At 67.8% G+C, this 46097-nt stretch carries 37 protein-coding genes and 9 pseudogenes (2 of these 46 running past the window's edge); 28 read left to right on the top strand and 18 right to left on the bottom strand.

Annotated elements, in window-relative coordinates:
- On the bottom strand, positions 1 to 249 hold the start of the coding sequence (gene tyrS / locus ACZK2V_RS01755; RefSeq protein ID WP_049462156.1) for a tyrosine--tRNA ligase. Its footprint begins 963 nt before the window's first position; only the first 249 of its 1212 coding nucleotides appear in the window; the start codon lies at positions 247 to 249; its stop codon lies beyond the left edge, outside the window.
- Positions 250 to 416: 167 nt separating this feature from the next.
- Here tyrS and ACZK2V_RS01750 point away from each other — a divergent pair.
- Positions 417 to 1887 (top strand): annotated as a pseudogene (locus tag ACZK2V_RS01750) (peptidoglycan DD-metalloendopeptidase family protein).
- A 109-nt stretch (positions 1888 to 1996) separates the two neighbouring features.
- Positions 1997 to 3079, top strand: coding sequence for an anhydro-N-acetylmuramic acid kinase (locus ACZK2V_RS01745; RefSeq protein WP_486322907.1), 1083 nt, complete (start codon positions 1997 to 1999; stop codon positions 3077 to 3079).
- A gap of 70 nt (positions 3080 to 3149) precedes the next feature.
- On the opposite strand, the gene ACZK2V_RS01740 is transcribed toward ACZK2V_RS01745, so the two are convergent.
- The 3 genes from ACZK2V_RS01740 to ACZK2V_RS01730 form a co-directional block, all read right to left on the bottom strand.
- The gene (locus tag ACZK2V_RS01740; protein WP_005420465.1) at positions 3150 to 3380 is read right to left on the bottom strand and encodes a hypothetical protein; all 231 of its coding nucleotides are present in this window, start codon (positions 3378 to 3380) and stop codon (positions 3150 to 3152) included.
- A gap of 78 nt (positions 3381 to 3458) precedes the next feature.
- Positions 3459 to 4832 carry a muropeptide MFS transporter gene (locus ACZK2V_RS01735; RefSeq protein ID WP_049462159.1) on the bottom strand — a complete coding sequence of 458 codons (1374 nt, stop codon included), beginning with the start codon at positions 4830 to 4832 and terminating at the stop codon, positions 3459 to 3461.
- Positions 4829 to 5629 (bottom strand): exodeoxyribonuclease III, encoded by an 801-nt coding sequence (locus ACZK2V_RS01730; protein ID WP_032128444.1) that lies wholly within the window; start codon positions 5627 to 5629, stop codon positions 4829 to 4831. The genes ACZK2V_RS01735 and ACZK2V_RS01730 overlap by 4 nt, the downstream gene beginning before the upstream one ends.
- 162 nt (positions 5630 to 5791) lie before the next feature.
- On the opposite strand from ACZK2V_RS01730, the gene pyrE reads away from it, so the two are divergent.
- The 8 genes and pseudogenes from pyrE to ACZK2V_RS01690 all read left to right on the top strand — a co-directional run bounded on the left by pyrE (position 5792) and on the right by ACZK2V_RS01690 (position 15245).
- Positions 5792 to 6451 (top strand): orotate phosphoribosyltransferase, encoded by a 660-nt coding sequence (gene pyrE / locus ACZK2V_RS01725; protein WP_010486876.1) that lies wholly within the window; start codon positions 5792 to 5794, stop codon positions 6449 to 6451.
- 19 nt (positions 6452 to 6470) lie between these two features.
- Positions 6471 to 7139 carry a hypothetical protein gene (locus ACZK2V_RS01720; RefSeq protein ID WP_049462160.1) on the top strand — a complete coding sequence of 223 codons (669 nt, stop codon included), beginning with the start codon at positions 6471 to 6473 and terminating at the stop codon, positions 7137 to 7139.
- A 174-nt stretch (positions 7140 to 7313) separates the two neighbouring features.
- Positions 7314 to 7406, top strand: coding sequence for a potassium-transporting ATPase subunit F (locus ACZK2V_RS01715; protein WP_005407770.1), 93 nt, complete (start codon positions 7314 to 7316; stop codon positions 7404 to 7406).
- Positions 7407 to 7418: 12 nt separating this feature from the next.
- Positions 7419 to 9128, top strand: a complete 1710-nt coding sequence (gene kdpA / locus ACZK2V_RS01710) for a potassium-transporting ATPase subunit KdpA (protein ID WP_049462161.1) — start codon at positions 7419 to 7421, stop codon at positions 9126 to 9128.
- 10 nt (positions 9129 to 9138) lie between these two features.
- Positions 9139 to 11196, top strand: coding sequence for a potassium-transporting ATPase subunit KdpB (gene kdpB, locus ACZK2V_RS01705; RefSeq protein WP_049462162.1), 2058 nt, complete (start codon positions 9139 to 9141; stop codon positions 11194 to 11196).
- Positions 11193 to 11841: pseudogene (kdpC, locus tag ACZK2V_RS01700) on the top strand (potassium-transporting ATPase subunit KdpC). Before kdpB ends, kdpC begins: the two are co-directional and overlap by 4 nt.
- A gap of 51 nt (positions 11842 to 11892) precedes the next feature.
- A pseudogene (locus ACZK2V_RS01695) lies at positions 11893 to 14551 on the top strand (ATP-binding protein).
- Positions 14532 to 15245, top strand: coding sequence for a response regulator transcription factor (locus ACZK2V_RS01690; protein ID WP_004153862.1), 714 nt, complete (start codon positions 14532 to 14534; stop codon positions 15243 to 15245). The pseudogene ACZK2V_RS01695 and the gene ACZK2V_RS01690 overlap by 20 nt, the downstream one beginning before the upstream one ends.
- A gap of 95 nt (positions 15246 to 15340) precedes the next feature.
- On the opposite strand, the gene ACZK2V_RS01685 is transcribed toward ACZK2V_RS01690, so the two are convergent.
- Genes ACZK2V_RS01685 through coaBC form a run of 3 tightly spaced genes read right to left on the bottom strand, consistent with a single transcriptional unit; the run spans position 15341 to position 19431 of the window.
- Positions 15341 to 17686 carry a phosphomannomutase/phosphoglucomutase gene (locus ACZK2V_RS01685; protein ID WP_049462165.1) on the bottom strand — a complete coding sequence of 782 codons (2346 nt, stop codon included), beginning with the start codon at positions 17684 to 17686 and terminating at the stop codon, positions 15341 to 15343.
- 12 nt (positions 17687 to 17698) lie between these two features.
- Entirely contained in the window at positions 17699 to 18172 is a 474-nt protein-coding gene (dut, locus tag ACZK2V_RS01680) for a dUTP diphosphatase (RefSeq protein WP_049462166.1), read from the bottom strand.
- Positions 18169 to 19431, bottom strand: coding sequence for a bifunctional phosphopantothenoylcysteine decarboxylase/phosphopantothenate--cysteine ligase CoaBC (gene coaBC / locus ACZK2V_RS01675; RefSeq protein WP_049462167.1), 1263 nt, complete (start codon positions 19429 to 19431; stop codon positions 18169 to 18171). Before coaBC ends, dut begins: the two co-directional genes overlap by 4 nt.
- 228 nt (positions 19432 to 19659) lie before the next feature.
- Between coaBC and ACZK2V_RS01670 the strand changes: the two genes are divergently transcribed.
- The 4 genes and pseudogenes from ACZK2V_RS01670 to ACZK2V_RS01655 all read left to right on the top strand — a co-directional run bounded on the left by ACZK2V_RS01670 (position 19660) and on the right by ACZK2V_RS01655 (position 23790).
- Entirely contained in the window at positions 19660 to 20286 is a 627-nt protein-coding gene (locus ACZK2V_RS01670; protein WP_049399051.1) for a response regulator, read from the top strand.
- Positions 20287 to 20356: 70 nt separating this feature from the next.
- Positions 20357 to 21061: a RadC family protein gene (gene radC, locus ACZK2V_RS01665; RefSeq protein ID WP_032130338.1), complete on the top strand. Its 705-nt coding sequence runs from the start codon at positions 20357 to 20359 to the stop codon at positions 21059 to 21061.
- Positions 21062 to 21175: 114 nt separating this feature from the next.
- A complete protein-coding gene (gene argS / locus ACZK2V_RS01660; protein WP_012478915.1) occupies positions 21176 to 22864 on the top strand; it encodes an arginine--tRNA ligase in 1689 nt (562 codons plus the stop codon).
- Between the two features lie 21 nt (positions 22865 to 22885).
- Positions 22886 to 23790: pseudogene (locus tag ACZK2V_RS01655) on the top strand (SPOR domain-containing protein).
- Between the two features lie 78 nt (positions 23791 to 23868).
- On the opposite strand, the gene ACZK2V_RS01650 reads toward ACZK2V_RS01655, so the two are convergent.
- From ACZK2V_RS01650 to ACZK2V_RS01640, 3 genes and pseudogenes are all read right to left on the bottom strand, one after another.
- The gene (locus ACZK2V_RS01650; protein ID WP_223276878.1) at positions 23869 to 24303 is read right to left on the bottom strand and encodes a transposase; all 435 of its coding nucleotides are present in this window, start codon (positions 24301 to 24303) and stop codon (positions 23869 to 23871) included.
- A gap of 166 nt (positions 24304 to 24469) precedes the next feature.
- Positions 24470 to 24829 (bottom strand): annotated as a pseudogene (locus ACZK2V_RS01645) (IS110 family transposase); the annotation flags it as partial.
- A 317-nt stretch (positions 24830 to 25146) separates the two neighbouring features.
- The gene (locus ACZK2V_RS01640) at positions 25147 to 25899 is read right to left on the bottom strand and encodes an SDR family NAD(P)-dependent oxidoreductase (protein ID WP_019337645.1); all 753 of its coding nucleotides are present in this window, start codon (positions 25897 to 25899) and stop codon (positions 25147 to 25149) included.
- A gap of 117 nt (positions 25900 to 26016) precedes the next feature.
- Here ACZK2V_RS01640 and ACZK2V_RS01635 point away from each other — a divergent pair, with 117 nt between their 5' ends.
- Entirely contained in the window at positions 26017 to 26484 is a 468-nt protein-coding gene (locus ACZK2V_RS01635; RefSeq protein WP_005411992.1) for a YehS family protein, read from the top strand.
- On the opposite strand, the gene ACZK2V_RS01630 is transcribed toward ACZK2V_RS01635, so the two are convergent.
- Complete coding sequence (locus tag ACZK2V_RS01630; protein ID WP_049398095.1) at positions 26453 to 27340, bottom strand: LysR family transcriptional regulator; 888 nt, start codon at positions 27338 to 27340, stop codon at positions 26453 to 26455. The genes ACZK2V_RS01635 and ACZK2V_RS01630 overlap by 32 nt on opposite strands.
- 144 nt (positions 27341 to 27484) lie before the next feature.
- Between ACZK2V_RS01630 and ACZK2V_RS01625 the strand changes: the two genes are divergently transcribed.
- Positions 27485 to 28630 carry an MFS transporter gene (locus ACZK2V_RS01625; RefSeq protein WP_486323300.1) on the top strand — a complete coding sequence of 382 codons (1146 nt, stop codon included), beginning with the start codon at positions 27485 to 27487 and terminating at the stop codon, positions 28628 to 28630.
- Here the strand turns inward: ACZK2V_RS01625 and ACZK2V_RS01620 are convergent.
- Positions 28627 to 29325, bottom strand: coding sequence for a TorF family putative porin (locus ACZK2V_RS01620; protein WP_049462581.1), 699 nt, complete (start codon positions 29323 to 29325; stop codon positions 28627 to 28629). The genes ACZK2V_RS01625 and ACZK2V_RS01620 overlap by 4 nt on opposite strands.
- 179 nt (positions 29326 to 29504) lie before the next feature.
- On the opposite strand from ACZK2V_RS01620, the gene ACZK2V_RS01615 reads away from it, so the two are divergent.
- Positions 29505 to 29894: a DUF6165 family protein gene (locus ACZK2V_RS01615; RefSeq protein ID WP_049462582.1), complete on the top strand. Its 390-nt coding sequence runs from the start codon at positions 29505 to 29507 to the stop codon at positions 29892 to 29894.
- Here the strand turns inward: ACZK2V_RS01615 and ACZK2V_RS01610 are convergent.
- Complete coding sequence (locus ACZK2V_RS01610; RefSeq protein WP_049462583.1) at positions 29839 to 30573, bottom strand: response regulator transcription factor; 735 nt, start codon at positions 30571 to 30573, stop codon at positions 29839 to 29841. The two genes, ACZK2V_RS01615 and ACZK2V_RS01610, sit on opposite strands and share 56 nt — an antisense overlap.
- Positions 30574 to 30763: 190 nt before the next feature.
- On the bottom strand, positions 30764 to 31336 hold the full coding sequence (locus ACZK2V_RS01605) for an OmpO family porin (protein WP_032130335.1): 573 nt from the start codon (positions 31334 to 31336) through the stop codon (positions 30764 to 30766).
- A 210-nt stretch (positions 31337 to 31546) separates the two neighbouring features.
- Here ACZK2V_RS01605 and ACZK2V_RS01600 point away from each other — a divergent pair.
- Positions 31547 to 33946: pseudogene (locus ACZK2V_RS01600) on the top strand (S9 family peptidase).
- A 91-nt stretch (positions 33947 to 34037) separates the two neighbouring features.
- Positions 34038 to 34397 carry a DUF1428 domain-containing protein gene (locus tag ACZK2V_RS01595; RefSeq protein ID WP_032130337.1) on the top strand — a complete coding sequence of 120 codons (360 nt, stop codon included), beginning with the start codon at positions 34038 to 34040 and terminating at the stop codon, positions 34395 to 34397.
- A 15-nt stretch (positions 34398 to 34412) separates the two neighbouring features.
- Here ACZK2V_RS01595 and ACZK2V_RS01590 read toward each other — a convergent pair.
- Positions 34413 to 35106: pseudogene (locus ACZK2V_RS01590) on the bottom strand (hypothetical protein).
- 107 nt (positions 35107 to 35213) lie between these two features.
- Positions 35214 to 36107 carry a histone gene (locus ACZK2V_RS01585; protein WP_071229377.1) on the bottom strand — a complete coding sequence of 298 codons (894 nt, stop codon included), beginning with the start codon at positions 36105 to 36107 and terminating at the stop codon, positions 35214 to 35216.
- Between the two features lie 491 nt (positions 36108 to 36598).
- Between ACZK2V_RS01585 and ACZK2V_RS01580 the strand changes: the two are divergent.
- From ACZK2V_RS01580 to ACZK2V_RS01540, 9 genes and pseudogenes are all read left to right on the top strand, one after another.
- Positions 36599 to 38030 (top strand): annotated as a pseudogene (locus ACZK2V_RS01580) (Do family serine endopeptidase).
- A 101-nt stretch (positions 38031 to 38131) separates the two neighbouring features.
- Complete coding sequence (locus ACZK2V_RS01575; protein ID WP_032128158.1) at positions 38132 to 38497, top strand: hypothetical protein; 366 nt, start codon at positions 38132 to 38134, stop codon at positions 38495 to 38497.
- An 8-nt stretch (positions 38498 to 38505) separates the two neighbouring features.
- Positions 38506 to 38976 carry a phage holin family protein gene (locus ACZK2V_RS01570; RefSeq protein ID WP_071229378.1) on the top strand — a complete coding sequence of 157 codons (471 nt, stop codon included), beginning with the start codon at positions 38506 to 38508 and terminating at the stop codon, positions 38974 to 38976.
- The gene (locus ACZK2V_RS01565) at positions 38973 to 39440 is read left to right on the top strand and encodes a protein sip-5 (RefSeq protein ID WP_071229379.1); all 468 of its coding nucleotides are present in this window, start codon (positions 38973 to 38975) and stop codon (positions 39438 to 39440) included. The genes ACZK2V_RS01570 and ACZK2V_RS01565 overlap by 4 nt, the downstream gene beginning before the upstream one ends.
- Positions 39441 to 39507: 67 nt before the next feature.
- Positions 39508 to 40617 carry an AI-2E family transporter gene (locus ACZK2V_RS01560; RefSeq protein WP_486322906.1) on the top strand — a complete coding sequence of 370 codons (1110 nt, stop codon included), beginning with the start codon at positions 39508 to 39510 and terminating at the stop codon, positions 40615 to 40617.
- 31 nt (positions 40618 to 40648) lie between these two features.
- A pseudogene (locus ACZK2V_RS01555) lies at positions 40649 to 41366 on the top strand (HAD family hydrolase).
- Between the two features lie 3 nt (positions 41367 to 41369).
- On the top strand, positions 41370 to 42737 hold the full coding sequence (locus ACZK2V_RS01550; RefSeq protein ID WP_049398105.1) for a leucyl aminopeptidase family protein: 1368 nt from the start codon (positions 41370 to 41372) through the stop codon (positions 42735 to 42737).
- Between the two features lie 135 nt (positions 42738 to 42872).
- A complete protein-coding gene (locus tag ACZK2V_RS01545; RefSeq protein ID WP_071229381.1) occupies positions 42873 to 43976 on the top strand; it encodes a catalase family peroxidase in 1104 nt (367 codons plus the stop codon).
- On the top strand, positions 43973 to 44509 hold the full coding sequence (locus tag ACZK2V_RS01540) for a cytochrome b (RefSeq protein ID WP_012509795.1): 537 nt from the start codon (positions 43973 to 43975) through the stop codon (positions 44507 to 44509). Before ACZK2V_RS01545 ends, ACZK2V_RS01540 begins: the two co-directional genes overlap by 4 nt.
- A 625-nt stretch (positions 44510 to 45134) precedes the next feature.
- Here the strand turns inward: ACZK2V_RS01540 and ACZK2V_RS01535 are convergent.
- Both ACZK2V_RS01535 and ACZK2V_RS01530 read right to left on the bottom strand, forming a co-directional pair.
- A complete protein-coding gene (locus tag ACZK2V_RS01535; protein WP_071229382.1) occupies positions 45135 to 45737 on the bottom strand; it encodes a response regulator transcription factor in 603 nt (200 codons plus the stop codon).
- Positions 45734 to 46097 carry the 3' portion of a sensor histidine kinase gene (locus tag ACZK2V_RS01530; protein ID WP_071229383.1) on the bottom strand. It continues 851 nt past the right edge of the window, so only the last 364 of its 1215 coding nucleotides appear in the window; the start codon falls outside the window, past its right edge — the gene reads right to left on this strand; the stop codon is at positions 45734 to 45736. Before ACZK2V_RS01530 ends, ACZK2V_RS01535 begins: the two co-directional genes overlap by 4 nt.

Below are 46097 nucleotides of genomic sequence, written 5' to 3'. Positions count from 1 at the left end.
TGACGGGTCGCCGATCATGCCGGTGAAGTCGCCGATCAGGAAAATGACCTGGTGGCCGAGGTCCTGGAACTGGCGCATCTTGTTCAGCAGCACCGTATGGCCCAGGTGCAGGTCCGGTGCGGTGGGGTCGAAGCCGGCCTTGATCCGCAGCGGACGGCCTTCCTGCAGGCGCGCACGCAGATCCTCGAGCTTGAGGATCTCGTCGGCACCACGGCCGATCAGGGCAAGGGCTTCTTCAATCGAGGACACGTGACTACTCCCGGCAACGCCGATTCTTGTGTGGGGTGTTAAAGCAAAGTTAACCCGATTGGCTTCACAAAAGCCAATGGGCACAAGGGTTTGACGCGGTTTTCTCAGGTGTCTATGGTAACCGGCGATCAGGCCCGCGCTCCCGGGCTGCCAGGAAAAAACCGCCGATGCACAATTCCGAACAAGGGCGCGCACGCAAGCAGCGCTTCCAGGAACGCCTCCACGTCCTGCACGACAACGCCCTGCATCGGAAGCTCAGGCAACATCTTCCCGCCGCCTTCAATGAGCGCTGGACCCGCCGTCATTGGATGCATGCCAGCCTGTTCGCGACCATCGGCGCCCTGGTGGCGACCATCGTCCCCGGCTTCTCGCACACCATCGACGCGCCCTTCGCCGACAGCCACACCAGCCTGGCGCTGCCGTTGCCGCCGCTGACCATGGCCCGCCAGCAGCAGGTGCCCGGAGACAGCTGGCAGGTGCTGCGGGTGCAGCGCGGCCAGACCCTGAGCGACCTGTTCGACAAGGCCGGCATTCCGGCCACCACCCTGCACCGGGTACTGGACCACCCAGGTGCGCGTGAGGCGCTGACCAAGCTGCGCCCGGGTGCCGAGATCGCCTTCGACATGCCGCTGTCCGGTGACCTGCGCAGCATCCGCTTCGATCGCGATGCCGACAACCGGGTGGAACTGAGCCTGGCCGGCGATGACATCAAGGAGAAGGTGACCAAACGCGAGACCTCCACGCGCACGGTGGTCACCAGCGGCGAGATCACCAGCTCGCTGTATGCCGCGGCCCGGCGCGCCGGGCTGTCGCCGTCGGCGATCGCGACGATGACCGACGACATCTTCAAGTATGACATCGACTTCTCGAAGGACCTGCAGCCGGGCGACCGCTTCAGCGTGGTGATGGATGAAACCTGGCGCGAAGGCGAGAAGGTGGACACCAGCAAGATCCTGGCGGCGACCTTCACCACCGGTGGCAAGACCTATTCCGGCTTCCGCTTCGACCGCAACGGCAAGTCCGAGTACTACGACATCAACGGCCGTTCGCTGAAGAAGAGCTTCATCCGCATGCCGATCCCGTTCGCGCGGCTGAGCTCGACCTTTGGCGCGCAAGCACCCGGTGCTGGGCAAGATGCGCATGCACAAGGGCGTGGACTACGCCGCGCGCACCGGTACCCCGATCATGGCCGCCGGCGACGCCCGCGTGCAGTTCGCCGGGGTGCAGCGCGGCTACGGCAACGTGGTGATCCTCGACCACGGCCGCGGCCACACCACCCTGTACGGCCACATGTCGCGCTTTGCGAACATCAAGACCGGCCAGCGCGTGGCCCAGGGCACGGTGATCGGCTATGTCGGCTCGACCGGCCTGGCGACCGGCCCGCACCTGCACTACGAATTCCGCGTCAACGGCGAGCACCGCAACCCGCTGACCGTGACCATGCCGCCGCCGGAGCCGCTGAAGGGCGCCGAGCTGGTCGCCTTCCGCGCGCAGACCGCACCGGCGATGGCGCGCATCCAGGGCATGGAGAAGCTGATCTACGCCGACGCCAGCCCGGCACCGACCAGCCGCGACGAGGCCGCCCCCGAGGTGGCCAGCGCCAAGGACAAGCAGGCAACCGGCCGCAAGCGCGGCTGAGCCCCTGCGTTGACGAAGAAGGACGCGGCAGCCCAAGCTTGCCGCGTCCTTTTTTTATGCCTGCCATGAACACGACTGCCGACGCTGACGCCCCCTGTACCTTGGCCTGATGTCGGGCACCAGCGCCGATGGCATCGATGCCGCGCTGGTGCAGTTCCCCGCCATTGGTGGCTGCCGCTTCGTGCATGGGCTGACCGCCCGCTGGGAGCCGGTGCTGCGGGCGCGGCTGGTGGCACTGGGCGAAGGGGGCCCGCTGGACTCGCTGGAGGAGCTGGGCGAACTGGACGCGCGGATCGCGATCAGCTTCGCTGAAGCCGCCAATCAACTGCTGGCCGAGGCCGGTGTGGACCGCAGCCAGGTCCGCGCGATCGGCTCGCACGGCCAGACCGTGCGCCATCGTCCGCTGGCCAATCCGGCCTTCACCGTACAGCTGGGCGACGGCAACCGCATCGCCGAGCTGACCGGGATCACCACGGTGTGTGATTTCCGCCGCCGCGACGTGGCAGCCGGAGGCCATGGTGCGCCGCTGATGCCGGCCTTCCACCTCGGCATGCTGGGCACGGCTGATGAAGACCGTGCCGTGCTCAACCTGGGCGGGATCGCCAACCTGACCCTGATCCCACGCGAAGGCGCGGTGCGTGGCTTCGATACCGGCCCGGCCAACGCGCTGATGGATGCCTGGTGCCAGCGCCACACCGGCCGCACCTTTGATGCCGACGGCGCGTATGCCGCCAGTGGCGCGGTGGACGAGAGCCTGCTGGCGGGTTGGCGTTCGGAGCCGTGGTTCGCGCTGCCGCCGCCGAAGAGCACCGGCCGCGAACAGTTCCACCTGGCTTGGGCCGAGGCCCACATGGGCGAAGGCCAGTACGCTGCCGCCGATGTGCAGGCCACCCTGCTGGAGCTGACCGTGGCAACGGTGGCCGATGCGCTGCTGGCGCAGCAGCCGCAGACCCGGCGCCTGCTGGTCTGCGGCGGCGGGGTGCGCAACCGGCACCTGATGAAGCGGCTGGCTGCACGGCTGCCGGGGGTGCAGGTGGAGTGCAGCGCGGTGCATGGGCTGGACCCGGAGTACGTGGAAGCGATGGGCTTCGCCTGGCTGGCGCAGCGGACGATGGACGGGCTGGCCGGCAACCTGCCGAGCGTGACCGGGGCGACGGGGCCGCGGATCCTGGGGGCGATCCACCTGGCGTGAGGTGATCATCCACGCATGGCGTGGATCTACCGGGAACGGCGGTCGAGCGTGGCTCGACGCTACATGGGCACTAATCGAAGCCCTGCCCTGCGGGCAGGGCCTGCAGGGCGGCGATGGCGTCGGAGAGCGCGTCCACTTCGGGATCGCCGAAGCCGGAGCGGACCTCCAGTTCACTGCTGAACAGGCCCTGCTCCAGCAAAGCGGCGCAGGTCTGTTCGTGGGTCCAGCCGCGGGCAACCGCGACACGTCGGATACGTTCCAGCAGCAGCGGGTCCAGGTCCCGCAGCACAACGTCGGCCATGCTCACTTCCCCGTTCGCAAGGCACCGCCCCCTCGGCGCGTCGGGGGCGATGATCCCGCAGACCGGGCGGGCAGGCAATCAGGCGGCGCTTGCGGCCTGGCGACGGCGCTGCTGCACGATCAACAGAGCGCAGAGGATCACCACCGGGATCGCCACCAGCGCGGTACCGACGAAGAACAGCGCGTAGCCTTCCAGCAGCGTCCGGCCCTGCGCGAGCGTCTGTACCGACCACCCCGAGAGCCCCTTGAGCGCCTTGCCGGGCATCGCGTAGAACGAACTCAGCAGCGCGTACTGGGTTGCGGTGTATCCGATGCTGGTCAGGCTCGACATATAGGCGATCAGCGCCGTACCGGCGAAACCGCTGGCGAAGTTGTCGATTGCCATGGCCACCGCGAAATGGGTGGTGTCCGGGCCCGAATAGGCCAGCCAGGCAAACGCCAGGTTGGAGGCCGGACCCAGCACGGCGCCCACCATCAGCGCCGCCAGCACTCCCCAGCGAACCGAGACCAGGCCCGCCGCAGCAATGCCGACGAAGGTCGCGACCAGGCCCACCGAGCCACGTACAGCGCCAACGGTGTCCTCGTCCAGGCCGAGATCGACGTAGAACGGGTTGGCCATCGGCCCCATGACGAAGTCGGCCATGCGATAGACGCTGATGGCCACCAGGATCAGGATCGCACCACTACGATGCTCGCGGACGAAGGCGATGAACGGCCCCGCCACGGCGTCGAACAGGCCCCGCGGCGTCCACAGCGAGGTCGCCTGAGCCTGCACGGCAGCCACTTCCCGCGCGGGCTCACGGGCCATGATCACGGCCACCACGCCAAGCGCCATGAGGACGGCCATGATCTCGTACGAGACCTGCCAGCCGACACGGGCCGCGATGATCAGGATCAGCGCATCGGTGACCAGCAATGCGGTGCGATAGCCCAGCGCCGAGGATGAGGTCAGCAGGCCCAGCTGCTCGCTGTTGTCAGCACTTTCAATGCGCCAGGCATCGATGACGATGTCCTGGGTGGCCGAAGCAAACGCCACGATCACGGCCATCACGCCGAACACGACGATGTGCTGCCAGGCGATACCCAGGAACTGGATCTGGCCCCCCTTGGGCTGGACCAGCGCCATGCCGACCAGGCCCACCACCACGACCAGCTGCGACAGCAGCATCCAGCCACGGCGGCGGCCAAAGCGACCGAACAGAGGCACGTCGGTCTTATCGACGATCGGCGCCCACAGGAACTTCATGGTGTAGGCCAGCCCGACCCATGACAGGAAACCGATCGTGCTCAGCTCGATGCCTTCCTTGCGCATCCAGAAGCCGAGCGTGTTGCCCACCAGATAGATCGGCAGGCCGGAACTGAAGCCGAGCAGCAGCATCGCCAGCACCTTGCGCTGGCTCAGGTTGGACACCACCTGCTGCCACGGCCGACGCGGCTTGGCAGCCTCGGTCACAGGTCGTAGTCCACGATGAACGGCGCGTGGTCGGAGAAGCGCTCGTCGCGGTAGATCGAGCAGCTGCGCAGGCGGTCACGCAGGCCCGGGGTGATGAACTGGTAGTCGATGCGCCAACCGACGTTGTTGGCGCGGGCAGCGCCGCGGTTGCTCCACCAGGTGTAGTCCTCGCCGGTGGGGTTGAGCAGGCGGTAGGCGTCAGCCCAGCCACGGCCGGCGGCGACATCGGTGGCCTGGCCATGGTCGGCGCACAGGGCATTGAGCCAGTCGCGCTCTTCCGGCAGGCAGCCGGAGTTCTTCTGGTTGGACTTCCAGTTCTTGATGTCCAGCGCCGAACGCACGATGTTCCAGTCGCCGCACAGCACGTAGTCGCGGCCGCTGCGCGCCCATTCCTCGAGGATCGGCCGCAGCCATTCCATCACTTCGAACTTGAAGCCCTGGCGCAGGTCGCCCGAGCTGCCCGACGGGATATAGAAGGAGACCACGCTGAGGTTGCCGTAGCGCGCCTCGATGTAGCGGCCTTCGTCGTCGAACGGGGCCCAGCCGAGCGAGGTGATCACCTGGTCCGGCTCGCGCTTGCTGTAGATCGCCACGCCGCTGTAGCCCTTCTTGGTGATGGCGTCGCGGTAGAAGCAGTGGTGGCCGTCCGGGCGGAACATCGGGTCGGTCAGCTGGTCTTCCTGGGCCTTGGTCTCCTGGATGCACAGGACGTCGGCGTCCTGGGACCGGAACCAGTCGAGGAAGCCCTTGGTTGCGGCGGAGCGGATGCCATTGGCGTTGAAACTGATGATGCGCATGCGGGGGACCTGCGGCGGGAAACCGGGCAAGCATACCGGTTGCCTGCGGGGCTGCGCAGTCCGCCAGGCCGGGCCGCGACACCCTTCACAGGGCCCCGGACGAGCGCGAAACGCCCAGCTGGATTAGGATTTGTGCTCCAAATGAAGATGAATCGAGTTTTGATGAGCGACCACCGCCACCGTTTCCTGCAGCTGGCCCTGACCGCCGACGCCCTGCGCTTCGGCCAGTTCACCCTCAAGTCCGGCCGGCTGAGCCCCTATTTCTTCAACGCCGGTCGTTTCGACTCCGGTTCGCTGCTGTCGCAGCTCGGCGCCTGCTACGCCGATGCCATCGATGCCACCGGGATCAAGTACGACGTGGTGTTCGGCCCCGCCTACAAGGGCATTCCGCTGGCCACCGCGATGGCCTGCGAGCTGGCCCAGCGTGGCCGTGACCTGCCGCTGTCGTTCAACCGCAAGGAAGCCAAGGACCACGGTGAAGGCGGCCAGCTGATCGGCGCCGACATGAACGGCAAGCGCGTGCTGATCGTCGACGACGTGATCACTGCGGGTACCGCGATCCGCGAAGCGCTGGGCATCATCCGCGCCGCCGGTGGCACCCCGGCCGGCATCGTGGTGGCACTGGACCGCCAGGAGATCGCTTCGGAAACCGATCGCCGTTCGGCGGCACAGTCGGTGGCCGAAGAGGCCGGCATTCCGGTGATCGCCGTGGCGTCGCTGGCCGACCTGCTTGATTTCGCCTCCGGCAACCCGGAACTTGTGGGTTACCGGCAGCCGCTGGAAGCCTACCGGGCCCAGTACGGCGTCCGTTCGATCCGCTGACCGACCCAGGGGAAAGGTCATGTCCCGAGTTCCTGCTGTGCTCTTTGCCGGCCTGCTGCTGGCCGTGCCGTTCACCGTACCGGCGCAGTCGCGCGACAGCGGCAAGACGGAAAAGAAGCTGTACTGCTGGAACGAGGGCAAGGAGCGGATCTGCAGTGATTCGCTGCCGGCCGACGCGGTCAACCATGCCCGCGAGGAGTTCAACGCGAGGAGCGGCCTGCGCAATGCGCAGGTCCAGCGCGCGTTGACCGACGAAGAGCGCGCCGCCGCCAGCACGGAGGCGGCGCAGCAGCAGCTGGACCTGATGGCCGCGCAGACCCGCCAGCGCACCGAGCAGGCGATGCTGACCACCTATGGCAGCGAGGACGACCTGCGCCGGGTGTTCGCCGAGCGCCAGGAAGTGCTGGACAACAACCTGAAGACCGCCGAGTACAACGTCACCAGCCTGCGTGAGTCGCTGGTGGCGCTGCTGGCGGCCGCAGGTGACCGCGAACTGGTCGGTGGCAAGGTGGCCGACAAGCAGGCCGAGGCGATCCGCCAGCGGCACGTGCAACTGCAGTCGCAGCAACGGCTGCAAGCCGGGTTCCTGCAGCAGCAGCAGGCGTTGAAGGCCGAGATCGACAGCACCCTGCAGCGCTATCGCGAGCTGAAGGGGCTGGTGTCGGCGAGCCAGGCTCCGGCGGGCTGACCACGCTCCCGCCGCCGGGCATGGCCCGGCGCTACCCAGGGCCTGGTTACGGATTGGACCACGGAATTTATGCACTCTTTACGCGTCGGCCCGGTCCGGCGCGTAGTGCGTTTATGGGCGGCAGGACGACGATGACGGCCTGAGGTGGAGGGGTTCCACCAGGACGCTATTGCAATGTCCCCCTGGCTGTCGTTGTTGTGTGGCGTGCTGGTGCTGGTCGCCGCCGCCTATCTCCTTTATGTCGTGCTGCGGCCCGAGTCGTTCTGAGCGGAGCCGGCCATGACTGAGATGCTTGTGATTATTGCCGCCAGCCTGCTGCTGGCGTGGCCGCTGGGCCTGTACCTGGCCCGCGTGATGCGTGGCACTCCGATGAAGGTCGACGTGCTGTTCCACTGGATCGAGAAGCCGCTGTACAGGGTGTTCGGGGTCGATCCGTCGCGCTCGATGTCCTGGCGCGGCTACGTGCTGGCCTTCGTGCTGAGCAACGTGGTGGTCGCGGTACTGACCCAGGCGGTGTTCATGACCCAGGCCTGGCTGCCGCTGAATCCGGACCAGATCCCGAACATGCGCTGGGACACCGCGCTGCACACGATGATCTCGTTCCTGACCAACACCAACCAGCAGCACTATTCTGGCCAGGCGCAGCTGTCCTATCTCTCGCAGATGACCGGCATCACCGGCCTGCAGGTGGTGACGCCGATGATGGGCCTGGCGCTGGCAGTGGCGACGCTGCGGGCGTTGTTCTCGCGTGCGCCGCAGGCTGCGGTGGCGACGGGTACCGGCGATGACCGCCAGGTGGCGGTGGGCAACTACTACGTGGACGTGGTGCGCCTGTGCGTGCGCTTCCTGCTGCCGCTGTGCCTGGTGTGGACGCTGGTGCTGACCAGCCAGGGCGTGCCGTCGACGATGACCGGTGGGCCGCAGGCCACGCCGATCGACGCCAGCGCCGGCATGGCCGAACAGAAGCTGCCGCTGGGCCCGGTCGCGGCGATGGTCGCAGCCAAGCAGCTGGGCGCCAACGGTGGCGGCTGGTACGGGCCGAACAGCAGCTTCCCGCTGGAGAACCCGACCCCGCTGTCGAATGCGCTGGAAATCGTCGGCATCCTGCTGGTGCCGATGGCGGTGATCTTCATGATCGGTGCGTTCACCGGCCGACGTCGCTTCGGCGCCCTGGTGTTCAGCTGCATGCTGGGCATGTCGCTGCTTTCCACCGGCGCGATGATGTGGAGCGAAGGACATAGCGCCAGCGCCGCCACGCCGCTGCTGATGGAAGGCAAGGAAGTGCGCTTCGGCGCCGATGGCACCGCGCTGTGGGCGGCGGTGACCACCCAGGTCTCCAACGGCTCGGTGAACGGCATGCACGATTCGCTGGCACCGCTGAGTGGCGGCATCGCGATGGTCAACATGCTGGTCAGCGCGATCTGGGGCGGCATCGGCTGTGGCCTGCAGCAGTTCATCGTGTACCTGCTGCTGGGTGTGTTCCTGGCCGGGTTGATGACCGGGCGCACGCCGGAACTGTTCGGCCGCAAGCTGGAGACGCCACAGGTGCGCCTGCTGGCCCTGCTGGTGCTGCTGCAGCCGATCACCCTGCTGGTGTTCACTGCGATCACCCTGGCCGTACCCGGCCTGGCGGGCACCTCCAACCCCGGCTTCCATGGCATCAGCCAGGTCTTCTACGAGTACGTCTCGGCCTACGCCAACAACGGCTCGGGCTTCGAAGGGCTGGGTGACGCCACGCTGTGGTGGAACCTGAGCTGCTCGCTGGTACTGCTGCTGGGCCGCTTCCCGCTGCTGATCATTCCGCTGGTGGTGGCCGCACAGCTGGCTGCCAAGCGCCAGGCCCCGGAGTCTGCCGGCAGCCTGCAGATCGAAACCCCGACCTTCGCCCTGACCCTGGTCTCGGTGATCGTCATCCTGACCGTGCTGCAGTTCATGCCGGCGCTGGTACTCGGCCCGATCGCCGACCACCTGAGCCTGGGACTGCACTAAGGACACCCTGATGAGTACCCAAGCAAGCTCAACCCGTAATACCCATGCAGCGCGCCCTGCCCTGCTGGATGGCGCCGGCCTGCGCCGTGCGCTGGTCGAAGCGGTGCGCAAGCTGTCGCCGATGCATCTGGTGCGCAGCCCGGTGATGGCGGTGGTGATGGCCGGCACAATCGTCGCCGCGATCGTCACTCTGACCGGCAATGCGCCGCTGGGCTTCGGCCTGGCAGTGACCGTGATCCTGCTGGTGACCGTGCTGTTCGGCAACTTCGCCGAAGCGGTGGCCGAAGCGCGTGGCCGTGGCCAGGCCGCCTCGCTGCGGCGTGCCCGCCAGGACCTGGTGGCACGCCGGCTGGCGGCGCCGCAGCCGGGCGCCGCCGAAACCCAGGTGCCGGCCGCCGAACTGCGCCCGGGCGACCATGTGATCGTCAGCGCCGGTGAACTGGTGCCGGCCGATGGCGAGATCGTGCAGGGCCTGGCCACCATCAACGAAGCGGCGGTGACCGGCGAATCGGCACCGGTGCTGCGCGAGGCCGGTACCGACCGTTCCGGTGTGATCGGTGGCACCAAGGTGCTGTCCGACCAGATCATCGTGCGGGTGACCGCCGAGCCGGGCCACAGCTTCCTGGACCGGATGATCGCGCTGGTGGAAGGCGCCAACCGCCAGAAGACCCCGAACGAGATCGCGCTGACCCTGCTGCTGGCGGCGATGACGCTGACCTTCCTGGTGGTGGTGGCCACGTTGCCGGCCATTGGTGCCGCCGTCGGCGTCAAGGTCGATCCGCTGCTGCTGATCGCGCTGCTGGTGTGCCTGATCCCGACCACCATCGGCGGCCTGCTGCCGGCCATCGGCATCGCCGGCATGAACCGTGCGCTGGCCGCCAACGTGCTGGCCAAGTCGGGCAAGGCGGTGGAAGTGGCCGGCGACGTCGACGTGCTGCTGCTGGACAAGACCGGCACCATCACCTACGGCGACCGCCAGGCCAGCCACTTCCATCCGTTGGCCGGCATCGACGCCAGCCAGCTGCGCGAGGCGGCACTGCTGTCCTCGCTGGCCGACCCGACCCCGGAAGGCAAATCGATCGTGCGCCTGGCGCGCGAACAGGGCTGTGCCACCGCCGAACCGGACCACGCCGAGTACCTGGCGTTCAGTGCGCAGACCCGCATGTCCGGCGTGGATCTGGAACATGGGCGGCAGATCCGCAAGGGCGCCGCCGATGCGATCCGCACCCACGTGCAGGCGCTGGGCGGCAACGTGCCGGCGGAACTGGCCGGTCGCGTCGAACAGGTCGCACGCAACGGTGCCACCCCGCTGGTGGTGGCCGAGGGCCGCCACGTGCTGGGCGTGATCGAGCTGTCGGACGTGGTCAAGCACGGCATGCGCGAGAAGTTCGCGCAGCTGCGGGCGATGGGCATCCGCACGGTGATGATCACCGGCGACAACCCGCTGACCGCCGCCGCGATCGCTGCCGAGGCCGGCGTCGATGACTACATCGCCGAGGCGCGCCCGGAAGACAAGCTGGCACGCATCCGCCAGGAGCAGGCCGGTGGCCGCCTGGTGGCGATGGTCGGCGATGGCACCAATGACGCGCCAGCGCTGGCGCAGGCCGACATCGGTCTGGCGATGAACTCCGGTACGCAGGCGGCGAAGGAGGCCGGCAACATGGTCGACCTCGATTCGGACCCGGCCAAGCTGCTGGCGGTGGTGGAAGTGGGCAAGCAGCAGCTGATCACCCGCGGCGCGCTGACCACCTTCTCGCTGGCCAACGACGTCTCCAAGTACTTCGCGATCCTGCCGGCGCTGTTCGCCGCGGCCGTTCCGACCATGGCCGCCTTGAACGTGATGCAGCTGTCGAGCCCGCGCAACGCGGTGCTGGCAGCGCTGATCTTCAACGCTCTGGTGATTCCCGCCCTGATCCCGCTCGCCCTGCGTGGCGTGCGCTTCCGCCCGGCCACTGCAACCGCACTGCTGCGCCGGAACATGCTGGTGTACGGCCTCGGCGGCGTGCTGCTGCCGTTCGCAGCGATCAAGGCGATCGACCTTCTTCTTGTCCTGGTATTCGGCGCATGAACCGTACTGCTTCCACTTCATCTTCCCTTCCGCGCGAACAAAAGGCCGAGGCCCGCGTGGCCAGCCTGCAGGACGGCGCCAGCTGGCGCCCGGCGATCGGCCTGGGCCTGGCCACCCTGCTGCTGGCCGGTGCGGTCTACGCCGGTATCGCCACCGGTTTTGCCGGCCTGGCCTACCCGACCCAGGCCGAGGGCAGCCTGCTGCGCGATGGCAACGGCCAGGTACGCGGCTCGGCATGGTTGTCGCAGCCGTTCACCGGTGACGGCTACTTCCAGGCACGTCCGTCGGCAGCCAACTACGACCCCATGGCCGCGGCCGGTTCCAACATGGCGCGCAGCAACCCGGCCCTGGCCGAGCGTGTTGCCGCCAGCACGGCTACAGTGGCCGCGCGAAGGTGTCGCCCCGGCGCAGGTGCCAGCGGACCTGGTCACCCAGTCCGCCGGCGGCCTGGATCCGCAGCTGTCGCCGGCGGCGGCGCGCCTGCAGGTGGCACGCGTGGCACGTGCCCGTGGCCTGCCGGTGGAACGCGTGCAGGCGCTGGTGCAGGCGCATACCGAAGGTCGCCAGTGGGGCCTGTTCGGCCAGCCGCGGGTGAACGTGGTGACGCTGAACTTCGCGCTGGACCACGCGGCCAAGGCACCGTGATACCGACCTGCACCGGCTGCGCGCACAATGGCGGCCATGACAGCGGCACCCATGACTGATGCGCGTACCCGCCAGGCCGATGCCCTGGTCGAAGGCCTGCAACGCGAAGCCGGCGGCAAGCTGACTGTGTTCCTCGGTGCGGCGCCGGGCGTGGGCAAGACCTACACCATGCTGACCCGCGCACAGGAACAGCTGCGCCGCGGTGTCGACCTGGTGGTGGGCCTGGTGGAAACCCACGGCCGCGCCGATACCCAGGCGCTGCTGGAGGGCCTGCCACAGCTGCCGCTGAAGGCAGTGGCCTATCACGGCCACATCCTGCAGGAGATGGATCTGGATGCCGTGCTCGCACGGCATCCGGCGCTGGTACTGGTGGACGAACTGGCCCACCGCAATGCGCCGGGCAGCCGCCATGAGCGGCGCTGGCAGGATGTGATGGAGCTGCTGGACGCCGGCATCGACGTCTGGACCACGGTCAACATCCAGCACCTGGAAAGCCTCAACGACGTGGTGATGCGGATCACCGGCGTACGCGTGAGCGAGACCGTGCCGGACGGCGTGCTCGACCGCCTGCATGACATCGTGCTGGTCGACCTGCCGCCACGCGAACTGATCGCGCGCCTGCAGCAGGGCAAGGTCTATGTGCCCGAACAGGCCGCGCAGGCGCTGCAGGCGTTCTTCTCGCCGGCCAACCTGACCGCACTGCGCGAACTTGCAATGCAGGAGGCCGCCGATCGCGTCGACAGCAGCCTGCGTGAGGCACGCGCTGCCCGTGGCGAGAGCAACCTGCCGCTGCGCCGCGGCGTGCTGGTGGCGATCGACGGCGGCGGCCAGAGTGAATACCTGGTGCGCGTGGCGCGACGCATCGCCGAACGCCGCGACGCACCATGGACCGTGGTGACCGTGCAGGGACGACGCCAGGACGAGGCGACCCAGCGCGAGATCGATGCGGCCTTCGCCCTGGCACGGCGGCTGGGCGGCGACGCCGAGCTGTTGCACGGATCGAGCATCGCCGACGCCCTGCTCGACCACGCCGCGCACAACGGCGTGTCCACCCTGGTGCTGGGGCGGACCCGCGAGCGCCCGCTGGCGCGGATGTTCAACCGAACGTTGACCCAGCAGCTGATCCAGCGCGGCGCGCATTACGAGATCACCATCATCAGCACGCCGCAGGCACGTGCGCGCTCGCGCCGCGAGGGCCTGCTGCCGCCGGTGCGCGGCATCAGCTACGAACCGGCGCAGGCACTGATCGCCACCGCGTTGGCCTGTGCGGTGGCATGGCTGGCCGAACGCTGGGTGGGCATGGCCGATCTGTCGATGGTGTTCATCGTGGCGGTGGTGCTGGTCGCTGCGCGCACGCGCCAGCGTGGCGGTGATGGCGGCGATCCTGTGCTTCCTCGCCTACAACTTCCTGTTCATCGCGCCGCGCTTCACCTTCGCCATCGGTGCACGCCAGGGCGTGATCACCGTGTTCCTGTTCCTGGCCGCGGCACTGGTGGCCGGGCGCCTGGCCTCGCGCCTGCGCATGCAGGTGATCGCGCTGCGCGCGGCCAATCGCCATGCGCGTGCGCGCCAGCAGCTGGGCCGCCAACTGGCCAGTGCCGCCGGCAACGGCGAGGTGGCGCAGGCGGGTCGGCATGCACTGGAACAGGCCATGGACGTGCCGGCGTGGCTGCGGATCGGCGCCGATACCGCAACCGGTGGCCGCAGCCAGCCCGGCGACACCGACCTGGCCGCCGCCGACTGGGCGCTGCGCCATGGCCAGCCCAGTGGCCGCTTCACCGACACCCTGGCCGGCGCGCAGTGGTGGTTCCTGCCGTTGCTGGATGGCGAGGACCGCGCGATCGGCGTGGCCGGCCTGTACCTGCCCGGCGCACAGGCGCGCCTGCTGCCCGAACAACGGCAGCTGGCCGAAGCAATGGTCGATGACATCGCGCAGGCCGCGCTGCGCACGCGGCTGGTGGCCGAACTGGAGCAGGCGCACGTCAGCAACGAGACCGAGCGACTGCGCTCGGCGCTGCTCTCTTCGGTGTCGCACGACCTGCGCTCGCCACTGGCGGCGATGATCGGCTCGGCCGACAGCCTGGCCAGCTATGGTGCGGCAATGGATACGGCCGATCGCCGTGCCCTGCTCGACACCATCCTGGTCGAGGGCGAACGGCTGGACCGCTACATCCAGAACCTGCTGGACATGACCCGCCTCGGCCACGAGGGATTGAAGATCAACCGCGACTGGATCGGCGTGGACGAACTGATCGGCTCGGCCGCACGGCGCCTGCAGCGCTACCAGCCGAAGGTGCGGCTGGAGCTGGACATTCCGGCCACGCTGGCGCCGATCTGGGTACACCCGGCGCTGGTCGAACAGGCGGTGTTCAACGTGATGGAAAACGCGGCCAAGTTCTCACCGCCGGATGCGGCCGTGCAGGTGCAGGCGCGCGAACTGGACGGCCAGCTGCGCATCGACGTGATCGATGCCGGCCCCGGCATTCCCGACGACGAGCGTGCGCGCATCTTCGACATGTTCTACAGCGTGGAGCGCGGTGACCGTGGCCGCCATGGCACCGGCCTGGGCCTGACCATCTGCCAGGGCATGATCGGCGCACATGGCGGCAGCGTGCAGGCGCTGCCCGGACGCGACGGTCGCGGTACCCTGATCCGCATCACCCTGCCCCTGCTCAAGCCAGCCTCCCACGATGAGCCCGACCCCGATTGATGCCAGCGTGCCGGCCGCGCGCGTGCTGGTGATCGATGATGAAACCCAGATCCGCCGGTTCCTGGACATCAGCCTGCGCGCGCAGGGCTACCAGGTGCGGCAGGCCGCCACCGGCCAGGAAGGCCTGCAGCTGGCCGCCAGCGAGGACATGGATCTGGTGATCCTGGATATCGGCCTGCCGGACATGGAAGGCCACGAGGTGCTGGAACAACTGCGGCAGTGGAGCCAGGTGCCGGTGATCATGCTGACCGTGCGTGCCGGCGAGGCGGAGAAGGTGCGTGCGCTGGATACCGGCGCGAATGACTACGTGACCAAGCCGTTCGGCACGCAGGAGCTGATGGCGCGGGTGCGGGCGCTGCTGCGCACGCGCAGCGTGCCCAGTGATGGCACGCCGCCGGTATTCGACGACGGCCACCTGCATGTGGACCTGGTCCGCCGTGAAGTGGCGCTGGATGGCGAGCCGGTAGCGTTGACCCGCAAGGAGTACGCGCTGCTGTCGCTGCTGCTACGCAACGCCGGGCGGGTGGTGACCCAGCCCCAGATCCTGCAGGAGATCTGGGGCCCGACCCACCAGCACGACACCCATTACCTGCGCATCCTGGTCGGCAAGCTGCGGCACAAGCTGGGTGATTCAGCGCTGGATTCGCGCTACCTGTTCACCGAACCGGGCGTGGGCTTGCGGTTCAAGGGGTAGTGCCGGCCGCTGGCCGGCAACCTCCTGAACCCCAGAACCATCCTGTGGTTGCCGGCCAGCGGCCGGCACTACCCGATCGATCCAATCCCGATCAATCAGAACCCCAGCGGGGTGTCGCCCAGCACCGGTTGCAACTGGCTGCGGAACAGCGCCTGGATGCGTTCCAGTGCCGCCTCGTCATTGCCTTCGAAACGCAGCACCAGCACCGGCGTGGTGTTGGAGGCGCGCACCAGGCCCCAGCCATCGGGGAAGTCCACGCGCAGGCCGTCGATGGTCGACAACCGACCGCCCACATACGGGTTGTCCGGCGACTGCGCCGCCGCCACCAGCATCGCCACCAGCGCATGCGGCGTGCCTTCGGCCACCGGCACCTTCAGCTCCGGCGTGGCCACCATCTCCGGCAGCTCTGCCAGTACCTCGTCCGGAGTCTCCTCGCGCTGGGCCAGGATCTCCAGCAGGCGCGCAGTCGCATACAGGCCATCGTCGAAACCGAACCAGCGCTCCTTGAAGAAGAAGTGGCCGCTCATCTCGCCAGCCAGCTCGGCATCGGTCTCGCGCATCTTCGACTTCATCAGCGAATGCCCGGTCTTCCACATCAGCGGGCTGCCACCATTGCGCAGCACGTGGTCGGACAGCTTGCCGGTGCACTTCACGTCGTAGATCACCATCGCGCCCGGATTGCGCATCAGCACGTCGGCGGCGAACAGCATCAGCAGGCGGTCGGCATAGATGATCTTTCCTTCGCCGGTGACCACGCCCAGGCGGTCACCGTCGCCATCGAAGGCGACGCCGAGATCGGCACCGAAGCGCTTCACCGTCTGCACCAGGTCTTCCAGGTTGGCCGGCTCGCTGGGGTCGGGATGATGGTTGGGGAAGGTACCGTCGACATCGCAGTACAGCGGGATGACTTCCGCACCGATCGCTTCCAGCAGCTGCGGCGCGAGCGCGCCGGCCACGCCGTTGCCGGCATCGGCCACGACCTTCAATGGGCGGTCCAGCTGCACGTCGTCGGCAATGCGCTGGATGTAGTCGGCGCTGACATCGCGCTGCTGGTAATCGCCCGGCTCGGCGGCCTGTACCAACCGGCCTTCAATGATGCGCTGGTAGAGATCGGTGATGGCATCGCCGGACAGCGTCTCGCCGCCGATGACCACCTTGAAACCGTTGTACTCGGGCGGGTTGTGGCTGCCGGTGACCGCCACGCAGGTGCCGGTACGCAGATGGAAGGCGGCGTAGTACACGACCGGGGTCGGTGCCAGGCCGATGTCGATCACCGCGCAACCGGCGCGCCTCAGGCCCTCGGCCAACCCTGCGGCCAGTTCCGGGCCGGACAGGCGGCCGTCGCGGCCGATCACCACCTCACGCAGGCCCTGCTCCAGGGCCACGGTGCCGATGGCCTGGCCGATCAGCGCCGCCGTTTTCGGCGTCAGTTCACTGCCAACCACGCCGCGGATGTCGTAGGCGCGGAAGATACCGGCCGCCAGTTCCTCGGCCGGAACCGGTGGCGGGGGCGGCGGTGCACTTTCAGTTGTGCTGGCCTCGGCCACCGGCGGCGGCGCCATCTGCAGGCTCTCGCTCAGGGTCGGGCCATGATCGGCTTCCGCCACGGTCGCCCGGCGCGGCAGCGGCAGCGACTTCGGCAGGCGGCCGCGCCCCACCACCAGCAGCACGGCGATGAACGCCAGCAGCAGCGCAACGATGGCGCTGGCCAGCGAACCCAGGCCCAGCGGACCAGGTTCGACATTGGGTACCGCGGCCACCAGCCGCAACGGCGTCCCCGGAATCGGCCGCGCCAATGCCTCGGCGCTTTCGGCCAGGCCGGCATCGCCCTGGGCGACGAGGTCATGCGCGCCCTGGCGCAGGCCAAGGAAACCGGCCGATGGCGCACTCACCTGGTCCAGCGGTGAGGTCAGCCGCAGCAATGGCTGGCGCACGTAGAGCACCGCCGGGCCGAGACTGCCCAGTTGAACCGGCGCTGCCAGGCCCAGGCGATTGCCACCGCCATCGCGGACCACGCGCAGGCTGGGCTTGCCTTCGGCCAATGCCGCTTCCAGCAGCGCCAATCGGGCATAGCCAAAGGCGGCCGGGTCGGCGTAGGCGTTGGCCAGATCGGCCGTCAGTACCTCGGCGTGCTCGACGCCGGTCCAGCTCTCGCGGACCGCGAGTGCCGCCGCAGCGGCATCACCGGCCTGCAGCGCCTGCTGCACGCGCTCGTTCTTCAGCTGCTGCTGCAGCTGCTTCAGCTGGCCGGCAGCGGCCTCCTGCAGGCCCTGCACGGCCTGGTCACGTGCAGCTTCCAGCGCCTGGCCGTTGGCCTCCTGGCGCCATTGCTGCACTGCGCTCCATCCGAACCAGCCGGCCAGCAGGATCAGCAGCACCCCCAGTAGTGGCGCACTGCGTCCCAACGACCGTCCCCGCTGTCCTTCCCCGATGCCGCTCATCGATGTCCCCTGTCAACGCACCCCGGTATGGCCGAATCCACCCGTTCCCCGCACGCTGTCGGTGAAAGTATCCACCACCTGCAGGCTGACGCGGGCAATCGGCACGATCACCAGCTGCGCGATGCGATCGCCCGGCTCGATGGTGAAGGCCTCGCGGCCACGGTTCCAGACGCTGATCAGCAGCGGGCCCTGGTAATCGGCATCGATCAGGCCGGTGCCGTTGCCGAGCACGATGCCGTGGCGATGGCCCAGCCCCGAGCGCGGCAGGATCACCGCGCACAGGTGCGGATCGGCGATGTGGATGGCCAGGCCGCTGGGCACCAGCGCGGTGTCGCCCGGCTGCAGGGTCAGCGCGGTATCCAGCGCCGCGCGCAGGTCCATGCCGGCGCTGGCCTCGGTTGCGTAGGCCGGCAGTGGCCAGCTGTCGCCGAAACGCGGGTCGAGCAGCTTGACCTGCAGCGGTAGGGAAGTGAAAGCCTGGGTCATGCCTGGAGTCTCCGCGCGATCAGCGCCAGCAGTTGTTCGGCCAGCTCACGCTTGGAGGTGGCCGGGAATACCTGTTCACCGTCCTGCCAGAAGGCCGTGGCGGCATTGTTGTCGCTCTCGAAACCGCCACCGCTGATGCCGACCTGGTTGGCGATCACCAGGTCGAGGCGCTTGTCGACCAGCTTGCCACGCGCGTATTTCTCCACGTCGTGGGTCTCGGCGGCGAAGCCGACCACCAGCTTCAGCGACTGGGTCTGCGCGGCGACTTCGGCAAGGATGTCCGGCGTGCGCACCAGCTCGATCACCAGCGACTGGCTGTCGGCGGTCTTCTTCAGCTTCTGCTGGGCCACCTGGCGCGGTGTGTAGTCGGACACCGCTGCGGCACCAATATAGATGTCGGCCGGCAGCGACTTCAGCACGGCATCGCGCATCTGCGCAGCCGAGCGCACGTCGACGCGCTGCACGCCGGGCGGCGTCGGCAGCTGTACCGGGCCGCTGACCAGCACCACCTGGGCGCCCATCGTCGCGGCGGCCGCGGCCAGGGCAAAGCCCATCTTGCCGCTGCTGCGGTTGCCGACGTAGCGCACCGGATCGATGTCTTCATAGGTCGGGCCAGCGCTGATCAGCAGGCGAAGGCCCTGCAGCGCGCGGGTTTCCGGTGCGACAACCGCCGCTGCAGCACCGCCATTGGCAGCCAGCGCGGCAACGATGTCGCCCGGTTCGGCCAGACGGCCGGGACCGGATTCGCCTTCGGCCAGCGGACCGTCGACCGGGCCGATCACCTGCGCGCCGCGCTGGCGCAGCAGGGCGATGTTGGCCTGGGTGGCCGGATGCAGCCACATGCGGTGGTTCATCGCCGGGCAGATCGTCAGCGGCGCGGTACTGGCCAGGCACAGGGTGCTGACCAGATCATCGGCGTGGCCCTGGGCCAGCCGGGCCAGCAGATCGGCGGTTCCCGGGGCAACCACGATGCGGTCGGCCCAGCGCGCCAGCTCGATGTGGCCCATGGCCTGTTCGGCGGCGCTGTCCCACAGCGTGGTGCGGGTGGGCTGCCCGGACAGGGCCTGGAAACTGAGCGGAGTGACGAACTGCTGGGCACCGGCGGTCATCGCCACCTGCACCTGGGCACCGGCGTCGCGCAGGCGACGCACCAGTTCCAGGGCCTTGTAGGCCGCGATCCCGCCTCCGACGCACAACAGCAGTTTCTGACCTTCCAGCGCGCGGGCCTGCGCGGGGGAAGCGTTGGGGGAGTCAGCCACCTGGAATTCCTGTGCAAACGAGGGCGCTAGCTTACCCGATGGTCGGTAATGTCCCGGTGCAGGGTGCACATAGCGGACAGCTATCAGTAGATGGAGCGCGCTGCGCCTGACCCTGGGTTAGCCGGGCATCGGTTTCGGACCTTTCCTATACCTCTGCGGGTCTGCGCTTTTGCAGAATCAGGCATTGGCTGCCGTCTGCCGTGGCCTGTTCGACCTTCGAGGAGCCTCGTGCATCCACGCATCATCATTGCCGACGACCATCCCGTGGTCCTGCATGGCATCCGTATCGTGCTGCAGACCCACCTGATGGACATCGTCGGCAGTGCACGTGACGGCGCCCAGCTGCTGGAGCTGGTGGACCACCACGACTGCGATGCGGTGCTGACCGACCTGTCGATGCCGGGTGACGGCCCGGACGGTCCAGAGCTGATCGACGCGCTGCGCGTGCGTCACCCCAGGCTGCCGGTGGTGGTGCTGACCGGCGCCCGCCATCCCGGGCTGCTGGACGGACTGCTGCGCGAGGGCATCAGTGGGCTGGTCGACAAATGCGCCGATTTCGCCGAACTGCCGCAGGCACTGAACGCCGCACTGGCCGGGCAGGTCTTCGTCTCCCAGCAGCTGCGCCACCACCTGCAGGCGCGCGACCTGCTGTTTCCACGCGAACCGTCGCCGCTGTCGGCGCGGGAACAGGAAGTGCTGGATCTGCTGGCGACCGGGCTCAGCGTGAATGCCGTCGCCGAACGCTGCGGGCGCAGCCCGAAGACCATCAGCCGGCAGAAGGCCGAAGCCAAGCGCAAGCTGGGCCTGCAGAACAACCAGGAACTGTTCGACTATCTGCAGACCCGACGCGGGTGAGGCATCGTCCGACCCGGTGCTGCGGTATGCACCGATGGGAGCCGTCACGCAGGCTGGCGATGATGCAGGCATGCCCATCCATGACTGGCCCGAACAGGAACGCCCCCGCGAGAAGCTGATCGCGCGCGGGCCCACGGCACTTTCCGACGCCGAACTGCTGGCCCTGTTTCTCGGCTCCGGGTTCGGTGGCCGCGATGCCGTGCAGACCGCGCGCGACCTGCTGCAGGCGCACGGCCCGTTGCGGGTGCTGCTGGACCGCCCCGCGCGTGACCTGGCCCGCCTGCCCGGGCTCGGCCCGGCGCGCAGCTGTACGCTGGCTGCCGGGCTGGAACTGGCCCACCGCTACCTGGCTGCCGAGCTGGAACACGGCGAAGCGGTCGGCAACAACCCGGCCGCGGTCGGCCGCTATCTGCAGCACCGCCTGCGCGGGCAGGCCCGGGAGATCTTCATGGCCCTGTTCCTGGACAACCGGCACCGCCTGATCGCCTGCGAGGAGCTGTTCCACGGCACCATCAACGCCGCACCGGTCTACCCCCGCGAAGTGGTGCGGCGCGCCCTGCTGCACAACGCGGCGGCGGTGATCCTCAGCCACAACCACCCTTCCGGCGACCCGGAACCCTCCAGCGCCGATACCCGCATCACCGACGAACTGCAGCAGGCACTGGCGATGGTGGACGTGCGCCTGCTGGACCACTTCGTGGTCGGTGAGGGCCGCCCCGTTTCGTTTGCTGAACGAGGCCTGCTGTCGCCGCCCCAGCCCCGCCTGTTCGGCTGAGCGCCCGCCCTCCGGGCGCCATCGGTCGCCCCCACAGGCAGGTTTCGGTCAGCGTGGCCGCTGGTATCTGCGCTAAAATGGGCGATTCCGCCGCTCATTCTCACAGCAGGCCTCGTGAAAAATCTCCTCCGCGCCCTGATCAGCCAAGGCATCGAAGCCTTGCGCGCCAATGGCACCCTGCCCGCCGACTCCCTGCCGCCGGACTTCGTGGTCGAGCGCCCGAAGACCCGTGACCACGGCGACTTCGCCACCAATGCCGCGATGCTGCTGGCCAAGGCCGCGCGCAGCAATCCGCGCGCACTGGCACAGGCGCTGGTCGAGGCACTGCCGCGCAGCGAGGACGTCAGCAAGGTCGAGATCGCCGGCCCCGGCTTCATCAATTTCCACCTGGCGCCGGCCGCGTACCAGCGTGAAGCCGCGTCGGTCATCAAGGAAGCCCACGACTACGGCCGCAACCTGTCCGGCAATGGCCGCACGGTGGGCGTGGAGTACGTGTCGGCCAACCCGACCGGCCCGCTGCATGTCGGCCATGGCCGCGCGGCGGCGATCGGCGACTGCGTGGCGCGTGTGCTCGACGCCAACGGCTGGAACGCCAAGCGTGAGTTCTACTACAACGACGCCGGCGTGCAGATCGAGAACCTGGCGCTGTCCACCCAGGCGCGGATCAAGGGCATCGCGCCGGACCAGGACGGCTGGCCGGAAGGCGGCTACCGCGGTGAATACATCGCCGACGTCGCCCGCGCCTACATGGCCGGCGCCAGCGTCGATCTGGAAGGCAGCACCGTGGTCGGCGCCAAGGACCCGGACGACATGCAGGCGATCCGTCGCTTCGCCGTGGCCTACCTGCGCAACGAGCAGAATCTGGACCTGGCCGCGTTCGGCGTCGACTTCGACATCTATTTCCTGGAAAGCTCGCTGTACGCCGACGGCAAAGTCGCCGAAGCGGTCGCCAAGCTGCAGGCCTCGGGTCATACCTATGAAGAAGGTGGCGCGCTGTGGCTGCGCAGCACCGACTTCGGTGACGACAAGGACCGCGTGATGCGCAAGTCCGACGGCACCTTCACCTACTTCGTGCCGGACGTGGCCTACCACCTGTCCAAGTGGCAGCGCGGCTACGAGCGCGCGATCACCGAGCTCGGCGCCGATCACCATGGTTCGCTGGCACGCGTGCGCGCCGGCCTGCAGGCGATGGAAGTGGGCATCCCGCAGGGCTGGCCGGAGTACGTGCTGCACCAGATGGTCACCGTCATGCGTGGCGGCGAGGAAGTGAAGCTGTCCAAGCGTGCCGGCAGCTACTTCACCCTGCGCGACCTGATCGAGGAGGCCGGCCGCGATGCCACCCGTTGGTTCCTGATCGCGCGCAAGCCCGATTCGCAGCTGACCTTCGACATCGACCTGGCCCGCCAGCAGAGCAACGACAACCCGGTCTTCTACGTGCAGTACGCGCACGCCCGCGTCTGCAGCCTGCTGCGCCAGGCACAGGAGAAGGGCCTGGTGTACGAACAGGGCAATGGCCTGGCCAACCTCGGCCGCCTGGCCGACGACGCCTCGCTGCTGCTGATGAACGAGATCTCGCGGTACCCGGAAGTGGTGGAGGCGGCCGGCGTGGCGCTGGAACCGCATCTGGTGGCGCAGTACCTGCGTGAATTGGCGCACGCGTTCCACACGTGGTATCACGGGACGCCGGTACTGGTGGAAGACGCTGCGGATCGCAACGCCAAGCTGACCCTGGCCTGCGCCGCGCGCCAGGTGCTGGCCAACGGCCTCGAACTCCTGGGCGTCAGCGCCCCGGAAAAAATGTAAGCATCAGGAGACGCAGTACACATGGCAGCACGACGCGGCAAAAACCAGGCACGACGCAACAGCAGCAGCCAGGGCACACCCGGATGGGTGTGGCTGGTCGCTGGCGTGGCGATTGCGGCCGTGGTGTTCCTGGCGGCGCCGAACCTGTTCAAGGGCGAAGGCGATGGCTTCCTTCGCGCCGGTCCGCAGCCGAACCCGAACGCGCAGCCTGCCCCGGTCGCTGATGCCGACAGCGATGTCGGCACCCAGCCGGCCGCGCAGCCGGCCACGCCGAAGCCGGCCGAACCGGAAAAGCCGGCCGCCACCCAGTACGACTTCTACACCCTGCTGCCGGGCAAGGAAGTTGAAATGTCCGACGCCGAACTGGCCGCCAGCGCGCGTGCCGAGGACCAGCGCCGGGCCAAGGCCGAAGCGCAGCGGCGCAGGCGGCACTGGAAGGCAAGCCGGTTCCGCCGCCAGCGGCTACCGCGCCCGCACCGACGGCAACCGCCAGCGTGGCCAGCACCGCACCGGTGACCGCCACCAGCCGTCCGCTGCCGGCACCGCTGAGCGAACGACCGGCTGCGGCAACGCCTCCGGCCAGCACGCCGACGGCGTCGACCAGCACCGCCGCCGCCACTCCGGCAGCGCGTGCGGAAACCGCGCCGACCGCGGCCACTACCGCAGGCGCTGCGGCACCGGCTGCCGCTGACAATGCCCGCTACATCCTGCAGGCGGGTGCGTTCGGTGCCTCCGGCGATGCCGAAGCGACCAAGGCCAAGCTGGCGATGATGGGCCTGGCGGCACGCGTGGAATCGGCGCAGATCAACGGCAAGACCGTGTACCGCGTGCGCATGGGGCCGTATGGCAGTGCAGGTGAACTGTCTGAAGCCAAGCAGAAGCTGGATGGCACCGGCCTGCAGGCGATGGCGATCAAGGCACAGTGAGTCTGCCGAAGTGAATGAAAAGCCGGGCACAGCCCGGCTTTTTTTTGTCTGTGTAGAGTCGAGATCCTATGTTCGTGGTCAAGCCTGCTGGAAGCAGGCTTGACCCACCTTCAGCATGGCCGGATCGAAGTCCCGGCCGCTTTTGAAGACACCCCAGGCGATCCTGGCCAGCTTTCTGGCCAGGATGTTGAAGACGGCGGTGCTGGGGTGACCGCGTTTTGACAGCTCGTCGTAGAGCGGTTGCCCCCGACGACACCGCTTGAGCCCCATGGCGGCCATGTAGAGCATCTGGCGCAGCACTGGCGCGCCCTGTTTGGACAGCCGACGCCGTCCCGTTCTGCCGCCAGACTCGTTAGGCCGGGGATCCAGGCCGGTGCAGGCGATCCACGCGTTGGCGTTGGCCAACGGCCAGCGCGTCATGTAGTAAATCAGGTGAGCGGCGACGGCGGGGCCGATACCAGGGATGGTCAACAGGCGCTTGTAGAGCGTGCCATGCTCTCCATCGCGACCCAAGCGCTGCAGTTCGCTTTCCAGCTCGGACAGCGTCCCAGCCAGAGCGCAGAACAGATCTGACAGCTCCCCGGGGGCACTTTTGCTTACCCCGAAGGATTGCTCCAGGCGCGCGTGTCTTTACCAGCGTCTGCCGCTTGCGCAGCAAATCGTGCATCTGCTGCTGCTCATCGGTACGCGGTACGTATTCACGCAGGCGATCGTTCTCCTTCTTCACGTACCGGGCGATCGCTTCGGCGTCCATGGCGTCCGTCTTGCCACGCGAGCCCGTCGCCCGGCCGTAGTGCTTGATCAGACGTGGATTGATCACATAGACAACGTGGCCTGCCTGGCCAGCCATCCGAGCCAACAACTCGTAGTACCGCCCCGTCGCCTCCATGCCAATCCGGCATCGCTGGGGCAAGGTGTTGAGCCACTGGGCTATGCCGGCCCGGGTGTTGGCGATCCTGTCGCCGGCCTTGCGGTCGGCCACTGCCGGTACGAACTCCTTGGAGTCCACGTCCACGCCAATATCGAGAGAATCAGACATTTGTACGGCTCCCAGCTATCTTTAAGGGGCTGGGGTGGTACCGCACCGACGTTAGCTTGCCTACATCGACGATCCCCTTTGGGGGCCGTACGATCCTTTATCGACGTTCGTGTGCGGGATGGGGATCGCTCGACTCGTCTGTCGGCTAGTATCCGCAGATGCATGCTTGACGGTCCCTCCACCCTGGCTCCTACATACCGCGTAGGAGCCGGGAGGAACATACAAGCTTGCTCGACTGCCGTTCAAAGCAGTCGAGCAAGCTCGACTCTACAAAGGGCGAAGAGCAGTCGAGCATGGCTCGACTCTACAAATGACCGTCAGCCTTCGCGGGCGACCTGGAAACCGGCGAAGGACTGGCTGACCGGCATCAGTTCCAGGCGATTGATGTTCAGGTGCGGCGGCAGGCTGGCCACCCAGAAGATCTGTTCGGCGATGTCTTCGGCGGTCATCGGGTTGGCGCCGGTATAGAGCTTGTCCGACGCCGCCTGGTCGCCATGGGTACGCACCACGGTGAACTCGGTTTCGGCCATGCCCGGCTCGATCGTGGTCACGCGCACGCCGGTGCCGTGCAGGTCCGAACGCAGGCCGAGCGAGAACTGGCTGACGAAGGCCTTGGTGCCACCGTAGGCATTGCCGCCCGGGTACGGGTAGACGCCGGCCACCGACGAAATGTTGATGATTGCGCCCTTGCGCTCCACCAGCTGCGGCAGCAGGCGGTGGGTCAGGGTCACCAGCGCGGTGATGTTGGTGTCGATCATCGTGGTCCAGTCCGACAACTTGGCGCTCTGTGCCGGCGCAGTGCCCTGCGCCAGGCCGGCGTTGTTGACCAGCAGATCGATCTCGCCGAAGGCCGGCGGCAGTGCCAGCAGCGCCGCTTCCATCGCCACCGGATCGCGGATGTCGAAGGCGGCGGCATGCACCACGTCCTTGCCGTAGCGCTCGACCAGCGGCTGCAGGCGTTCGCCGCGGCGGCCGGTGGCGATCACCTTCCAGCCCGCCTGGGCGAAGCGGTGGACGGCGGCGGCGCCGAAGCCGGACGTGGCGCCGGTAATCAGGACAGTGCGGGTCATCAGGCAACTCCAGGGGGAAAAACCAGACCCCCATTCTGGCACCGTCGGCCGGGGGTTGCGTTGCCTGATCGGCCAGATCCGGCCCCACCTGTCGGGGTGACCGGTACAATTGGGCCCATGATCAACAACGATGTCCTGCGCAGCGTGCGCTACTCCCTGGACCTGGGCGACCACCACGTGGTGACCCTGTGCCAGATGGCCGACCCGGCCTTCGCCGTGGATCCGGAACAGGTGAAAGCCTGGCTGCGCCGCGAGGACGAAGCCGGTTTCGAAGCGATGAGCGACAGCGCGCTGGCGCACTTCCTCGACGGCCTGATCGTGCACCTGCGCGGTCGCGATGAGAGCCAGCCTCAGCGTGCGGTGGAAACCCGCATCGACAACAACCTGGTGCTGAAGAAGCTGCGCGTCGCCTTCCAGCTGCGCGACGTCGATCTGATGGAGATCTTCGCCAGCGCCGGCTTCAACGTCTCCAAGTCGGAAGTGGGCGCCTTGTTCCGCCAGCCCGGGCACACTAACTACCGGCGCTGCCTGGACCAGATGCTGCGCAATTTCCTCAAGGGCCTGAGCCTGCGCCTGCGCGGCTGAGCACGGCCTCGACGAACGCCCGCGCCGCCGGTGTCGGCAGTCGCTGCCAGACCAGGTGCACGCGGCGGGTCGGGGTCGGCTGCAGCGGAATCTGTACCACCCCCTGGAACCCGTCGGCGATCAACGCTGGCACGATGCCAACCGCCAGCCCATGGCGGACGAAGCGCTCGATCAGTTCCATCAGATTGACCTCGAAGCGCACCGTGTGCGGCAGGCCAGCGGCAGCGAAGGCATCGTCGGTCTGCCGCCGCGCACCGGTGCCGCGCGGAAAGTCGACCAGCGCCTCGTCCTGCAGTTCGGTCAATGGCAGCCGCTTGCGGCGGGCCAAGCGGTGCGACGGCGCCAGCACCGCCACCAGGTCTTCTTCCTGCAGCATCTGGTGGCAGACCCCGTCCAGCCCTGCCGACGGCGCCAATCCGACCAGCGCCACGTCCAGCTCTCGCGACTGCACCTGCGCGATCAGGTCCTCGCTCTTGTCGACCCGCAGCTGGAACTCCACCTGCGGGTGCGCCTGCTGGAAGGCCGCCAGCATCGCCACCACATCGATGTCGGTCAGCGAGGAGATCTGCCCGATCGCCAGCAGGCCACGCACCTCGCCAGTGACGGCGGCCACGTCGGCGCGCAGGTGGCGCAGGCTGGCCAGCACCTGGCGTGCATGCACCAGCAGCGCCTCGCCGGCGGCGGTGGCCCGCACCTGGCGCGGCAGGCGCTCGAACAGCGTTGTGCCCAGTTCCTGCTCAAGATGGGCGATCTGGTGACTGAGCGCGGACTGCACCACGTGGCAGCGCTCGGCGGCGCGGGTGAAGTTGCCCTCCTCGGCCAGGGCGACGGCGAACTCGAGCTGCTTGAGATTCACGCAACCATCTCATTTTCAGATGACAGAGATGATGATGATTCATTTCCATCATGACTGCAGCAGGCGGACACTGTGCTCCCCCGCTTCCTCGAACACCGCGTGAGTCCGTCCCTTCCCCCTCTGCACCGCTGGCAGGTGCTGCTGATGTCGGTGGCTACCGGCGTGGCCGTGGCCAGCAACTACTATGCGCAGCCGCTGCTGCACACCATCGCCGATGCCTTCGGTGTGCCGTTCGGCCAGGTCGGCATGGTGGTCACCGCCGCACAGCTGAGCTATGCCGCCGGACTGATCCTGCTGGTGCCGCTGGGTGACCTGTTCGAACGCCGCCGCCTGATCGTGGTGATGAGCCTGCTGTCCGCCGGCGGGCTGGTGATCAGTGCCTGTGCGCCGTCGCTGGCCTGGCTGCTGGTGGGTACCGCGATCACCGGCCTGTTCTCGGTGGTGGCACAGGTACTGGTGCCGTTCGCGGCCACGCTGGCCGCACCGGAACATCGTGGCCGCGTGGTCGGCACATTGATGAGTGGCTTGCTGCTGGGCATCCTGCTGGCGCGCACCGTGGCCGGACTGCTTTCCAGCCTGGGCGACTGGCGCCTGGTGTATGCCATCGCCGCCGGCACCCTGGTGCTGGCCGCGCTGGCGCTGCAGCGCGGCCTGCCGCGATTCCACCACAGCGCCGGCCTCGGTTATTTCGCATTGCTGCGCTCGATCGGCGTGCTGTTCGTGCAGGAGCCGGTGCTGCGCCAGCGCACCCTGCTGGGCGCCTGCAGCTTCGCCATGTTCGCGATCTTCTGGACCCCGCTCGCGTTCCTGCTGGCGCAGCCACCTTACGCCTACAGCGACGCTACCATCGGCCTGTTCGGGCTGGTCGGTGCCGCCGGCACGCTGGCTGCGGGCCTGGCCGGGCGCATGTCCGACCGCGGCCAGACCGGACGCGCCACCGCCATCGCGCTGGTGCTGTTGCTGCTGTCATGGCTGCCGTTGGGGCTGTCGGCACACTCGCTGCTGGCGCTGCTGGTCGGCGTGGTGGTGCTGGACCTGGCCGCGCAGCTGCTGCACGTGAGTAACCAGAGCCTGATCTACGCACTGCAACCGGCAGCGCGCAACCGCCTCAATGCCGGCTACATGACCGGCTACTTCATCGGCGGTTCGCTGGGTTCGCTGCTGTCGGCGCAGGTCTACCAGCGCTTCGGCTGGACCGGCGTCTGCGTGGCCGGTGCTGCGGTGGCCATGCTGGCCCTGCTGCTGTGGCTGCCCGGGCGCTGCGCGCGCCAGGCTTCGGTGACTGACTAGAAGCTGCCCTGCAGCACCAGCTCCCAGCGTCCGCCGGCATTGTCCGGAAACAGCCGCTTCGCTGCGTTGTCGGTGTCATGCACGGTGGCGCGCAGTTCCCATGCCGGGGTCAGCGAGGCGATGGCACTGAGCTGGCCATGCAGGTAATCAGGCCCCTGTGCGGTGGCCAGCCAGTACTGGCCTACCGCCGCTTCGAGGCGGAACCGCTCGTGCAGCGGCACCCGCACACCCAGCTGGGCATAGGTGCCGCGATGGCCACCGGCCAACGCGTCGTTGGAATGCGCGATCTGCAACCAGGCGCGCTGCTTCCAGTTCAGGGTGGTATTGAGTTCGGTCCAGTCCAGCGCGCGGCCGGTACCTGGATACACATAGCGGGTCAGGTTGGCATCCAGTGTCCAGTCCGGTGCCAGCGCGCCGGACCAGCCTGCCACCAGGTCGAACTCGCTGCGCGCGCCATTGTCCGGTTTGAACGAAACGTTGGAGCCCCACACGCTGGCATACCAACCCGATGCGACCGAGATCTTCGCGCCCGCCTGCACCGCCGGGTCGCCATCGCTCTGCGAGCTGCCACGCCACACGTAGTCGCTGGTCAGTGCGGCACTGCCGCTGACCTGCACCTGTGCCTGGGCGCTGCCGATGCCGAGCAGCCCTGCCAGGGCGGCCACCACTGCCGCCATCATCCCCTTGCTGTTCACTGCACTGTGTTCCTCGTTGAAGGCGGTTGCGCCGCCGGGAACGCAGTGTCGAGGTGGTGGCCGTAACGGATCGAGGGTGCTGCCGGGCCCGTGGCGCAAATTCGGCGTAAATCCCGTGGACCGGGGGCCGCGTGCCAGCGGCGCGGTATCATGGCGCCTTGTTTCCAGGAACCAACCGCGTGGACGCCATCCTGACCCCGGTATCGATCGGCGAGCTGATCGACAAGATCACCATTCTCGAGATCAAGGCCGAGCGCATCGACGATGTGGCCAAGCTGGCCAACGTCCGCACCGAGCTGGACGGCCTGCTGCCCTTGCTGCAGCAGCAGCTGCAGGCACAGCCGGCACTGGCCGTGCTGAAGCAGCAGCTGAAGACGATCAACGAGCGCATGTGGGATATCCAGGACCAGCTGCGCGACAAGGAAGCAGCCCAGGTGTTCGACGATGCGTTCATCCAGCTGGCGCGTGGTGTCTATGGCACCAATGGCGAGCGCGTGCAGGTGAAGAACGAGATCAACCGCGTGGCCGGTTCGGCGCTGGTGGAAGAAAAGCAGTACCAGGGCGAGTAACGCCGCCTCGATCAGCGTCGATCAGATGGCGGAAACGGAACAGCTCGCCATCGTTGCGGATGCCCAGCTTGCGGTAAGCCGCTCGCTTCTGCGTGCTGATGGTGCTGGCTGTACGCCCACTGCGGCGTGCCATCTCGCCGGTGCTGCAGCCGCGCAGCACCCACTGCAGGACGGTGCGCTCGCGCGTACTCAACCGTGGTGGACGCACGGGCTGCTGGCGTTGCCGGCGGGACTGGTTCAACTGTGCACGCAGTTCCGGCGGCACGAAGCGTCCGCCACGGGCGACCACGCTCACTGCCCGCAGCAGCGTCTGCGGCGCGCAGGCCTTGGACAGGAATCCGCGCGCACCGGCCTGCAGGGCCAAGGACACGACACCCGCGTTGCAGTGCGCGGACAACACCAGGATCGGCACTGCCGGCCAATGGCGTGATAGGTGCCGCAGCAGTTCCAGACCTTCCCCGCTGTCACCGATCGGCAAGGCGTCGACCAGCAGCAGATCGATCGCGGCCGCCTGCTGCTGCAGGCGCTGCAGCAGATCACCGCTGCGACCGTAGCTTCCATCGACCTGCAGGTCCGCCTGCCGGGCCAGGACTTCCTGCACGCCATGCCGCAACAGCGGGTGCGGATCCAGCAGCAACAGGCGGCAGGGAGAATCTCGGGGCGACGGAAACGTGGGCATGGTTGCATTCCTGCAGAACAGGCCACTCACCCTAGGGCGCAGCCGACGCCTGCGGAATCCAATTCGTTGCAATGCCGCCCTTCCGCCGCGCCACGGTCAGGTAGCGTTTGCCCAGCCGGAAACGCAACAGGCCCGGCATGGGCCGGGCCTGTCGAGGCATCTTCGGCGCGCAGGCGCGCCGAGGAAGCAATTACCAGCTGAAGCGCGGGCCGACGGTGTATTCCTTGTCGCCGTCGCGGTTCATCTTCAGCTCGCCGTTCAGGCCCCAGTTCTGGTTCAGCTTGACCTGACCACCCAGGCGGCCGTACCACTGGCCTTCCGGATTGATGCCGTGCTTCTTCGAGAAATCTTCGTAGCCGACCATGCCGTAGACTTCGGCGTGGGCACCGAAGGCGGTACGGATACCGGCTTCAGCGCTGTAACCGTTGAAGTCCAGGCCGTGCTTCTGGTCGCGCTTCTGGTAGGCAACGCGGGCAACGAAGTCGGTGGTCGGAGCGATTTCAACGTTGTAGCCGGCGCCGATCTTCCACTGGTCCAGCTTGATGTTGGTGTGGTCGATTTCCTGGCGGCTGTACTCACCGAAAGCGTGGAAGTTCGGCAGGAAGCCGTACGAACCCTTCACGCCCCAGCCGTCGGCCTTGAACGCGTCGATGTCGGTCTTGGCGTAGTCGGCTTCGGCGTAGTTGTACGACAGGTTCTCAGCAGCCGAGGCGGTGAACGGCAGGGCAGCGGCCAGGGCCAGAGCAATCAGCGAATTCTTCATGGGGGTACACCTTTACTTTCTTATGGTGTGCAGCAGCGCCAGGGCGCCATCGCATCGGGAATGTAAATTCTCCGTTATTCGCCACAACGCTCCCTGAAAACAGCGGTCTTCGCATTGCTGAATTTTTTGCCTTGATTCAGGCTGTCTCTGGCATACGCGCGCGGCGCGCGTGCATTTGTGATTCGTCGTCGATTGCAACAGGAGGTTGCCTTGTACGTTTCCGATCCGCCGCTGGTGCCTGTTCGCGCCGCGCTCCTGGCATGCGCTGCCCTGTTTCCGATCCACGCTGCGCACGCACTGCAGGCCGCTGACTACCAGCGCGCCGAACGCGTGCATGACAGTCACCTTCGCGGTGCGCTGCGCAATGCTTCGGTGCTGCCCCACTGGCTGGCCGATGGGCGCTTCTGGTACGAACGCGAAACCACGCAGGGCCGGCGCCAGGCGGTACTGGTCGATCCAGTCCAGGCCACACGCCAGATCCTGTTCGAACCCGATGCGCTGGACGCTGCGGTTGCACCTCTCGGCGCCAGCGGACCACGCCTGCGCTTGAACAACGTGCAGGTACTGGATGGAGGCCTGCGCCTGCAGTTCAACGGCGAGGCGGCGATCAGCTGTCAATGGCCACGCCTGCAGTGCGTGCCTTCGCAGGATGCAGCGCCAGCGGCCGATGCACTGCCATCGCCCGGCGGTGATGCCTGGCTGCAGGTACGCGATCACAACCTGTGGCTGCACTCGCCCGGAACGGCAGCACGAGCGCTGACCAGCGGCGGTGAATCCAATCATGGCTATGGCGTGCTGCCGGACTTCACCCTGCGCGGCATTCCCCGCCGTCAGGGCCGGATGCCGACGCGGCCGTTCGCGGTCGGCTGGTCACCGGACGGTCGCTACGTGGCCGGCATCCGCTACGACGAACGCGCGCTGCAGGACTACCCCTATCTGGAAAGCAGCCCGGCCAACAGCGCGCGGCCGCGCGTGCATACGGTGAAGCTGGGGGTGCTGGGTGACACCCGGCAGGTGCGCGACAGCGTGTATGTGGTCGACACCCGCAATGGCCAGCAGCATGACATCGCCTTGCCGGAAGGCTGGAACACCCTCAGCGAAGCCGGCGTACTCGGCTGGGACGGCGACCGGTTGTATGCCGTGATCGCGCACTTCGGCGCACCGCGCAGGCTGCGTCTGCTGGAGATCGATGCCAACAACGGTGCGTTGCGCACGGTTCTGGAAGAAGCCAGCGACACCCGCCTGCAGCTCAACGTGTATTCCTACAACCGGCCAGCGGTGGCCATCCTGCCCGGCCAGGACACGGCGGTGTGGTTCTCGCAGCGCGATGGCTGGGGCCATCTATACCGGGTCCGCCTGTCCGACGGCAAGGTGCTGCGCCAGCTCACCCGCGGCCAATGGGCGGTGCGCGACCTGCTGGGCGTGGACGCTGCGGGTGGCTGGGCATACTTCAGCGCCGGCGGCGTCGACGGTGGCGACCCCTACGTACGCGGCCTGTACCGTGTATCGCTGCAGGGGGGACCGGTCCAGCGCCTGGCCGCCGATGGCAACGACCATCTGGCCGATGCTGGCACCGGCGCGTTGTTCGGCGGGCGCGCCCCCAGGCGCTGTCGCCTGGCGGTGGCTATCTGGTGGATACCGTTTCCCGTCTCGACCAGCCACCACGCACCGTGCTGCGGGCCAGCGATGACGGCCGTGAAGTGATGGTGCTGGAAACAGCCGATAACAGCGCGATCGTTGCTGCCGGCTGGCGCCCCCCACGGCGCGAGCGGCTGCTGGCCGCCGATGGGCGAACGCCGATCTTCGCCACCGTCTACCTGCCCCGCGACTATCGCGATGACGGCCGCTTTCCGGTGATCGACGCGATGTACGGTGGCTCCTTCGTCAGCAATGCGCCGGTGACCTACGCCGAGGCGGTGTCCGCCTTGAATCCGGTGTCACGCGCCAGCCTGACCGAACTGGGCTTCGTGGTGGTCAGCATCGACGCGCGCGGCACCGGTGGCCGCGACAAGGCGTTCCATGACAGCAGCTTCCTGCACGGGGCAGATGTGCAGCTGGATGACCATGTGGCTGCGCTGCGCCAGCTGGGCGAACGCTACCGGGGCATCGACCTGCAGCGGGTCGGCATCTACGGGCATTCGTTCGGTGGTTACAGTGCAGCGCGCCCTGCTGCGCTATCCGGCGTTCTACAAGGTGGGCGTGGCCTCGGCCGGCAGCCACAATTTCCAGGGCATGTACGGCGGTGCATTGCACGGCATGGACCGGCTGTTCGGTGGCGTGCTGCCGCCAACACCCCTGGCCGATGGCGTGCCGGCGCCCTTTGCCGGACTCGACAATGCAGCGTTGGCCGGCAACCTGCGTGGGCATCTGATGCTGGTCTATGGCGAACTGGACGAGAACGCGCCGCCGGCGCTGACCCTGCAACTGGCCGCCGCCCTGAACAAGGCCCAGCGCAGCTACGACCTGCTGTACCTGGCCCGGCAGGACCACGAACTGTTCCGCAACGACGCCACCTACACGCACCGCATGTGGGACTACTTCGTGCGCCACCTGGCCGGCCAGCAGCCACCGGAGACGGTGCTGGCGCCGCTGCCCGGTGGGCCGGGCTGAACAGGCGCACACAGGATGTCGATCCACGGCGCCCTGGTTCGTCGGGTACTTGAAGGCCGTGCATGCGGCACGGTCCATCCGGAGGCAGGCAATGAGCTACATCGATGGTTTCGTCCTGGCGGTGCCCACCGCCAACAAAGAGAAGTTCCTCGCCCATGCACGCACAGGGGATCCCGTTTTCATCGAGTACGGCGCGCTGCGCGTGGTCGAGTGCTGGGGTGACGACGTACCGCACGGCAAAACCACCGACTTCTTCGGCGCGGTGAAAGCCACGCCGGATGAGACGGTCGTGTTTTCCTGGATCGAATGGCCAGACAAGCCGACCCGCGACGCCGGCATGAAGAAGATGATGGAAGACCCGCGGTTTGATCCGGCGACGAATCCGATGCCGTTCGACGGCGCGCGGATGATCTACGGTGGGTTCGTGCCGCTCTACGAGCTGACGCGCTGAACCGGGCGGACGTGCTCAGCGCGCGTCCGTCTCATCGCTGGCGGAGGCATGGCCGGCGCCCAGTGCGGCGCCGGCGCCGAGGCCCATGCCGCCCATTCCGGCCCCCATTCCGCCACCGCCGCCGCCACCGCCACCACCCGCACGACCGCCCTTGGCATCGCCATCGTTGCGGCCCTTGCCACCGCCACTGGCAGCGGGCCGGGTCGGGCCCTGCGGTGGAATCTGCAGGTCGGTCGGGATGGGGGCCAGATCCAGCGCTTCGCGCACGAAGTCGCGCAGCGAGACCACCAGTTCGTGGAGGTGCACCGGCCGCCCCTGTGCCAGTTCGTTGGCCGCACGCGCGGCCAGCCGCACCTGCTCGTCGGTGCCCAGCAACAGGATGTCCGACAGTGCCGCTTCAACCGCATCGCGGATGCGGCGCGCGATCCGAGCGGGGTTCGGCGATGCCTTCGGCATTTTCGCGCTGGCGCAGGTCGCGGCGATGGCTGGGATCCACACCCAGTTCGCCAGTGAACGACCCGCCCAGGGTCTTGTAGGCCGCCATCAGCGTGCGCAGCCGTTCGTTGATCTGCCGGTTCTCGCGCTCGCGGCGCTGTTGCAGGGTCTGCATCACCAGCAGGCGGATGCCCACGCCCAGCAGGGTGATCAGGACCAGGCCGGCCAACGTGGACAGCACGCCCTGCCAGGAACTGAAGTCGATACCACGCATGCCCGGGGCTCCTGCAGGAAGAACCTGCATCTTGCCCCAGACCGTGCCCCAGAAACGCGAAAGGCCCCACCACCCGTTGGGTGGCAGGGCCTTCGGTCACGGCGCGATTACTTGCGCTTGGCGACCTTGCGCACGGCCTTCTTGGCCGGAGCCTTCTTGGCGGCGACCTTCTTCAGCGGCGCAGCCTTCTTGGCGACCGTCTTGCGGGTGGCGGCAACCTTCTTGCCCACCGCCTTCTTGGCAACGGCGGTCTTCTTGCCGACAACCTTCTTGGCAGCAGCGGTCTTCTTGCCGACGGCCTTCTTGGAGACAGCAGCCTTCTTGCCGACAACCTTCTTGGCGGCCGCGGTCTTCCTGGTGGCGACCTTCTTGGTAGCGGCAACCTTCTTGCCGACAACCTTCTTGGCAGCCACGGCCTTCTTGCCAGCGACCTTCTTGGCGGCGACGGTCTTCTTGGCCACGGCCTTCTTGGCGGTGGCGACCTTCTTGCCGACAACCTTCTTGGCGGCCGCGGTCTTCTTGGCAACGGTCTTCTTCGCGACGGCGGCCTTCTTGGTGGCAGCCTTCTTCACGGTAGCGACCTTCTTGCCAGCAGCCTTGGTGGCAGCCTTGGTGGTCTTCTTGGCAGCGGCGGCCTTCTTGGTCACGGCCTTGCCTGCAGCCGCCTTCTTCTTGGCCACTTCCTTCTTCAGGGCAGCGGCTTCGGCCTTGGCGTTCTTCTTGGCGGCTTCCAGCTTCTTCTTGGCGTTGGCAACAGTCTTGCCGACCGACTTGGCAGCCTTCTCGGCCTTCTTGGCAACGGTCTTCTCGACCTTCGCCACGGCCTTCTTGGCCTTGGCAACGCGGGTGCCGGCAGCCTTGGTGGCGCGCTTGACGGTCTTCTTGACCGACTTCACTGCGTCTTCGGCAGCGTGGGCGATGGTCTCGCCAACGTTGGTGGCGGTTTCTTTGACGTTCTCGACGGCGTCGGTCACGACCGACACACCATTACCGTTGCTCATGTTGCCCTCCTGCGGGCCTTAAGTATCAAAACGGGGCGATGCTATACCGACATTGACGATCGTGGAACGGGGCATGCGCCCGCAATCGCATCTGCTGCGACGGTAATGGTGTAGCCCAGCACCCTCTCGAGCACAGTGGGTTGACAGGAAACCCCTTTTTTTCAGTGCTGCGCCGCACGGTGCGGGTAGCGGCAGGTGCTGCCTGCGCGCACCTGCCAGAGTGCTGCGAAAGGCATGCGATATGGCGCATCGCGGCACCAGGATGCGCAGAACTGCGCAAGTATCGGCCTGTATCCACACGCGCTTCGGCAGACGTCGGCACATTGCGAAGCACGCCCGACGTTGTCGCCACCGCCCCACAGATGGCGACGCCGACCCGCGTTCCGGGCGCCCGGTTTTCATGGCGCATTTATCCAGATCGCGACACACTCATTCAGCTTGTTTTACCGTAGGGCCGAACCGCCCCCACCCACGCCAGCGAACCGACTCCCATGCGACCGCTTCCCACCCTGCTCACGCTCGCAATCGCCGCCGCCTTCGGTGGCTTCGTTGCCACCGGCATCAATGCCCACCTGGACAACCGCGCCGACGCCGCGCCGCTGCCTGCGGTACTGCCGACCACGGCGGCATTGCCGGCCTCGGTGGCCGGACAGGCGGTGCCGTCGCTGGCACCGATGCTGGAGAAGGCGATGCCGGCCGTGGTCAGCGTCAACACCAAGCAGGTGGTGCGCGTGCGCAACCCCTTCTTCAACGACCCGTTCTTCCGCCGCCTGTTCCCGGACATCCCGCAGGAACGCATCAACGAATCGCTGGGCTCGGGCGTGATCATCGACGCCAAGGAGGGCCTGGTGCTGACCAACCACCACGTCATCGACAACGCCGATGACGTGCAGGTGACACTGGCCGACGGGCGCACGGTCAAGGCCGAGTTCCTCGGTTCGGACCGCGATACCGACATCGCGCTGATCCGCATCCCGGCGCAGAACCTGACCGACATCAAGCTCGGCAACAGCGACCAGCTTCGGGTCGGTGACTTCGTGGTGGCCATCGGCAACCCGTTCGGCTTCAGCCAGACGGTCACCTCCGGCATCGTCTCGGCGGTGGGCCGCAGCGGCATCCGCGGGCTGGGCTACCAGAACTTCATCCAGACCGATGCGTCGATCAACCCGGGCAACTCCGGTGGCGCGCTGGTCGACCTGCAGGGCCAGCTGGTCGGCATCAATACCGCCAGCTTCAACCCGCAGGGCAGCATGGCCGGCAACATCGGCCTGGGCCTGGCGATCCCCTCCAACCTGGCGCGCAGCGTGGTCGACCAGCTGGTAAAGCACGGCGTAGTGGTGCGCGGCACGCTGGGCGTGGAGAGCCAGAACCTGACCGCGCAGATCGCGCAGGGGTTGGGCCTGGGCGAAACGCGGGGTGCGCTGATCACCCGCGTGCTGGCCGGTTCGGCCGCTGCGACCGCCGGCCTGAAGCCGGGCGACGTGGTGGTCTCGGCCAACGGCCAGCGCGTGGACAGCGCAGAAGCCCTGCACAACGTGGAAGGCCTGGCGGCGGTCGGCAGCACGCTGACGCTGGACGTGCGCCGCGAGGGCAAGCCGCTGCAGATCAAGGCAACCTTGAAGGAACAGGCGCGCGGTCACCGGCGAGAGCCTGGACCCGCGCCTGACCGGGGCCACCTTCGTCGACCTGCCCGAGTCGCTGCGCCAGTCCGGTGTCGGTGGCGTGCTGGTCAGCGAGGTCAAGCGCGGCAGCCGCGCGGCCACCAACGGCCTGCAGCAGGGCGACATCATCACCGATGCCACCGTGGGCGAATTCGCCGACCTGGCCAGCTGGCGCGCCAACTTCCAGCAGCGCCCGCCGACCCTGGTGATACGCGTGCTGCGCAACAATGGCCAGCAGCAGGGCCAGCTCGTGATGCGCTGATCGCCCTGCCGTAACACCCCCTATACCCCGGCAATGCTATTGCTGTCAGTCCAGGTCGGCACCGCCGACTCCCGTTCCCCCATCGCAACAGGAGTGATTCGATGAGCCCCACCAATACCGAGAACCTGAAGGAACACCTGGGTGAAGCCGGTTCCCATCTGAAGCAGGCCGCGTCGGCCGCCGGCGGTGCAATCAAGGGTGCAACCGGCGCAGCCGGCGACGAACTGCGCATCGGCAAGGCCAACGTCAAGGCTGAACTGTCCGACAGCGCGCTGTCCGGCCTGGCCGCCGCCGAGTTTGGTGGTGCAGCCGCCAAGGAACAGGTCGACGCGCTGATGGACAAGGGCAAGGACCTGATCGACAGCGCCGCTGAGCTGATCCGTGAACGTCCGCTGGCCTCGTTCGGTGTCGCCTTCGCTGCCGGCTGGATCATCGCCAAGCTGGCCCGCGGCAGTAGCGACAAGTAAGCCGCGGCGTGAGCGAAGACAACGCGCAAGCGCCTGATCCGGCGGCTACCCCGCCGCTGGATGAGAGCATCCGCCAGGTCGGCGCGGCCGGTCGTGCCGCTACCGATTCTGCCAAGCACACGCTGCGCTCGCTGCGCCGGTTGGCCTCGGCCGACTTCGCGCTGGCGCGTAGTGCATTCGGTCGCGCGTTGGCCTGGGCCGGCGTGGCGATCGTGTTCGGTGCCTCGGCCTGGCTGCTGATGGCCGCCACCCTCATCGCCCTGCTGCAGAGCTGGGGCCTGAGCTGGCTGCAGGCGCTGCTGATCACCTCGCTGCTGAGCCTGGCCGTCACCGGTTATGCGATCTGGCGGGTGTCCTACTTCTTCCACCACACCGGCATGCACGCTACCCGGCGCCAGCTGTCACGCCTGGGCCTGTTCGACGAACCCAGCGAAGACGATCCCGATGCCGAAGTGCAGCTGCCCGAGGGCAAGCCATGAAGTTCGGCGCGCTGCAACGGCGTGTGAAACGCTGCGAACAAGTGGTGACCGTGCGCCTGGGCGAAACCCAGGACCACTGGTCCACGCTCAGCGACGTCTGGCGAAAGGGCTGGTCGCCGCTGCGCATCGTGGTGGTCGGCCTGGCCGGTGGCTTCATCGCCGGCAAGCTGGAAGTGCCGGGCAAGGTCAACGGTGCCCGCTGGCTGCAAATGGTGGGTTCGGTCTCGAACCTGTTCGCCAGTGCACAGGCGGCGTTCGCCACGGCGATGGCGGCGCAGGCCGCAGCCACTGCCGACGACGCGGCTGAGGAAGCCGACGAAGCCAGCGAACAGGCACAGGCGGCGGCCTCCGCTGCCGAGCCACGGCCGGCACCGGCTCCACGTTCCGTGCCGGAGCCAGAACCGGAACCGGACCTGCGCGGACCGCGTCCGGCCGAAGCGGCTACCGAGCTGTCCGAACGTTGATCCATGGAATCCGCCGCGCCGATCGCGGCCGGCGGATAATGCGCTCCCCTTCCCGGTTGGTGCGTCGATGAGCGAGTCCCTCCTGTCCCCGTCACCGGCCGGCCCCGAACAGCCCGACGCCCCGTTGCCGCCACCGTCGCGTCCGCGCGGACCGATGTCGCTGGTGGTGCTGGCGACCCTGGCGGTGGGCTACACGCTGTGGGCGGCACAGGACATCATCCTGCCGGTGCTGCTGGCGATGTTCTTCGCACTGGTCGGCAATCCGATCCTGCGCCTGCTGCAGAAGCTGTGGATTCCGCGTGCGCTGGCCGCTCTGCTGATCCTCGGCGCGGGCCTGGGCGTGACCGGTTCGCTGGCGGTGCAGTTGATCGGCCCGGCAATGGAATGGGCACAGGAAGCACCGCAGCAGCTGCGCAAGATCGCCCGCCAGGTGCAGGACCTGACCAAGCCGGTGCAGCAGGCCAACCAGGCTGCGGAGAACTTCGCCCGTGTTGCCGGTGGCGACAGCAACCGCAAGGTGCAGGTGATCCGCGCCCAGCTCGATGACCCGTACCGCATGTTGACCCGTGCGCCGCGGCTGGCCGCCTCGGTGCTGGCGGTGGTGCTGCTGACCCTGTTCTTCATGATCTACGGGCAGAGCCTGCAACGCGCGGCGATCGCCCTGTTCCCGAACCGTCAGCAGCAGCGCTTCACCAGTGACATCCTGCGTTCGATCGAGCGCGAGGTGTCGCGCTATGTGCTGACCATCAGCGTGATCAACACCCTGGTCGGGCTGGTGTTCGCCGGCGTACTGATGCTGCTCGGCATCGGCCTGCAGGAAGCGTTGCTGTGGGGCACGGTGGCCGCACTGCTGAATTTCGCTCCGTATGTGGGTCCGTTGATCGGCGTGGCGCTGATGCTGCTGATGGGCTTCGTGGAATTCCGCGACGCGCTGCAGGCCCTGCTGCCAGCCGCCGCCTACCTGGGCCTGCACACCCTGGAAGGGCAGATGGTGACCCCGATCGTGCTGGGCCGTCGCATGAAACTGTCGCCACTGGTGCTGATCCTGGCGCTGATGGTGTTCGGCTGGGCCTGGGGCATGATCGGCCTGCTGCTGGCGGTGCCGCTGCTGGTCTGCATCAAGCTGGTGCTGGCGCGGCTGGACGGGATGCAGGGCTGGGCGCGTCTGCTGGAATGAAAGCCCGCGCGGGCAGGGGTAGAATGGCGGGGTGAATTTCCCCGTCCAAGCCATCACCCTCGACCTTGACGACACGCTGTGGCCGTTCGCTCCGATCGGCGCCCGCATCGACCTGGTCCTGCACGAGTGGATGCGTGAACACAGCCCCGCCACGGCCGAGATGTATCCGGTGGCGGCGATGCGCGAACTGCGCGAGCGCCTGTACCACGCCCATCCGCACCTCCATCACGACCTGAGCGCACTGCGCCGGCTGACCCTGCACGAAGCGCTGCACACCAGTGGTGCCAGCCTGGATCTGCTGGAGCCGGCGTATGACGTGTTCTTCGCCGCGCGCAACCAGGTCGAGTGCTACCCCGATGCGATCGACGCACTGGCGCGGATTGCCGCGCGGGTGCCGGTGGCGGCGCTGAGCAACGGCAATGCCGATCTGGAGCGGATCGGCCTGGCCCATCATTTCGCCTTCCAGCTGGGCGCGCGAACACGGCGCGGCCAAGCCGGAGGCGAGCATCTTCCACGCCGCCTGCGCCCGCCTGGGTGTTGCGCCGGCGCAGGTACTGCACGTCGGCGACCACGCCGAAATGGACGTGGCCGGGGCGATCGCCGCCGGCCTTCGCGGCTGCTGGATCAACCGCGAAGCAGCCACCTGGACCCATCCGCAGCTGCAGCCGGACCTGCAGTTCGACACCCTCACCGGCCTGGCCGACTGGTTGGATGCCAACCTCGACGCTGCCGCACCCCGGAGTACCTGACGCATGAGCGAGATCACTGGTTTCACTGCCGACACCGCCGCAGCACTGCCGCTGTACGTGCTGGACCGCGAGCAGTTCGCGTCCTGGAAGGACGGCCAGCCAGCCGCCACCCAGGCATGGCTGGCGTCGCAGGGCTTCACCGCCGGTGCCTTCACCACGGCGTTGCTGCCCGGCGCCGATGGCCTGGCCGGTGCGGTGATCGGCGTGGGTGATCGTGGCGATGCCTACAGCTACTCGCATGCCCCGCATGCCCTGCCGGAAGGCAGCGTGTGGCAGCTGGCCAGCGAACTGCCGGCCGCCGAACTGGCGCTGCTGCAGCTGGGCTGGGGCCTGGGCAGCTACCGCTTCGATCGCTACCGCAAGCGCCACCGTGCACCGGCACGCCTGGTGGCTGAGCCGACCGGCGAAGTGGCCGACCTGATCGCCGCCAGCCTGCGCGTGCGCGACTGGGTCAACACCCCGACCGAAGACATGGGTCCGCAGCAGCTGGAAGACGCCGCGCGCGCGCTGGCCGATGCGCACGGTGCGCAGGTCGAGGCGATCACCGGCGATGAACTGCTGAAGCAGAACTTCCCGGCCATCCATGCCGTCGGCCGCGCCTCGCACCGCGCACCGCGCCTGGTCGTGCTGCGCTGGGGCAAGGACACCGATCCGGCACTGGTGCTGGTCGGCAAGGGCGTGTGCTTCGATACCGGCGGCCTGGACATCAAACCGGCCGACGGCATGCGCAACATGAAGAAGGACATGGGCGGTGCCGCGCATGCACTGGCCCTGGCCGGCCTGGTGATGGCGCGCGGCCTGCCGGTGCGCCTGACCCTGCTGGTGCCGGCGGTGGAAAACGCGATCGGCCCCGATGCCTTCCGCCCGGGCGAAGTGATCGCCACCCGCAAGGGCCTGAGCGTGGAGATCGACAACACCGACGCCGAAGGCCGCGTGATCCTGTGCGATGCGCTGACCTTCGCCAGCGAGCAGAAACCGGACCTGGTGCTGGACTTCGCCACCCTTACCGGCGCTGCGCGCATCGCGCTGGGCCCGGACCTGCCGGCGCTCTTCAGCAACGACGACAGCGTGGCCCAGCAGTGGCTGCAGGCCGGCGACGCGACCCGCGACCCGGTCTGGCGCATGCCGCTGTGGCGCCCCTACCTGCGTTACCTGAGCAGCGGCATCGCCGACCTGGCCAACGCCGGTTCGCGCATGGCCGGCTCGGTCACCGCCGCGCTGTACCTGGAACGCTTCCTGGAAGACGGCCAGCGCTGGGCACATCTGGACGTGTATGCCTGGAACGACGGCGAACGCCCGGGCCGGCCGGCTGGCGGCGAAGCGCTGGCGCTGCGCTCGGCGTGGGCGATGCTGAAGCAGCGCTACAGCTGATCGGGTGGGTGCCGACCTTGGTCGGCACGCCGTCCCCGGCAAACTTGACGAAAAATTGAATACCGGGCCTGGAAGGGTTCTGCGAGGATGTGTGGGTCGACCACCCACACGCTCCGTGAAGGCAGGACTCCGACCATGTCGCTCTTCCGCTACACCCGCGCCGGCCAGACAGCGGGCGCGCCGCGCAAGCATTCCCCACTGCTCTGGATCGCACTGATCGCACTCATTCTGGGTGCGGTGGCGCTGGCCTTCGCCTGGTTGGCCGGCTGGATTGGCGGCCGCCTGACCGCGCAGCGCTTCACCGACACCATCGAGGCCACCGGCCCGGCCCATCCGGGCTTCCGCCGTGCGCACAGCAAGGGCGTGTGTGTAAGCGGTTGGTTCGAACCCAGTGCGCAGGCCCCCACCCTGTCCAGCGCCCGCGTGTTCTCGCAGCGCCGCGTGCCGGTGATGGGTCGCCTGTCGATCGGCGGCGGCGACCCGTACGGCGCCGACAACACCGCGCGCGTACGCAGCCTCGCGGTGCAGATGGTCAGCGATGATGGCCAGGAATGGCGCATGGCGATGAACAGCTTCCCGTTCTTCGCCGTGCCCAACGCCGAGGCGTTCTACGCGCAGACGCGCGCCTCCATCCCGGACCCGGCCACCGGCAAGCCCGACCCGCAGAAAATGGCCGCGGTGCTGGCGAAATACCCCAGTGCACAAGCGTTCCAGCAGTGGGCCAAGACCGCGCCGTGGACCAGCAGCTGGGCTGACACCACCTTCAACAGCGTCAACAGCTTCTGGTTCACCAACGCGCAGGGCCAGAAACGCGCGGTGCGCTGGCGCTGGCAGCCGCAGGCGCCGGTGGTCGAGATGGATGCGGAAACGCGCAAGAACGCCAGCGTCGATTTCCTCAGCCAGGAACTGCAGCAGCGCCTGGCCAGCGGCCCGGTGCGCTGGAACCTGGTCGTGACCACCGCCGAGCCCGGCGATGCCATCGATGATCCGTCGGTACCGTGGCCCGAATCGCGTGATCAGGTGGTGGCCGGCGTGCTCAGCCTGGACCGCCTGCAGTCGCAGGAAGAAGGCGCCTGCGGCCAGATCAACTTCGATCCGCTGATCCTGCCCAGTGGCGTGCGTGGCAGTGACGATCCGATCCTGGCCGCCCGCTCGGCGGTGTATTCGCAGTCCTTCAACCGCCGCGAACGCGAGCGCGCCACCGGCAACGTCGAGCAACCGAAGGAGGCCGCAAGATGAGCACCGGCAACGGCCACTTCAACCTGCTCGCGCGCGTGCTGCACTGGTCCATGGCACTGATGATCATCGCCATGCTGTTCATCGGCGTGACTATGGTCGCTTCGTTGCATCTGCGGCCGATGCTGATCGATCTGCATCGCCCGTTGGGCATCGCCATCGGCGTACTGGTGCTGCTGCGCCTGTACAACCGGCTGCGCCATCGCCCGCCACCGCTGCCGGCGGATCTGCCGGTATGGCAGGTGATGGCGGCCAAAGCCTCGCACTGGATGCTGTATGCACTGATGCTGGCAATGCCACTGATCGGCTGGGCGATGCTGTCGGCCGGCGGTTACCCGATCGTGCTGTGGGGCGGCCTGCACCTGCCGCCGATCGTGCCGCATACCCCGGCGCTGTATGCCGCGTTGCGCAATGCGCACAGCCTGCTGGCGTATGTGTTGTTCGCCACGGTGCTGATGCATGTGGGTGCGGCGCTGTTCCACCTGTGGGTGCGGCGTGATGGGGTGTTCCAGGCGATGGCGCGCGGGAAGGATTGAAAGGGTTCGCCGGGTGTTCCCGGCGGATCGTTTCCGCGACCGCGGAGGGTGTCGCTTTTCTTTTCACGCGAAAAGAAAAGTAACCAAAAGAAACGCGCCGCCAGAGCGCGAGCCGGTGCTGCGCACCGGTGCCCTGTGCTTCTCGGTGAATCAGGGGACGGCGCCGAACTCGCTGCGCTCAAACACCGGCGCCTCTTCGCCCCTGATTCCCCTGCGATGCTCGGCTCGCTCAAGGCGGACCCAAGGTCAAATGCCACAGCTGCACCCAGTAGATCCACGCCATGCGTGGATGCTCTAGCTGTTGATCTTGCCCTTCAAGTCCGCCTTGAGCGAGCCGAGCACCGCAGGTCCGGCGAGGGCGAAGAGGTGCGGGTGTCTGAGCGCAGCGAGTTCCCGCACCGTCCCTCGACGGACCGAGGAGCGCAGGGCACCGGCGTGCGAAGCGCCGGCTCGCGGCCGGCGGAGCGTTTCTTTGGTTCCTTTCTTGATGGCGCACATCCATGTGCGCCACCCTGCGGGCCGGCTACGCCGTTCCACGCTGCTCCTGCAGCGTGGTGCACGAGCAAAGAAAGTGACACCCACCCGCGGTCGCGGAAACGATATCATTGGGAACAGCAGGCCGCCCCTACAACCACCCCTTCTGCCGCGCCAGCCGATACGCCTCGATCCGATTGGCCACGCCCAGCTTGCCGATGCACTCGGACAGGTAGTTGCGCACCGTACCGTGCGACAACCCCAGCTGCTCGGCGATCTCACTGGCGGTGCGGCCCTCGCCCGCCAGCCGCAGCACGCGGCGTTCGCGGTCGGTCAGCGGGTCGGCCTGCGACCACGCATCCAGTGCCAGCTGCGGGTCGATCGCGCGGATGCCCTGCTTCACCTTGCGCAGGGTATCGGCCAGGTTCTCGGCCGGTGCGTCCTTCAGCAGGTAGCCCAGCACGCCCGCCTCCAGCGCACGGCGCAGGAAGCCGGCACGGGCGAAGGTGGTCACGATCACCACCTTGATCGGCAGCTCCTGGCGGGCGATGCGCTGCGCCAGTTCCAGACCGGACAAGCCGGGCATCTCGATGTCGGTCACGAGGATGTCCGGCTGCAGCTGCTGCAACATCCGCCAGGCGGCCTCGCCATCGGCAGCACTGCCCAGCACTTCGATGTCCGGCTCCAGGCCCAGCAGCGCCGACAGTGCGCCGCGCACCATGGCCTGGTCTTCGGCCAGCAGGATGCGGATCATGCGGCACCGTCCTGCGCCAACGACGTGGGCGACAGCGGCGTGGTCGCGGCCATCAACGGCACGCGTACCGTCAGCACGGTGCCCGCCCCGCGCGGCGACTGCAGCGTCAACTGGCCACCCAGTGCTGCGGCCCGCTCACGCATGCCACTCAACCCATTGCCCTCGGCCTGCACGCCGCCACGGCCGTCATCGCGTATCTGCATCGCCAACTGTCGTTCCTCAAGCATGAAATCCACCTGCACCCGGGTCGCCTGCGCATGGCGCACGATGTTGGTCGCCGCCTCGCGCAGCACCAACGCCAGCCCGCGCTCCACCTCCACCGGCATCGCAGGTGGCGTCGTGTACTGCAGATGCACCTGC

This window comes from Stenotrophomonas sp. 93052_Sma (genome assembly GCF_056481145.1).
Note: the sequence above shows the minus strand (reverse complement) of the source record. Positions and strands in the feature narration are given on the sequence as shown.

Bases quoted from the DNA above. Each gene is read 5' to 3' on its own strand.
- ACZK2V_RS01745 (WP_486322907.1), top strand. From the start codon at position 1,997: ATGTCGGGCACCAGCGCCGATGGCATCGATGCCGCGCTGGTGCAGTTC.
- ACZK2V_RS01740 (WP_005420465.1), bottom strand. From the start codon at position 3,380: ATGGCCGACGTTGTGCTGCGGGACCTGGACCCGCTGCTGCTGGAACGT.
- ACZK2V_RS01730 (WP_032128444.1), bottom strand. From the start codon at position 5,629: ATGCGCATCATCAGTTTCAACGCCAATGGCATCCGCTCCGCCGCAACC.
- pyrE (WP_010486876.1), top strand. From the start codon at position 5,792: ATGAGCGACCACCGCCACCGTTTCCTGCAGCTGGCCCTGACCGCCGAC.
- ACZK2V_RS01720 (WP_049462160.1), top strand. From the start codon at position 6,471: ATGTCCCGAGTTCCTGCTGTGCTCTTTGCCGGCCTGCTGCTGGCCGTG.
- ACZK2V_RS01715 (WP_005407770.1), top strand. From the start codon at position 7,314: ATGTCCCCCTGGCTGTCGTTGTTGTGTGGCGTGCTGGTGCTGGTCGCC.
- kdpA (WP_049462161.1), top strand. From the start codon at position 7,419: ATGACTGAGATGCTTGTGATTATTGCCGCCAGCCTGCTGCTGGCGTGG.
- kdpB (WP_049462162.1), top strand. From the start codon at position 9,139: ATGAGTACCCAAGCAAGCTCAACCCGTAATACCCATGCAGCGCGCCCT.
- ACZK2V_RS01690 (WP_004153862.1), top strand. From the start codon at position 14,532: ATGAGCCCGACCCCGATTGATGCCAGCGTGCCGGCCGCGCGCGTGCTG.
- ACZK2V_RS01685 (WP_049462165.1), bottom strand. From the start codon at position 17,686: ATGAGCGGCATCGGGGAAGGACAGCGGGGACGGTCGTTGGGACGCAGT.
- dut (WP_049462166.1), bottom strand. From the start codon at position 18,172: ATGACCCAGGCTTTCACTTCCCTACCGCTGCAGGTCAAGCTGCTCGAC.
- radC (WP_032130338.1), top strand. From the start codon at position 20,357: ATGCCCATCCATGACTGGCCCGAACAGGAACGCCCCCGCGAGAAGCTG.
- ACZK2V_RS01640 (WP_019337645.1), bottom strand. From the start codon at position 25,899: ATGACCCGCACTGTCCTGATTACCGGCGCCACGTCCGGCTTCGGCGCC.
- ACZK2V_RS01635 (WP_005411992.1), top strand. From the start codon at position 26,017: ATGATCAACAACGATGTCCTGCGCAGCGTGCGCTACTCCCTGGACCTG.
- ACZK2V_RS01625 (WP_486323300.1), top strand. From the start codon at position 27,485: ATGTCGGTGGCTACCGGCGTGGCCGTGGCCAGCAACTACTATGCGCAG.
- ACZK2V_RS01610 (WP_049462583.1), bottom strand. From the start codon at position 30,573: ATGCCCACGTTTCCGTCGCCCCGAGATTCTCCCTGCCGCCTGTTGCTG.
- ACZK2V_RS01605 (WP_032130335.1), bottom strand. From the start codon at position 31,336: ATGAAGAATTCGCTGATTGCTCTGGCCCTGGCCGCTGCCCTGCCGTTC.
- ACZK2V_RS01595 (WP_032130337.1), top strand. From the start codon at position 34,038: ATGAGCTACATCGATGGTTTCGTCCTGGCGGTGCCCACCGCCAACAAA.
- ACZK2V_RS01585 (WP_071229377.1), bottom strand. From the start codon at position 36,107: ATGAGCAACGGTAATGGTGTGTCGGTCGTGACCGACGCCGTCGAGAAC.
- ACZK2V_RS01575 (WP_032128158.1), top strand. From the start codon at position 38,132: ATGAGCCCCACCAATACCGAGAACCTGAAGGAACACCTGGGTGAAGCC.
- ACZK2V_RS01565 (WP_071229379.1), top strand. From the start codon at position 38,973: ATGAAGTTCGGCGCGCTGCAACGGCGTGTGAAACGCTGCGAACAAGTG.
- ACZK2V_RS01560 (WP_486322906.1), top strand. From the start codon at position 39,508: ATGAGCGAGTCCCTCCTGTCCCCGTCACCGGCCGGCCCCGAACAGCCC.
- ACZK2V_RS01550 (WP_049398105.1), top strand. From the start codon at position 41,370: ATGAGCGAGATCACTGGTTTCACTGCCGACACCGCCGCAGCACTGCCG.
- ACZK2V_RS01545 (WP_071229381.1), top strand. From the start codon at position 42,873: ATGTCGCTCTTCCGCTACACCCGCGCCGGCCAGACAGCGGGCGCGCCG.
- ACZK2V_RS01540 (WP_012509795.1), top strand. From the start codon at position 43,973: ATGAGCACCGGCAACGGCCACTTCAACCTGCTCGCGCGCGTGCTGCAC.
- ACZK2V_RS01535 (WP_071229382.1), bottom strand. From the start codon at position 45,737: ATGATCCGCATCCTGCTGGCCGAAGACCAGGCCATGGTGCGCGGCGCA.